The sequence below is a fragment of the Solimicrobium silvestre genome (assembly GCF_002976435.1).
Taxonomy (GTDB): domain Bacteria; phylum Pseudomonadota; class Gammaproteobacteria; order Burkholderiales; family Burkholderiaceae_D; genus Solimicrobium; species Solimicrobium silvestre.
Map to the genome: position 1 here is coordinate 57,672 of NZ_PUGF01000007.1, position 57,671 is coordinate 115,342.

The 57,671-nt window shown below is 47.1% G+C and carries 45 protein-coding genes (2 of these 45 cut by a window edge); 41 read left to right on the forward strand and 4 right to left on the reverse strand.

From position 1 onward, the window contains the following. Positions 1-216: the 3' portion of a S53 family peptidase gene (locus S2091_RS08935; RefSeq protein WP_105531462.1), read on the forward strand. Its footprint begins 1,668 nt before the window's first position; only the last 216 of its 1,884 coding nucleotides appear in the window; the start codon falls outside the window, past its left edge; the stop codon is at positions 214-216. A gap of 277 nt (positions 217-493) precedes the next feature. Here S2091_RS08935 and S2091_RS08945 read toward each other — a convergent pair whose 3' ends face one another. Further along, the gene (locus S2091_RS08945) at positions 494-1,387 is read right to left on the reverse strand and encodes a LysR family transcriptional regulator (protein WP_105531463.1); all 894 of its coding nucleotides are present in this window, start codon (positions 1,385-1,387) and stop codon (positions 494-496) included. Positions 1,388-1,491: 104 nt separating this feature from the next. Between S2091_RS08945 and S2091_RS08950 the strand changes: the two genes are divergently transcribed. The 22 genes from S2091_RS08950 (at position 1,492) to S2091_RS09065 (ending at position 26,846) form a co-directional block, all read left to right on the forward strand. Beyond that, positions 1,492-2,496, forward strand: a complete 1,005-nt coding sequence (locus S2091_RS08950; RefSeq protein ID WP_105531464.1) for a YeiH family protein — start codon at positions 1,492-1,494, stop codon at positions 2,494-2,496. A gap of 96 nt (positions 2,497-2,592) precedes the next feature. Next, complete coding sequence (locus S2091_RS08955) at positions 2,593-3,591, forward strand: YncE family protein (RefSeq protein ID WP_105531465.1); 999 nt, start codon at positions 2,593-2,595, stop codon at positions 3,589-3,591. Between the two features lie 53 nt (positions 3,592-3,644). Beyond that, entirely contained in the window at positions 3,645-4,625 is a 981-nt protein-coding gene (locus S2091_RS08960; protein WP_105531466.1) for a malate dehydrogenase, read from the forward strand. Positions 4,626-5,300: 675 nt separating this feature from the next. Continuing rightward, complete coding sequence (locus tag S2091_RS08975; RefSeq protein WP_105531469.1) at positions 5,301-6,467, forward strand: TDT family transporter; 1,167 nt, start codon at positions 5,301-5,303, stop codon at positions 6,465-6,467. A gap of 795 nt (positions 6,468-7,262) precedes the next feature. Continuing rightward, positions 7,263-7,544, forward strand: a complete 282-nt coding sequence (locus S2091_RS08980) for a hypothetical protein (protein ID WP_105531470.1) — start codon at positions 7,263-7,265, stop codon at positions 7,542-7,544. Between the two features lie 145 nt (positions 7,545-7,689). Then, on the forward strand, positions 7,690-7,986 hold the full coding sequence (locus S2091_RS08985; RefSeq protein WP_207769669.1) for a hypothetical protein: 297 nt from the start codon (positions 7,690-7,692) through the stop codon (positions 7,984-7,986). 148 nt (positions 7,987-8,134) lie between these two features. Beyond that, complete coding sequence (locus S2091_RS08990) at positions 8,135-9,970, forward strand: outer membrane protein assembly factor BamB family protein (RefSeq protein WP_165794956.1); 1,836 nt, start codon at positions 8,135-8,137, stop codon at positions 9,968-9,970. A gap of 92 nt (positions 9,971-10,062) precedes the next feature. Further along, complete coding sequence (locus S2091_RS08995; protein WP_105531472.1) at positions 10,063-10,722, forward strand: cupin domain-containing protein; 660 nt, start codon at positions 10,063-10,065, stop codon at positions 10,720-10,722. Between the two features lie 340 nt (positions 10,723-11,062). Continuing rightward, complete coding sequence (locus S2091_RS09000; RefSeq protein WP_105531473.1) at positions 11,063-12,043, forward strand: hypothetical protein; 981 nt, start codon at positions 11,063-11,065, stop codon at positions 12,041-12,043. 10 nt (positions 12,044-12,053) lie between these two features. Beyond that, entirely contained in the window at positions 12,054-14,033 is a 1,980-nt protein-coding gene (locus S2091_RS09005; RefSeq protein ID WP_105531474.1) for a hypothetical protein, read from the forward strand. Beyond that, positions 14,030-15,067: a ferritin-like domain-containing protein gene (locus S2091_RS09010; protein WP_105531475.1), complete on the forward strand. Its 1,038-nt coding sequence runs from the start codon at positions 14,030-14,032 to the stop codon at positions 15,065-15,067. Before S2091_RS09005 ends, S2091_RS09010 begins: the two co-directional genes overlap by 4 nt. A 34-nt stretch (positions 15,068-15,101) precedes the next feature. After that, complete coding sequence (locus tag S2091_RS09015; RefSeq protein ID WP_133166885.1) at positions 15,102-17,039, forward strand: hypothetical protein; 1,938 nt, start codon at positions 15,102-15,104, stop codon at positions 17,037-17,039. Positions 17,040-17,048: 9 nt separating this feature from the next. Further along, positions 17,049-18,155, forward strand: a complete 1,107-nt coding sequence (locus tag S2091_RS09020) for a ferritin-like domain-containing protein (RefSeq protein ID WP_105531477.1) — start codon at positions 17,049-17,051, stop codon at positions 18,153-18,155. A 7-nt stretch (positions 18,156-18,162) separates the two neighbouring features. Continuing rightward, complete coding sequence (locus S2091_RS09025) at positions 18,163-19,362, forward strand: 3-dehydroquinate synthase (protein ID WP_105531478.1); 1,200 nt, start codon at positions 18,163-18,165, stop codon at positions 19,360-19,362. Next, positions 19,353-20,567 (forward strand): metabolite traffic protein EboE, encoded by a 1,215-nt coding sequence (gene eboE / locus S2091_RS09030; RefSeq protein ID WP_105531479.1) that lies wholly within the window; start codon positions 19,353-19,355, stop codon positions 20,565-20,567. The genes S2091_RS09025 and eboE overlap by 10 nt, the downstream gene beginning before the upstream one ends. Then, the gene (locus tag S2091_RS09035) at positions 20,564-21,484 is read left to right on the forward strand and encodes a UbiA family prenyltransferase (protein WP_105531480.1); all 921 of its coding nucleotides are present in this window, start codon (positions 20,564-20,566) and stop codon (positions 21,482-21,484) included. Before eboE ends, S2091_RS09035 begins: the two co-directional genes overlap by 4 nt. Beyond that, positions 21,481-22,395: an EboA domain-containing protein gene (locus S2091_RS09040; RefSeq protein ID WP_105531481.1), complete on the forward strand. Its 915-nt coding sequence runs from the start codon at positions 21,481-21,483 to the stop codon at positions 22,393-22,395. Before S2091_RS09035 ends, S2091_RS09040 begins: the two co-directional genes overlap by 4 nt. Next, a complete protein-coding gene (locus tag S2091_RS09045) occupies positions 22,392-23,423 on the forward strand; it encodes a TatD family hydrolase (protein ID WP_243405367.1) in 1,032 nt (343 codons plus the stop codon). Before S2091_RS09040 ends, S2091_RS09045 begins: the two co-directional genes overlap by 4 nt. Before the next feature lie 8 nt (positions 23,424-23,431). Next, complete coding sequence (locus S2091_RS09050) at positions 23,432-24,877, forward strand: alkaline phosphatase family protein (protein ID WP_243405368.1); 1,446 nt, start codon at positions 23,432-23,434, stop codon at positions 24,875-24,877. 399 nt (positions 24,878-25,276) lie between these two features. Then, entirely contained in the window at positions 25,277-25,576 is a 300-nt protein-coding gene (locus tag S2091_RS09055) for a hypothetical protein (protein WP_105531483.1), read from the forward strand. A 533-nt stretch (positions 25,577-26,109) separates the two neighbouring features. Continuing rightward, positions 26,110-26,565, forward strand: a complete 456-nt coding sequence (locus S2091_RS09060; RefSeq protein WP_105531484.1) for a hypothetical protein — start codon at positions 26,110-26,112, stop codon at positions 26,563-26,565. Further along, on the forward strand, positions 26,562-26,846 hold the full coding sequence (locus tag S2091_RS09065; protein WP_105531485.1) for a type II toxin-antitoxin system RelE/ParE family toxin: 285 nt from the start codon (positions 26,562-26,564) through the stop codon (positions 26,844-26,846). The genes S2091_RS09060 and S2091_RS09065 overlap by 4 nt, the downstream gene beginning before the upstream one ends. 821 nt (positions 26,847-27,667) lie before the next feature. Here the strand turns inward: S2091_RS09065 and S2091_RS09070 are convergent. The 3 genes from S2091_RS09070 to S2091_RS09080 form a co-directional block, all read right to left on the reverse strand. Further along, positions 27,668-28,057 carry a hypothetical protein gene (locus S2091_RS09070; RefSeq protein WP_133166886.1) on the reverse strand — a complete coding sequence of 130 codons (390 nt, stop codon included), beginning with the start codon at positions 28,055-28,057 and terminating at the stop codon, positions 27,668-27,670. Between the two features lie 71 nt (positions 28,058-28,128). Further along, on the reverse strand, positions 28,129-28,353 hold the full coding sequence (locus S2091_RS09075; protein WP_105531487.1) for an addiction module protein: 225 nt from the start codon (positions 28,351-28,353) through the stop codon (positions 28,129-28,131). Between the two features lie 273 nt (positions 28,354-28,626). After that, positions 28,627-28,950 carry a hypothetical protein gene (locus S2091_RS09080; protein ID WP_105531488.1) on the reverse strand — a complete coding sequence of 108 codons (324 nt, stop codon included), beginning with the start codon at positions 28,948-28,950 and terminating at the stop codon, positions 28,627-28,629. Between the two features lie 467 nt (positions 28,951-29,417). Between S2091_RS09080 and S2091_RS09085 the strand changes: the two genes are divergently transcribed. The 18 genes from S2091_RS09085 to S2091_RS09165 all read left to right on the forward strand — a co-directional run. Beyond that, positions 29,418-29,993, forward strand: a complete 576-nt coding sequence (locus S2091_RS09085) for a Pvc16 family protein (protein WP_105531489.1) — start codon at positions 29,418-29,420, stop codon at positions 29,991-29,993. A gap of 7 nt (positions 29,994-30,000) precedes the next feature. Beyond that, positions 30,001-30,801: a hypothetical protein gene (locus S2091_RS09090; RefSeq protein ID WP_105531490.1), complete on the forward strand. Its 801-nt coding sequence runs from the start codon at positions 30,001-30,003 to the stop codon at positions 30,799-30,801. A gap of 17 nt (positions 30,802-30,818) precedes the next feature. Beyond that, entirely contained in the window at positions 30,819-32,345 is a 1,527-nt protein-coding gene (locus tag S2091_RS09095; protein WP_105531491.1) for a phage tail sheath family protein, read from the forward strand. Between the two features lie 76 nt (positions 32,346-32,421). After that, positions 32,422-32,880 carry a phage tail protein gene (locus S2091_RS09100; protein WP_105531492.1) on the forward strand — a complete coding sequence of 153 codons (459 nt, stop codon included), beginning with the start codon at positions 32,422-32,424 and terminating at the stop codon, positions 32,878-32,880. Positions 32,881-32,888: 8 nt separating this feature from the next. Continuing rightward, on the forward strand, positions 32,889-33,356 hold the full coding sequence (locus tag S2091_RS09105) for a phage tail protein (RefSeq protein WP_105531493.1): 468 nt from the start codon (positions 32,889-32,891) through the stop codon (positions 33,354-33,356). A gap of 12 nt (positions 33,357-33,368) precedes the next feature. Further along, complete coding sequence (locus tag S2091_RS24020; RefSeq protein ID WP_165794957.1) at positions 33,369-33,533, forward strand: DUF5908 family protein; 165 nt, start codon at positions 33,369-33,371, stop codon at positions 33,531-33,533. A gap of 2 nt (positions 33,534-33,535) precedes the next feature. Beyond that, complete coding sequence (locus tag S2091_RS09110; protein ID WP_243405369.1) at positions 33,536-34,213, forward strand: CIS tube protein; 678 nt, start codon at positions 33,536-33,538, stop codon at positions 34,211-34,213. A gap of 53 nt (positions 34,214-34,266) precedes the next feature. Next, entirely contained in the window at positions 34,267-36,057 is a 1,791-nt protein-coding gene (gene vgrG, locus S2091_RS09115) for a type VI secretion system tip protein VgrG (protein WP_105531495.1), read from the forward strand. 20 nt (positions 36,058-36,077) lie between these two features. Further along, a complete protein-coding gene (locus S2091_RS09120) occupies positions 36,078-36,377 on the forward strand; it encodes a PAAR domain-containing protein (RefSeq protein WP_105531496.1) in 300 nt (99 codons plus the stop codon). Between the two features lie 18 nt (positions 36,378-36,395). Next, positions 36,396-36,809 carry a GPW/gp25 family protein gene (locus S2091_RS09125; RefSeq protein ID WP_105531497.1) on the forward strand — a complete coding sequence of 138 codons (414 nt, stop codon included), beginning with the start codon at positions 36,396-36,398 and terminating at the stop codon, positions 36,807-36,809. An 18-nt stretch (positions 36,810-36,827) separates the two neighbouring features. Continuing rightward, a complete protein-coding gene (locus S2091_RS09130) occupies positions 36,828-40,640 on the forward strand; it encodes a hypothetical protein (protein WP_105531498.1) in 3,813 nt (1,270 codons plus the stop codon). After that, on the forward strand, positions 40,637-41,455 hold the full coding sequence (locus tag S2091_RS09135; protein ID WP_105531499.1) for a hypothetical protein: 819 nt from the start codon (positions 40,637-40,639) through the stop codon (positions 41,453-41,455). Before S2091_RS09130 ends, S2091_RS09135 begins: the two co-directional genes overlap by 4 nt. A 2-nt stretch (positions 41,456-41,457) precedes the next feature. Further along, on the forward strand, positions 41,458-41,751 hold the full coding sequence (locus S2091_RS09140; protein ID WP_105531500.1) for a hypothetical protein: 294 nt from the start codon (positions 41,458-41,460) through the stop codon (positions 41,749-41,751). Beyond that, positions 41,744-44,269, forward strand: a complete 2,526-nt coding sequence (locus tag S2091_RS09145; protein WP_105531501.1) for a hypothetical protein — start codon at positions 41,744-41,746, stop codon at positions 44,267-44,269. The genes S2091_RS09140 and S2091_RS09145 overlap by 8 nt, the downstream gene beginning before the upstream one ends. A 5-nt stretch (positions 44,270-44,274) precedes the next feature. Next, positions 44,275-51,837, forward strand: coding sequence for a contractile injection system tape measure protein (locus S2091_RS09150; RefSeq protein ID WP_105531502.1), 7,563 nt, complete (start codon positions 44,275-44,277; stop codon positions 51,835-51,837). Positions 51,838-51,861: 24 nt separating this feature from the next. Next, the gene (locus S2091_RS09155; protein WP_105531503.1) at positions 51,862-53,208 is read left to right on the forward strand and encodes an ATP-binding protein; all 1,347 of its coding nucleotides are present in this window, start codon (positions 51,862-51,864) and stop codon (positions 53,206-53,208) included. Then, positions 53,205-56,564 (forward strand): hypothetical protein, encoded by a 3,360-nt coding sequence (locus S2091_RS09160; protein WP_105531504.1) that lies wholly within the window; start codon positions 53,205-53,207, stop codon positions 56,562-56,564. The genes S2091_RS09155 and S2091_RS09160 overlap by 4 nt, the downstream gene beginning before the upstream one ends. Positions 56,565-56,771: 207 nt before the next feature. After that, a protein-coding gene (locus tag S2091_RS09165; RefSeq protein WP_243405370.1) for an eCIS core domain-containing protein crosses the window boundary here: on the forward strand, positions 56,772-57,671 show its beginning. Its footprint extends 2,259 nt past the window's final position; only the first 900 of its 3,159 coding nucleotides appear in the window; it begins with the start codon at positions 56,772-56,774; its stop codon lies off the right edge, out of view.

Here is a 57,671-nt window from a genome sequence, read left to right on the forward strand (position 1 = left end):
GTTTCCCAAGTCAGCGGAACACGCCTGGGATTTTTGAATCCGCAGTTGTATTCAAGATTCAATCAATTTGGCTATGGTAGCAATTCGCCATTCAGAGCCGTTACTGCTGGTGACAATGAGTACTATCAATCAACCTATGGCTACAGCCCGGCAACAGGAATTGGCGCTATCGACGTAACGAAATTAGCCAAATCTTTTTCTAGAGGGGGTTACTAGGTTTTGATTTGGGTTTACGTAGCTAAACCTAGAGGGCGGTTTTTTTAACCGCCCTCCTCCGTTTTTAAAATAAAACTACCGACTGTTAATCCGCAGGTCCCTGGTTCGAGTCCAGGTCGGGGAGCCACAGAATTAGGTAGTTGTAAATCAAGCCTTTACGAGAAATCGTCGAGGCTTTTTTCGTCTGCATACTTCTAAATTTCACTCAAAAACTGGCCTTTGCCAGAAATCTGCCGATCTGCATTGCTTATTTGCGAACGTAGCACTGATTAATTGTCTATTCCATTATTACTTGTAGTCGGACTACTTCTTCAAACGCCAGGCTTGCTTTTGTCTTGTACCGCGCTTTGTGTGTCAGTGAATAAAATTCGCGATGTGGCAATGCGATGTTAACTATTCGTAATAACCCCGCCTTGATGTGGGCATCAACCACAAACTTAGAAACCAACGTTGCAAACTGCCCCGAAATGACAGCGGATCGTACAGCTTCATTTGACGGTAATGTCAGTGCGACATTCAAATTTGAAATCTCGACGCCGACCAATGCCAGAATATTTTCCAGAACAGCCCTCGTTCCTGAACCCGGCTCGCGCATAATCCAGTCGGCCTTAACGAGCTCTGTCGGATTTATCAGCGCGCCGTTCCCCCAGGGGTGTTCTGGAGCGACTACGACGACTACCTGGTCTTCATACACTGTGCATACGTTTAACAGAGTGTCATCGACTCGGCCCTCAACGTATCCAAGATCGGCTGTGCCATCGTGCACTGATTGGGCAACTTGTTGAGTATTGCCGACAATGAGATTAATACTAATTTGTGGGTGTTTTTGATGAAATCGAACCAAAATAGGTGGCAGCCAATAGCTCGCAATTGTCTGGCTTGCATGAATGTTTAGCGTACCTCTCTTCATGCTCCCTAATTCTTTTAATGTCAGTTCTGCTGCCCTGGCGCTATTGAGGGTAGATTTGGCTTCAGTTAGAAAAATTCTTCCTGCCTCAGTTAGCTCAATTCGCCGGCCAACCCGATTAAAGAGCACGGTTCCGTACTGATTCTCCAATGATTTAATGGATGAACTTACCGCTGACGGGGTCAGCGCCAAAACATCTGCTGCCTGAGTCAGATGTTCACGCTCTGCGACCTGGATAAATATGCGTAGTTGATCTAATGTCATGACTATCGTTCGATATAATTGAATGAATCATTATATATTGATAGATAGACCTAACAATTGATTACTCAGATAATTTCTCATCGAAACCTAACTGAGATATAAAAATGAAGGCTAAAGCAAAAAAATTGGTGCCAGGTTTGATTCTATGCACACTGGTAACACTGTCCGCGTACTACATCGAATATCTCGAGGCCTCCTTCTTTCAACGCGCCTGGCTTGAGAGTCTGGTTATTGCAATATTACTTGGCAGCTTTATTCGAAGCGTTTATCAATTAGATCATCAGTTCGATGCTGGCATCAATTTTAGCGCCAAGATGCTGCTGGAAATTGCAGTCGTTCTATTGGGTGTATCCGTTAGTGCATCGTCAATACTTGAAAATGGTCCCAATCTGATTCTTGGTATTGCCGCTACAGTAGCTATTGCAATCGCTGCAAGTTACACGATTGGCAGATTAGTTGGCCTACCAAAAAAAATGGCGATATTGATTGCATGCGGCAACTCCATTTGCGGTAACTCAGCGATTGCGGCTGTTGCCCCAGTTATTGAAGCCGATAGCAACGATGTCGCGTCATCAATTGCATTTACGGCTGTTTTAGGTGTTGTCGTGGTGTTGATATTACCTTTGATGATTCCGCTACTCTCATTATCGCAACTTCAATATGGTATTTTCGCAGGGTTAACCGTTTATGCCGTACCGCAAGTCCTCGCGGCAACTAGCTCAGTCTCGTTGATTAGCAGTCACATAGGGACTTTGGTCAAATTGGTTCGGGTTTTAATGTTAGGGCCTGTTGTATTGATTCTATCGTTAATCGGCAAGAAAGAAGACGGGACTCGTCCAGCCCTGTCACAAATGGTTCCCTGGTTTATCGTCGGTTTCCTGGCATTGATGATGTTCCGTTCATTCGGATTGGTGCCTGAGGCCCTAATCAATCCAGCACATACCACGGGCAATTTTTTCACAATCATGTCAATGGCGGCTCTTGGACTTGGAGTTGATATACGTTCAGTTGCGCGGGCAGGATCAAGAGTGGCCAGCGTGGTAGTTTTGTCTCTTCTCATTCTATTTGTGATTAGTTTTATTTTGATTCGATTACTAGGAATTTACTGATTTTTTATTCTCAATTTGGTCTGGGTCTGCATAAATTAGTGCAGCTAAAGAGTAAATTTTTTACGACGAAAAGCGAACTTTAACGGAGCAATCAATATGCTTAACATTAAATACGTAACAACAATTTTATTTAGTTTCGGTATCGCCGTGGCGAACATCCAGACCTCCGCTAACGCGGCAGATCAAAAATGGACTTTTGACGGCGCTATCCACAATAACTCGTTAGCTGTAAGCCCCGATGAAACGATGGCTGTTGCCTCTTACAGTGAGCGTCAGGAAATCGTTGTCTATGATCTAAAATCAAAAAGTGTTCGCAAGATTTTGCGCGGGTACATTACACCTAGAAATAGTGTCTTTGATCCGTCAGGTAAAGCATTTTATGTTTCTGATAGTAGTTTGGGTGTGATCAAAAAGATTGACGCAACTTCGCTTGAAGAAATTGGGCAATTTGCTGCTGGCCCGGGTGTTTTCGGCACAACCATTTCGGCCGATGGGAAAACGCTATATGCCAATAATGAAGCTGCCAATACTGTAACGAGCTTTAATCTAAATACGAATCAGCCAACTGCAGTTATTCCCGGATTTAGCCAACCAAGGCAAGGAGTCCGTCTTAACCCAAATGGGGATACCCTTTTTGTGACGAATTTTCTTGGCGATAAAATCACTTTGGTCAATACCAAGACAAATCAAATTGACGGTGAAATTGCAGGATTCAATAAAATTAGAGCCATCTCCATTTCGCACGACGGTAAAACCTTGTATGCGGCAAATAGCGGATCAAACATGATTGCAGTCGTAAATATCGCTGATCGCAAAATCACTTCGATGATTCCAGTCGGGAAAGATCCGTACGGCGCAGCATTAACTCCAGATGGAAAATTCCTCTACTCAGGCAATTTGGCCGACAACAGCTTGACAGTCATTTCGCTTCCTTCAGAACACGTCGTCGCATCGGTTGATGGATTGAAGCAACCAAGACAAGCCATCGTCTTTTCTCACAATAGCAAATTAGCTTATGTGCTGAATGAGGATTTAAGCGTTGCTATTATCAATCTGGACAACAACAAAATTGCAGAAGTTATTCTGCCGCATTAGTTGGATCATTTGATTTTATCCGCTAACTTCAACTAATCTAAAGGGAAATTAAAATGGAAAAGAAACCAATTCGAATTGCAGTGACAGGTGCGGCTGGGCAGATTGGCTATGCGCTTTTGTTTAGAATCGCAAAGGGAGATATTACTGGAACAAATCAGCCCATTATTTTGCAGCTATTGGAAATCCCATCGTCGCAACAGGCGCTGAAAGGCGTGGTAATGGAGCTGGAAGACTGTGCTTTCCCCTTGCTGTCAGACATTATTGTAACGGACGATCCTTCTGTTGCATTTCAAGACGCGAATATGGTCATCATGGTAGGTGCACGGCCTCGTAGCAAGGGGATGGAGCGAAAAGATCTATTGCTGGCGAATGCCGAGATTTTTAAAATTCAAGGCAGTGCATTGAATCAGTGCGTGGCGCGGGATGCAAAAATACTGGTGGTCGGAAATCCAGCCAACACCAACGCTTTAATTGCGATGACAAGCGCGCCTGATTTGGATAGGAATAATTTTTCTGCAATGATTCGACTTGATCACAATCGCGCGCTTTCGATACTGGCAAAAAAAATAGGAAGCCCAATTTCGCAAATTTCTCAACTAATTGTCTGGGGAAACCATTCACCAACGATGTATGCCGATTATCGATTTGCTTTAAATAGCGACCAACCACTTGCCTACAATTTGCAAGATGAAAATTGGAACACCGAAGTATTCATTCCAACCGTTGCTCAACGAGGCACCGCGATAATTGAGGCGCGAGGTGTTTCTTCTGCAGCATCGGCCGCAAATGCCATCATCGACCATATGCGGGACTGGGTGATGGGCAGCAATGGGAGATGGGTCTCAATGGCATTGCCATCCGATGGCTCATATGGCGTTCCAGAAGGTATATTTTTTGGCGTGCCAGCCATTTGCGAAAACGGTGTGATTAAACGTGTAGCCAATCTAGAAATTAACGAATTTTCAAAACGCAAATTGCAAAGCTCTGTTGACGAATTGATGGGCGAGAGAAAATTAATTTTGTCAATGTTGTGAGCACTAAGAAATTGGTAAACTGCTGGTTGGTTAGTTGTAGCAACTAACCAAGTTCAGCTCTCCTTAATCGCACTCTGGAACATGCCACGAAGCTGGATTTCCTTGCGATTTTTTCAATCCGCCTCTACTTGTTGCCTGCACTATTCGTGGGTGCCGCATTGCCTGCACGATCGATATTTTCACTCTATCTGACCCAATGACGAAGATGGCCGCTCGTGAATCCGAATCCGAAGGGTGCACGGCAAATTGCGGCCAACGTTCATTAATCTGAATATTGCCCACGTTCGCGATCATTACCTGTGCGATGGCCTTAATTTCGCCCTGCCTTCGGAAAAACCTTTATCGGATTTTTCGCCTCATCTGTCACAATAGTTAGCGTAATTGATACTGCTGATGCATCGGTGCTTCCGTTTCTGTTGTCATGCTCAAAAGTGCCCAACGCGAGATTAAATATATGGAATACTATATCAATACATCTTGCCTTATCAGTGATATTTTTATCAACAACAGTTCTGATGCCGTTCAGCGTGGTGTACACACTACGGCTTCTTCGTGCCATGCACGCTGGAGTCTCAGAAGACTTTAGTCATGCGGACAACCTTGGTGGTTACTAATTTCATTGAGAACATTTAACGCCCAACTCCCAAAGGGAACCCGTAAAGGAACTTAAATATCATGAAACCACCATTAAGCAAATTGGGACACCGTCGTGAGCTCATCCGTCAATTCACGCCAAATTGGTTCACCATGACAATGGGAACTGGCATTGTGGCATTGGCCCTTGGAAGAACATCTGAATTACTGCCAATCCTGTGGAACCTTGGTGCAACCCTTTGGGTAATTAATATCGCTCTCTTCCTCCTGTTTGTGTCGATGTACTGCGCACGGTGGATATTTTTTTTCGATGGTGCCAAACGGATTTTCCATCACAGCGTCATGTGCATGTTTTTCGGGGCGATCCCGATGGGACTTGCAACAATAATAAATGGATTCTTGGTATTTGGTATTCCACTAATTGGCGAACGGGCAATAAGCATCGCCTTCAGTTTATGGTGGTTGGATGCAGCCATGGCGCTAATTTGTGGACTGCTAATTCCATTTTTCATGTTTACACGCCACGACCATAGTCTGCAAAGTATGACCGCGGTCTGGCTGCTACCCATTGTCGCGGCAGAGGTGACAGCGGCGTCGGGAGGACTGCTGATTTCTCATATGAACGCTGGAAGTAGTGCAACGCAAATTCTATTTATCAGCTACTCACTATGGGGCTTTTCGGTATTGCCGGCATTGGCGGTTCTGGTGATCTTGTTTTTGCGGATGGTACTTCATAAATTGCCTGGACGAGATATGGCAGCATCAAGCTGGTTATCAATTGGCCCAATCGGAACGGGCGCACTGGGATTACTGCTGTTAGGTACACAGGCACAACGGATTCTCATTTCTCCTGATTTGATCAGTGTTGGCATCGTCGCGCATGGATTTGGCATTCTTGGTGCGACCATATTATTAGGATACGGCTTCTGGTGGTTGGTAATCGCGATTCTCACTACGTTGCGTTATTTGCGTGATGGCCTGCCTTTTAATATGGGCTGGTGGGCCTTTACATTCCCAATTGGCGTCTACTCTCTGGCCACACTTTCGCTGGCTGACAGCACGGGAATCCAATGGTTGTATTACTTTGGATATGCATTCGTATCAATGCTGATATTTTTCTGGTATGTAGTAATGGGAAGCACGTTGCGCGGCGCCTATCATGGCAATGTATTTTTTTCCCCCTGCATTTCCGACGGGACTGGGTTGCAGTTACCCAGTAAGTCAGAAAAACAGAAAGTAAATCTGTGACCTAATTTAAATGTAAGCAATGCACAGAATACAAAGGGCTGCAGTTCAAGCAATGCAGCCCTTTTTCCATTCCTGCTCTCGTCTTCCACCACGCCCTGAAATTGTGGGCCAGGTTCAGGTTCGGCGGAAAATCCGATGAAATAAACGATGCGCCCTGCAATGCCAAATCACTTTATTCCCAAGTGAATCCAAGAACACTGGCTTGCTCTGGTCATCGATAGTAAGTCCAAGATAACCAAATGCATATTCCACTTTCTCATTTTCATTACACTGTCCAACTATTGGGGGGCAGTTCAAAGCGTATTACACCAATTTTTCAATCAACATAATCCGGCATTACATCACCACCAGCCCAATCCAATGAATAAACTCCATCTTCCACCAAACGATGAAAAGTCGAATACTGCTAGTCGCGCACTCGTTTAACCAAACTATTTTGGTGATACCAACAAGCGACATCCCATATGAACAACCCAAGTAAAGAGAATGCTATCAAGCAGAGGTTTAGCTGCATTTTTAGCTCAACCTCACCAGATATCTCCAGTTTGAAATCAAAATCAGTGAAACTCTTTCCGCTTAACGTGCAGTCGGATATGCCCTATTTAGGGCATTTTGATCAATATTAGATATTTTTTGCTAACGAAGTCCGTTATTTATGTTGGTTTATTAATAGTTTTTCTGAATGAATGACATGTTAAAAAACAATTTCCGGATTGGCAAGTAGCTCGGTATGCTTGATTCCTGTCAGCAACCTGCTGGCACGACATTATTACTCTACATCACTGGGAAATCATCATGGTTTATTTAGAAATCAATCTTCAAGTCGCACCGCAAGACCGCCCTGCGGCTGCGGCGATATACACACGTTTCAAAGTACCTTTTCTGACTCAGGCTAAGGGTGCCTTATCTAAAGAACTGCTGATCAGAGAAGAAGATGTACAGGTCTTGCATGGTTTTGATTCAGATGAAAATGCCAAATCCTACCTTGGCAGCACCATGTTCACTAACGATGTTGTGACAGCCTTAAAACCTTTGCTGACAAGCGCGCCTGACGTGCGCATATATCAAACAATGTAATAGCCGAGCGCTATTCCGATCTTTATTTCTACCTTTATTCCGATCTTTATCCAACCTGGAACTTATCATGATTAAAAATTCTTCCCGCATTCTAGCTAAATCATTGCTTGCTGTTGTGCTGGCCTCCAGCATCGTAGCCCCTACGCTGGCATTTGCCGAAAAAGCGTATTTGGAAATTACCCTTAAAGTCGATCCTAAAGACAGGGCCGCTGCCGGTGCTGTGTACGCCAAGTACAAGCAACCGTTCCTGACTCAAATTTCAGGCGCAGAATCTAAAGAACTGCTGATCCGCGATGACGATGTGCAAGTCTTGCACGGTTTCGCCAGCCGTCAACAGGCAGAAGCTTATTTGAGCAGCGACCTGTTCAACAAAGATGTTGTGGCAAGCCTGAAGCCACTGTTAAAAGCAGCTCCTGAAGTTCGGATTTATACATCCAACTGATCAATCCACTGATCGTCTGACAGGCTAAACAGTGTCTTTGTAATTTCAGGGACTTACGCAACATTGCACCAGCGGCATGCTCCTGACTGATACAGGTAGCATGCCCAACTGGGACACTCTGCGTAAGCCCTTCACAATTAGGAATAACATGCAATTTAGAACAATTTTAAAGCGCGGCGCCGTTGGTGCCGCGTTCGTATTATGTGGTCTGGCTACTGCTCAGGCACAAAGTAATGGCGACTGGCCACTGTATTCGCATGATTACTCAAATACAAATTCAAACCCTGATGAGGTTCTTATTTCTCGTCAGACTGCGCCGAAACTGCAGCGTGCGTGGTCTACATTTAATGATTCGCAATGGCGCCCTACCCCACCACCGACCGGCTTTGTTCTTGAGGGTGCGCTGGGATTAAAATTTCCTGCTTCCGTAGTAGGCGTGATTGCACCGCCGCTCATTCGTAACGGCACTATTTACTACATTGATGTATTGGGCACCATGTTTGCACGCGATGCAAAAACCGGAACAATTACCGATCCGGCGCGTCATTGGACCACAACGCTGGTTGATCCGGATTATCTACTTCAAGCTCAGCCGATTGGGCCTGAAATGTACTACGCTGCGCCGGTCATTTCAGACGGCATCATCTGGATTCATAGCTCACTGAACGGCCGTATTCATGCGATCAGACAGATCGGCGGTGCCGAGCTGGATTTTGATCCGACTACGCCAGGCATTCAGCCGCTGGCGCTGGTGCCTGATCAGCAGCTAGCGTCGAATCTGGGCGAACCGGTAATTGTTACGGTTCCGTCGACGACCGGAGCGCGTAAATTATTCGTCACCGAAGTCAACGTTATTTTGAATGATGCCTTGATTCAAGGCGGACAAGCCGGGTTTGTGGTCGCCATGGATATTACCGATCCGGCGCACCCATTTGAAGCCTGGCGCACCTCGACTATCGACATTAATCCAGCTACCGGCAAACGCTACGGCGCTGGCGTCTCGGCCGGATCAGGATTCGCAGTGGATCATAAACTGCATCTGATTTATGGCGGCACAGGTCAAAATACCGTTACACCGTATCCGGGCTACCCTGATGCAACTCATGCGCCAGCCGGCTATATCGATCGTAGCGATAGTCTGTATGCGATTGATTACCGCACCGGAAAATTCGTATGGGTCAGTCAATTTCATAAAGGCGACGTGTTCGATATCAATAATCCGGTTTCCGCCGGACCGGAACGCACCGATGGCCCGAGAGACGCTGACGTATTGTCGCCACCGGTCATGTTTACCGCCCGTACCGCTGACGGCCAAATGCACGATCTGGTCGGAGCCGGTAGTAAAGGCGGTTTGTACCGCGTAGTCGACCGCGCTACCGGAGCCACTATCTGGCAAAAACAGATCAGCAAACCAACTGGTTTGGGCGGCATACAAGCTGGTTCAGCCTATGCCAACGGCATTATCTATGTGGCTGGTTTTGAAGGGATTGACGATGGTTTTTCAGACGCTAATTTCGATACGCCCACCAGCAAATACAAGAATGCTTTCTTCGCCACATTCAGTCCAGCATTCTGGGCTGACGTAGAAGATGTTCGCGACGACAGGCTAGCCATTACCGGTATGCAAACCAAAGTGTATGCACTGGATGCAGGAACCGGCAATCCGGTCTGGAAGGTTGCAGGCACTGGGGACTACTTGTTGCTTAAAGTTGGTGCAACCATGCGGCATCTGTCGTTGGCGAATGGCTTGCTGTATATCACCACCTCATCGGGCCAGTTGTTTGTCGTGAGCACGCTGGATGGTTCGCAGTTGTACACGGATCAGACGCAAGATCTTAATGCGTTGTTCAACCTCGGTCTGGGCAAGCCGCATCACGCCAGCATGAACGGCGGAACCTTGATTAGCAACGGTATGGTTTTTGTTCCTTATGGAGCGCAAAACAATCCATCCGGCGGCATGATCGCTTATCGACTCGGCCATTAATGTTGTAATGCCGATTTGACGGGACGGGGAATGGCGCTTTGCTGTTCCCCGGCATAGTAACGGCGTTGAAGCCATTGTTGAAATAGAGCTATATGAAACTCAATGCAGACCAAAGCAAGCGCGTAGTGCTTTATTCAGAACAATTACCGTGGGTAGCCAGTCCGGTGCCAGGTATAGAGCGACGTTTGCTAGCGCGCGACGGAGCTGAACAAGCAAAGGCAACCAGCATAGTCCGCTATGAAGCTGGCGCTGTGTTTACCCCGCATGCGCATCCGCAGGGTGAAGAAGTGGTGGTACTGGAAGGAATGTTTGAAGATGAGCATGGCAGTTATCCGACTGGCACTTACATCAAAAATCCGCCAGGTTCAGTGCATACGCCCAAAAGCACCGATGGCTGCGTACTGTTTGTGAAATTGCGCCATCTGGATGACGATGATCTGGAACGCGTGGTGGTACGTCCGGCGAACCAGCAATGGCATCCCGGCATGGTGAAAGGCCTGAAAGTGGCGGCGCTGGATCAATTCGGGACTAGCCATACTGCGCTGGTGCGTTGGGCTCCCGGCACTTATTTCAGTAAACACCAGCACTATGGCGGAGAAGAAATTCTGGTGCTAGAAGGCACTTTCCAAGATGAATACGGTAGTTACCCGACCGGCACCTGGATCCGCAGCCCGCACTTAAGCGCACATCAACCGTATTCGGAATCGGGTTGCTTGATTTTGGTAAAAGTGGGGCATTTGATGGACTCCTGAGAGCGGTGGATGCTCCACCGTATTGACGAATAGTTGACCAATAGCTGATACATCGCGATCAATGATACCCACATAGATACTTAAAAATATATATCTTGACATTAAGGTATCCCACTACTAAATTTCACATGTACCACACAAAAACAATATTTCTTAAGCAACAAAAAGTGTCCTTAGCGCAACGCTTCTGCCGCACATTATCACCATCATCAATTGTTTTAGCACCATTTCGCAGATTCAAAATTAGCTCTGCAATTCTTGCCGTAACCAAATCAAACCGCTGCCTGCTGTAACTGGTGTCACTTTTTAACCCGTTTTATATGGATTAAGGGATATCTCTATGAAAGCACCGCCATTTTTTTATAGCGCACGTGTCATGGCAAGCATTGCAGCCATGATCTTGGTTAGTCTTTTTTATGCCTGCGCCCAAGCTGAACCGATCGACGAAGATGCAGCGAGCCGCCACGTCTATGCCACCGGCGGCGTACACAATGAAAAAAACTGCGAACCACCACACCGCTGCGTGTTTCCACGCAAACCGGGCGAGCCGGTTGATCCGGCATTTCCAGCCTTTTGGACGAGCGAATGGACTATGTACCGGGTCTTCAACAATGAAGATAAATTCCCTCCCCCTTATAGCTCTCCGCCGAAAGGTTTAAGCACGTCGGACTACGAGGTTTCGTATGGCGCCAGTTATTACGATTCGACGTATACACCCAAGGATGGCGACGGGCATGGCGCGATGATGGAGCATTACGAAAAGCGCTGCTTGCCGATTTTTCCATCGAGTAATAAATACAGTTGCTCCTTTGTTTCACTCGGCAACAAGGCTTATTTTTTACGTTATGCCGACCGTCCACCTGGCACTCCGGCCTGCTGCCAGTTTTCTCTGCAAAATCATCCGCCAGAACGCGACTTTATCAAGCACCTGCCTTATAACGCAGAGCAAAGCAGCCATCTGGACGGCAGCATTGATGCCTATTCGCGACTAATGAGCCTCCAGAAAATTCTGTTTGGTTATGCCTTTGAAAAACTTCCGCGTCCCGACATAGTGGATAAAACTGCCCCGCCTTATCGCCACCCGCAATCGTTCTTCTTTGCCGGCTATCCGCTTGATCCACCGGATGCCCCCATCGTCAGCCAAAACTATCGCAATTTCCGCATGGAAAAGCCTAATCCGATCTACACGTGGGATCAGGTACCACTAATGTGTCCACCGGTGCCTGTTTGGTGTTGTTTATTTACAGGTGATTGCCCTGTAAAAGAAAAAGAGTCAGAAGTACAACCCGTAGCTGCTCAATGGAACAATATTCAACAATAAAGGGAAAATCATGAGTTATCTTGACACACCGCGTTTGAATTTTTCCGGCTTTTTCCAAGCCGATGTTTCTACAGTTAATAACGACGTACGGTATTTTGACGTAGACGCTTTCCAGGAAAGTTATCAAAAAATAGCACCCATTCCGTATTCAGATACGCCGCCCAATGGTGCATGGAACCCAGATGGAACGGGCACATTCAGATTGGTCGACTGCAAAATTACCGGTGGCCGCCTAGGAAACCGCCAATTTATTTCGCCAACAGATGACCCTGCCATTGGCATGGCGCTGGGAAATGCCGACCAACGTGTTTCCGGTAAATTAGTCGACCTTGATCCGCAGCAGCAAATGGTTTCCACCATTTGGGGGATGCAGGTAAGACTATCCGATGCCGCGCAACGCGCGTTATTTGAAGGCGAATATGAACCGGCAGCCTTCACTAATTTATGGCAGCGTCAACAGGTCGCCACTGCCCCGCATGATCAGCAGTTAGCCGCCATTTATCAATCGGTTCTGAGCAATGTGGTGTGGCATGGCAATAGCGATTCGCGTCTGCTAGAAAGTCTGCGCAAGGCCACCGAGCAAGGCTACCTGTCCATCAATATGAATGTCTATGGCTTCGGTCGTGACCAGAATATTAATCGCTATACCTATGGGCATGTCGTCGGCAGCATTGGCCCTTACCATCAGCAGGAACCAAAACGGTTTGTCGTGGGCCGCCAGATGATCGCCGCTGCTCCCCCCACCGATCCAATGGTGCCGTCGAATGGCGTCTCCTGCTTTACCTGTGTGGTGAACGCGGAACAAAAAACCGTCAGCGCCGACTTTGGCAACTGCCTGCCAATTGAAGGTGCGAGCGGTACATTTGAAGACATTGGAAAAGTGTTCCTGGCAATTGCCAAACAACCTAACGATGCTAAAACAGGTGCGCCTGAAATCTTCACTACGCTTGATGGCAATTCAATTGCACTATTAGGAGAAGTACCTTATCAAGGCGGCCAAAGCTGGTATGAGCAACATGCCGGCATCGTTGATATGGATTACAGCAAACTTGATTCCTGGGTTGCCGATAACATCAACAGCCACCCATTAATACTGGTGAGCCCCACAGCGGCGCAAACCGTTCCGCCTATCTACAAGGTGCTGGTGCAAGAGTCATTGGCAGGTCTTTATTTAAGGGCCGATCAGTTTGTGTACCGCCTCAATCCCGGCGAAACTGCCGATGTTGCCATGTATAGCTCCTGCTATGGACAACCATTGGCTACAACAATCGTCACCTCAGTTAACACCGGCTTCATGGGTGGTACCGGCGGCGGCGATGCGCCACTTGATCCACCAGTAGAAACACCCGTGATCAATACCGGCTCACTTAATTATCCGGCGCAACTCAATACCGATGAACATGGCCGCACCATACTTACACTGACGGCTCCTGCAGAAGGTCCCGGCAACCCCCGTGTCTACATTGACGGGCAGTTATACGGGATCGGTTATGCGATTAAAAATCAGCCAGACAACACCATCAGCAATATCTGGAACCTGATTTCGGTATTGGCATTTGACAAAATCGTGATGCCAGAACATCCAGCCTGGTATCCCGACATTGAACCGATTTTTAAACAATACGCCAATCTTTACCCGATCATGAGCCGGCATTTGATCTACCTGGGGGAATATGAATCGGTGGTACAGAATGTACGCATTCTAGACATGGCATTCGCGCTGCCCATGAACAATCCAAATCACATGCCGGTAACACGTGATTTGTCCGAAGGCAAACGCAATATGATTTTGCATTGGCTACGTCATCCGGGGCCAGATGGAAAACCACTCAAAGGTGTTCAAGCAGTCAAAGTAGCGACCACGCCAAGCAGCGGCAAACCCATTGCGCAACCTGTGCCATTGCATTTAGAAGCTTTGCAAACCGCAGGGAAAACCGCCGTGGTACTGGCTCACATCGCCAATCAATCAAACAAAGGGAGCCAACCATGATCAAGCTCGATAAACGCTTTGTAGAAGCCATTGAATCGGCGACCACTCCAGACGATTTATTTCAATCCCTACAAAATGCCATTGAACTGGAACACTCGACCATTCCGCCTTATCTGACCGCTGTTTTGTCGCTCAAACAAGGCAAGAATGACGAAATTGCGACCTTAATCCGCGGCATTATGGGACAGGAAATGCTGCACATGTGCATTGCCTGCAATATTTTGATCGCCATTGGCGGTACGCCACGTATCAATACACGGGGATTTGCTCCCGACTACCCCGGGCCGTTGCCGATGCATATCGGCGGTGTCGGCTTTACGGTTGGCATTGAAGCCTTCTCAAAAAGCCTGGTCAAAAACACCTTCATGGTAATTGAAGAGCCCGAGAACCCGATTCCCGTCAAAGATCCAAAACTAATGACGGCAGCCCAGCAGGATTACGCCACCATTGGTGCGTTTTACGCCGCACTGCAAAAAAAGATCAGGGAAATGGGCGATGGCATATTCGTCCCAAATTTAAAGGATCAGGTCTTGCGTGGGAAATGGTTTCCTGCCGATCAGTTATTCCCCATTACCGATGTCCGCTCGGCAAACAAAGCAATTGAAATCATCATTGTGCAGGGTGAAGGTACCAGCAGCCTCCCTTACCAAGGCGCGAGCGACCCAGCCCATTACTACAAATTTGGCGAAATCGCAGCTGGTCATCGCATGATTCAAACGCCGGAGGGTTATGCCTACCGAGGTGCACCAATTCCTTTTGACGACAATGAAGTCTACAACCTCAAGCCCAATTGCAAAATCGCCGATTTCCCTCCTGGCAGTCAGGCTTCCACCCGGCTTACGCAATTCAACACCACCTATAACACGCTGCTGAACACCCTGCATCTGTGCTTTAACGGCCAGCCCGACCTGCTCGATACCGCAATCGGCGTGATGTACAGCTTACGGATTGAATCGGTGGCCTTAATGCAAACGCCGATAGCGCCTGGTTCCAGCCACATGGTCGGGCCGAGTTACGAATACCGGAAAGTCTAAACGCGCAGGCTTCTCAACCTTTTTTTCAGGATGAATGATGAGTTATCTCCAGTTCCCCCGATTAGCTTTTTCCGGGCTATTCCAAGCCGATGTATCCACAGTAAATAATGATCCGCGCCATTTCGACATTGATCACTTTGACTCTTCTTTTCAGGAATTTCAGAGCAACAGCGCCAGTGGCGGCACGACGTTCAACGGCTGGTGGAATCCGGTAGGAACTGGAATTTTTCGCTTTCATGAATGCGCAACGCAAAGTATTTCAACCCAAGCAGGGCAAACTCAAACCAAGGCATCCCAAGACCCTGCCATTGGTTTGACCGTTGGCAATGCAATGGGACGAGCATCTGGAAAATTGGTTGATCTTGACCCAGACTGGCAAAATGCATCCTGCCTGTATGGGTTAGGCGTGACGTTAATCAACGCCAACGGGCACGTCATTATGAGTGCCGATTACGCCAGCAATCCATTTCGCGATCTTTGGTTTACCCGAGCCAATAGCGCAGGCGACATGGGCGCTTCAGCCATGTTCCAATCCGTACTAACCAATGTCATCTGGAATCTGGACGGCATCCAAAGCCCATTCTTTGACCAACTGATTGCCGCCACCGAGCAAGACATGCTTTCCATACGTTTAACCACCTATGGTTACAACATGAATGCCAAAGCGCCGCTGTTCGGTTATGGAACAGTGCTAGGCGTTATTGGCGCTGCAAAAGCAAGCCAGCCACGTTCGTTTATTTTAGGGCGGCGCTTTACCCCCACCACGCAAAACGCCGCGATGGATTTGGTCAGCAGTAATGGCATAGGCTGTTTTTCCGCTCAGATTGATTCAACTAACAGCAGTCTGCATGTTGACCTGAGCAATGCCTTACCGCTGGCAAAAGGCTATGTCGTCCAAGACTTGGGGCCAATGCAGTTTGCATTACTTAAAAACCCGCTGACCGCGCAGGACGACGTAATTAATGCAGAAGATTATATTGCTCTGGCGGCGGTGGATCAGTCGCAGGAATTACAACTACAGCAAGGCGGTATTCAATCCGTGCCACTGCCAACCAGCATCAACGAGGACTTGCACAACCATCCTTTAGCGATATTGTCTGCCCCCGATGCGAATGGAAAAATGCTGGTTTCCGTACGTGAAAACCTGCTCGGGCTGGAAGTTCGAGCCGACACTTTTGCGTTTCGACTTGACCCGAATGACCCGCATAAAAACCACGCTCAAAGCACTTTTTATGCCGCCTGTTATGGCATTCCCATGCCCAATGCCGCACTAGGGTTCTGGGTTTCCGGCCCGGCGCTGGATTACGCCAACACGCCTGTTTCAGCGCCGCCCGGCACCACGCCCAAGGCTCTATTGCCAGTAAATAATGTCCCGGACAATGCCATTCGGTTCTCGCCCGCCCGCCCTGTTACCGATGCAGAGGGCAAAGTTCAGGTGCAGTTGCATGGCCCGGAAGAAATGCAAACACCGCGTGAATATATCGACGGCCAGCTCTATACCATTAGCTATAACTTTGCCGGCAATGACCCTGCCTTACAGCAGACTTATGACAAATTAGCGGCCGTTGTGTTTACTAAAATTGCGCCCTGCCCTTCCCCTACTTGGGAAGATATATATCCCATTCTCAAGCAATACGCCAACCTCTACCCGATCATGAGCCAGGGTCTGCTCGATTTTTCTAAAAAAGAACAGGCTGATGCCAACGCCTTCATCCTGCATTTTGTGTTTGATAAACACATCGACGACCCAGATCAGATGCCGGTTACGCGTGACCTTTCCAGCGCCAAGCGCACCATGTTGATCCGCTATTTCCAGCAGATTATAGACAGCCAGGGCATGCCAAAAAATGCTATGGACATGTTTGGAAAACGTTGCCCCACACGTGGTGGCGGTGGCTTGGCGCAAGCACATCAACAAAGCGCTGCCACCTGCCCGAATCTTCCTGGCAAATCACGCGGACCAAACAACTAAGGGAATTCCATGCAAGTTTTAAATCAAAAATACATTCAAGAACTACAAAAAACCGAACAACTTAGCGACATACATCGTGCGCTGACCTATGCGGTGCAATTGGAACTGGCAACCATTCCACCTTATTTAACTGCCTTGTTCTCACTCAAAAACGGCAGTAACCAGCAAATTGCCAGTCTGTTGCAATCCATCGTTGTAGAAGAAATGCTGCACATGACCTTGGCGGCCAACACCTTGATAGCGATTGGCGGCAATCCAGATTTACTGGCGCTCGGCATGGAATTGCAGTATCCGGGCCCCTTGCCGTTATCCGTTGATGATGGATTAATTGTGTCGCTTGCCGCCGTTAGCCCAAGTCAAGTACAACAGGTATTTATGGCGATTGAAAAACCGGATTCACAAGAAATACTGCCCGGTGAAACCACCCCCGCACCACCGCCAAAAATACCGGGCGAATTCGCTTCCATCGGTAATTTTTATCACGCCATCCTCCAGGGTCTGGCTCATCTGGAAAGACAGGGAGGCCATTGTTTTGCCAAACCACGTCTGGAACAGCAAGTAAATGTCAGCCTATGGTTTCCCGGACTGCGTGCGGCAAACCCAAGCGGCAAAGTGCATGACCTCAGCACCGCGACCAAGGTGCTGGAAACTATTATGGTGCAGGGTGAAGGCATGCCGTTCCGGGGCGATTTTTCACCAGTTGACCCGACCGACAGCTCCTATGCACACTACTTTAAATTTGGTGAAATCTTTCATGAACAACGCTTAATTCGTGATCCCTTCGCCCCTTCCGGCTGGTCGTACAGCGGCGAAAACGTACCACTCGATAGCGCAAATGTGTATTCTTTTCTGCCAAATGCGGCACTCTCCGATTACCCCAAAGATTCCGGCGCAGGCGTCGCAGCCAACCAATTTTATGGCACGTATCAACGCTTGTTAACGTCACTTAATCTAGTCTTCAACGGACACCCCGAAGCACTCAGAGCTGCGATGGGCGTCATGTACGAATTGAAGCTAGCGGCGCAAAAAGTAGTACAGCATCCGGCCGACCCACTGAAACCGGAAATCATCGCCGCACCTCCTTTTATGTTAACCAAAACAACCAACCTTGCTTAGGAGCGCCATGCATTCAGCCACTCTTTCTTCCCCTACCGTAATCTCCGAATGGCAGCAACAACGCTTCCAGATTAACTATGCATTTCCGGTGATCTCTACTCGGAATATTTTTTCACCGACCAACCTGCATTTAAAAAAAGTGTTGTGCCTGCGGGAAAAAAACACGCGCCATCGCGTGGCAATATTCATTGATAGCGGTGTGCTCAACGCCTCTCCGCAACTCATCGCACAAATCCATGCGTATGCCGCAATGCATGCCGACGTCATTGAGATCGTCGGCGACATAGTTCTGGTGCCAGGCGGGGAGTCATGCAAGAACGATGACACCACTATTCCCACGCTGCTTGAGGCACTGAGTACCCGCGCCATCGATCGTCATTCCTATACCATTGCCATCGGCGGCGGTGCGGTACTGGATGCGGTCGGCTATGCGGCGGCTATTTTCCATCGCGGAGTACGTCACATCCGCCTGCCCAGCACGGTTCTGGCCCAGGCCGATAGCGGTGTCGGTGTAAAAAATGCCGTTAACTGGGAAGGTAAAAAGAATTTACTGGGTTGCTTTGCTCCACCTTGGGCCGTCATTAACGACGGCAGCCTGATTGATGCCCTGCCAGAGCGTGAAAAAATAGCGGGAATGGCAGAAGCAGTCAAAGTCGGTTTGATCCGCGACCGGGATTTTTTTGAATGGTTGGAAAACAATGTGGCGTTATTAGCGGCATTTGATTCCACCGCGCTGGATTCCCTTATTTCCCATTCCGCCATGCTGCATATGCGGCAAATTGCCCATGGCGGCGATCCGTTTGAAATGGGTTCAGCCCGACCTCTCGACTTTGGGCATTGGGCGGCACACAAGATGGAACGACTCAGCAAACATGCCCTTTCGCATGGCGAAGCGGTCGCGATTGGCATTGCGCTGGATACGCGCTACTCCTATTTACGCGGCCTGCTAACCGTAGAAGAAGATCAGCGCATTTATAACTTGCTCAAGCAACTTGGGTTTACGCTTTGGCACCCTTGCCTGCTCGAACGGCAAGCCAATGGCGACTATGAAGTGTTGCGCGGCCTGACTGACTTCCAGGAACATTTGGGTGGCGAATTATCAATTACCTTGCTCGCGGCGATTGGTGCTGGAATCGAAGTGTCCACCATGGATCATGCGCTTATTGCGCAGGCGATCACCGATTTACAGGACTTGGCATGCAATTAAACCACCTGCCTGCGGCACCGCATTTAATGTATTGCACCAATATTCACGCGGCAGAAAACTGGGGAGAGATTAGCGCCAGTCTGGATGAGCACCTGCCTTTAATCAAACAGGAGTTGAAGTCAAGCTCAACGCTGATTGAGCCATTTGCGCTGGGCCTGCGTTTATCAGCCATTGCCGCCAACGAATTAAGCCAACCAGAACATTTAGAAGAGCTGAAATCGCAATTGAGCAGGTTGAATGCCTATGTGCCCAGCATTAACGCGTTTCCTTACGGCGGGTTTCATACTGCACCAATCAAACAGCTGGTATATCAACCGGATTGGCTCACCACAAAACGGCAAACCTATACCTTGCAGTGCGCGCAGATTTTGGCACAGCTCTTGCCGGACGGTGTGTCCGGCAGCATTTCCACCGTGCCAGGAGCATTCAAGTCCCAGCCCTGGCACGTCGAAAACAACCTGCATATCGCACATCACCTGATCGAAGTGGCAGCTGGCCTCGTTAAGCTGGAACGCGGCAGCGGCAAGCTGATTGCACTGGCATTGGAACCGGAACCATGCTGCATGCTGGAAACGGTCGCAGAAACAATCCACTTTTTTCAGAACTTCCTGTTCTCTCCGGAAGCAGTCAGCACGTTTGCGAAACTCATTGGCGTCAATCGCAGTGACGCCGAAGCGCTGCTCAGACGGCACATTGGCGTTTGTTACGACGTCTGCCATGCGGCAGTTGAATTTGAAAACCCGGTGGACGCGCTGCAAAGCCTGCAAGCGGCTGGCATCGGCATACCCAAAATTCAACTATCGTGCGCCTTGCGTATTCCTCAAATGCTGGCCGAGTTACACCCTGCTGTGATGCGCTTTAACGATGGCGTTTATTTGCATCAGGTGGTTGTGTCCCAACAAGGGAAACTACAGCGCTTCACCGATCTACCGGAAGCCTTAAGCGCCTTTGAACAGGGAACGGCCGACGGCGAATGGCGTATTCATTGCCATGTGCCGGTATTTTTGTCGCAACTGGATTTGTTTGAATCTACCCAGGCCGAACTGCTGGCCGTGTTGCAGGCACTACGCAGCAATACGTTTTCTGCCCATTTAGAAATAGAAACCTATACCTGGGACGTATTGCCCGCTGCATTTAAAACCGAATCAAAAGCCACCGCCATTGCCCGTGAAATAGCCTTTATCATGAAAGAGATCGCTTTATGACACCATCCCACATCAAGATCATTCAACCGTCGGTATTTTTACGCTTGGGGCGCGTCTCCAATTTGCCGACCATCTGGAGCAATGCCTTAGCCGGAACCATGCTATCCGGCGCAACCCTTAACGAAGCCACGGCGAACCTTAAACTGTTTTGGGTCATGCTGGCGCTCACGGCATTTTATGTCGCCGGCATGTATTTGAACGATGCCTTCGATGCCGGCTTCGATGCCAAAAACCGCATTCGCCGCCCAATTCCGTCCGGTGAAATCAGCCGCTTCTACGTCTTTACGATCGGTTATTTTTTGCTTGGCATCGGTGTTTTTTTACTGGCGCGGTATGGCAATACCTCATTAGTGTGCGGTGTCTCGCTGGCCTTTGTTATTGTGCTGTACAACATCTGGCACAAGGGCAATCCGGCTAGCCCATTACTGATGGGCGTGTGCCGGATGCTGGTGTATTTTGCCGCCGCCAGTTGCGCTAACGGCGGCCAATTCGGCCTACCTTTGCTGCTTGGTGCAGTTGCCCTCTTTTCACACATTGTCGGTCTGACGTATGCGGCAAAACAAGAGGCGCACAACCAACTGGGGCAACTCTGGCCGCTCATGGTTCTGGCATTGCCGGTACTGTATTACGCCTTTACCGTGCTCTCGCCGCAAAACGACTTTGCCGGACATAACATGTTTATCGGGCTCGGTTTGGTAGCCGCACTCATTACCTCCAACGCGCTAGCCTTACGCCACCTGCTACGGCCAGCGCAGTTAAGGGCCGTTCCCGCCGCTGTGACCCAACTCATTGCAACCACTTCCATATTGGACGCACTGGCCGTCTACAGCATGGGCGCGTCAATTTCAGCCATTTTATTTTGCCTGGCCGCCTACGTACTGACACGACTATTACAAACAGTGATTGCAGGCACATGAATTCACACATTGAACATAGCGAAATCAATCGCATCAATCGGTCTTTAGACTGGCTCAGCACAACGTTGCATCAGCAATTGGATGACGCTGCCAATGCATGGTTTGTCAGTCAATTGGCGCAATTACACAATGAAGCAAACGAAGCCAAGCTCTTCAAGGCACTGGGACTGGCAGCACGTTATGTGGGCAAATCTTCATTGCTCTTTAACGAGCAGGAAGCAGCTAAACTGCGGCGCGGATTTGACCCGACTTACTGGAGCGTCGATCAGGCCGTCAGAGTCGCTTTTCTGCTGACCAGTTTTGTACACCAGCCCGACGAATTTAGCGCACGCCTGAACCGCATCGCCGACAGCGCCGAGATCAACGAACTGATCGCTTTATATCGCGGTTTTGCACTCTACCCAGCCAGCGCCGAACTTGAACCACGCGCCCGCGAAGCCATACGTTCTTCCATGCGACCGATCTTTGAAGCCATGGCACATCGCAATCCCTACCCTGCTGACATATTTGATCAGGCAGCCTGGAACCAGATGATCGTCAAATGCTTTTTTATGGATTCAGCGCTTTGGCCGATTCAGGGGCTCGAACAACGCGCCAACCCGGAACTGGCTCGGATTCTAGTGGATCTGGCGCACGAAAGATGGGCCGCTGGCCGCGCCATTAATCCTGAATTATGGCGCTGCGTTGCACCTCATGCCGACAGCACAGGGCTTGCCGCGCTCGACCGGGTGATGTCATCAGGCAGCGAGCCGGAACGCATTGCCGTGTATTGGTCACTCTGCGACGCAACATCACCGCAAACTAAGGAGCTACAGGTTTTACATCAACGCTGCATACAGCAAGATTTATCAGAAAAAGCACTCGCATTTCAGTGGAATACCCTCAACCCCGCACAATTAGAGACACTATGACAAAAATCAACGACATCACCTGCCCATGTTGTAACGGCACTCTCAGCGCTGAAATGCTGGAACAAATTCTCAGCCAAGCCGGACAATTTAATGCTCCGGCAAAACTGCCTATGCATGGCAGTAATATGCTCATCGACCCCCATGCCCACATGATCGCCCGCACTACCGACGATTACGAAGCAATGGCCAGAGCCGGTATTGTGGCCGTGATTGAACCGGCTTTCTGGCTTGGTCAGCTACGTACCAATGTGGGCAGTTTTATCGATTATTTTTCGACCATTAGCGGTTTCGAGCGTTTTCGTGCCGGTCAATTCGGGATTCGCCACTATTGCTGCATCGGCTTGAATCCCAAGGAAGCCAATAATCCGGCCCTGGCAGAAGAAGTACTGGCTATTTTGCCGCGCTTTCTCTGCAAAGAAGGCGTAGTGGCTCTGGGTGAAATCGGCTATGACGAACGGACGCCGCTGGAAGACCACGCTTTCCGCGCCCAAATTGCCATGGCCAAGGAATTTGAACTCCCGATCATGGTACATACGCCGCACCGCGATAAAAAACGCGGCACGCAATACAGCATGGACGTATTGGAAGAGTGCGGCTTTGATCCTGCGCGCTGCGTGATTGACCACAATAATGAAGAAACCGTGGCCGAGGTATTGGATCGCGGTTACTGGTGCGCGTTTACGATTTATCCTTCCACCAAAATGGGTAATGAACGGCTGGCTAAACTGGTAGCGCAATATGGGCCGGAACGGCTGATTGTTAACTCAGCCTGCGACTGGGGCGTGTCCGATCCGCTGGCCGTGCCAAAATCGGCCCGCGTCATGGCCGACCATGGCATATCCGCCGCGGCCATTCACCAAGTGGTTTATCAAAACGCTCTGGCGGTGTATGGCTTAAATGGTGAAATGCGCGAATCGCACTGGACTACGCCAGCCACCATCGACCAGCGTCATTTATACGACGGCAATTCGGTGTTGCGCGGACAAGAACCGCGTGTTGATGAATCCAACCGCGACATTATCGTCTAGCCGCTGCCATGAACTCCACCATGCAGCCACTCATCATCCTTAATCTGGTTGGCTTAAGCCCGCGCTTATTAGGCGAATTTACTCCGCAACTACGGCGCTTCGCAAAGGAAGGAACATTGCAACCATTGCAGACCGTTATTCCTGCGGTGACCTGCTCTGTGCAAGCCTCAATACTGACCGGCTTAACCCCTTCCGAACACGGTATTGTAGGCAACGGCTGGTACGCCAAAGACATTGCCGAAATTAATTTCTGGCGACAATCCAATCGCCTGATTCAAGGTGAAAAAATCTGGGAAACCGCAAAGAAAAGAGACCCCAAATTCACCTGTGCCAATTTGTGCTGGTGGTACAACATGGCCTCCAGTCACGATATTGGCCTGACCCCACGCCCGATTTACAAAGCAGACGGTCGTAAACTGCCGGACTGTTATACCAAACCGGCCAGTTGGCGCGAAAGTCTTACACGTGATTTAGGCAATTTCCCGCTCTTCCAGTTTTGGGGACCGGGCACCAGCATTGCCTCCAGCCGCTGGATTGCAGAAGCCGCCAAACACGCCATTCGCGAGTTCGACCCGACCCTTAGCCTGGTGTACTTGCCCCATCTTGACTACGACCTGCAACGCTACGGGCCAGATTTACAGCACCCGGCGGTACAGCAATCGTTAAAAGATATTGATGCCGTAGCCGGTGATTTAATCCGCCATGCGCAAGCCGCAGGGCGACGTGTTCTGGTGCTATCGGAATACGGGATTACACCGGTTGACCGCGCCATTCACATTAACCGCCACTTACGCGAAGCCGGTTATCTGGCAGTCAGAACAGAAGACGGCGCGGAGCAGCTCGACCCCATCGCGTCGGATGCATTCGCCGTAGCCGACCACCAGATTGCCCACGTCTACGTCGCCGATCCGGAATTAATCGAACCGATACGCCAGCTACTACTCGCCATTCCCGGTGTGGAATCGGTATGGGCCGGCAACGAACGTGCCGACATTAGCCTGGAGCACGAGCGCGCAGGCGATTTAATCGTCATGAGTGATGAACGCTCCTGGTTCAGTTACTACTATTGGCTTGACGATCTGCTCGCGCCCGATTTTGCCCGTACCGTAGAAATTCACCGCAAGCCCGGTTACGATCCGGCAGAACTATTCGTTGCGCCGCATATTAGCTACCCCAAACTTGCCATTGCAACCCGTCTGCTGAAGCGTAAATTTGGCCTGCGCAGCCTGATGAATGTGATTGGTCTGGACGCCAGCCTCGTGAAGGGATCTCACGGGCGGCCAACCAACGATCCGCTGGATGGGCCATTAATTATCGGAGAGAAAACGCTGGCATTGCCGCTGAATATATCTGTCACAGACGTTAAAGACATTGTGCTGGATTTGATTTTTGAACCAGCTTCCATGCCCCGCACCAATGAGAGTATTCCTTCCAGCGAGCAATGGCAGTCGTAAGGCGCTAATAAAAGTTATAACTTGGGAAGATGAAAATCTTCTCAAGTTGTAAGATTCGAGCTGTGACCATCCAGCGCTACCATCGATGAATGACAATTAATTGTTGCGGATCTCGCTCAATATCAAAAATGCTTGACGCTATACACCGCATTACCTGATACTTAAGACTTCCCTGAGAAAAAGGGGAAACAGGTATGAGAGCCTGAATTGCACAAACCACACAAAACGGCGTGGTGCCGTTTTTTTACGTGTGAGTACTGTCGCGCCTCTTCACTGGGCGGCAGTAACAGGAGCCTCCGGGCTGCTGGTTTTGTTTGTGCACCAGTCTCTCAACCTGCTATTTGCCGCCCACCCGTTTAATAGCGGGTGGCGTTCAAACTGAACTGGAAGGAACGCACCATGACCAGCACCGATCAGATACACGCGCAACAAAGTCCCCCACTTATTACCCACCTCGCCGTCGACACGATAGACGCCTATACACAGGCTCGTGACATCGTCAGCGATCTTTCGGCCATTTTTGAAGTACTCGATCATCTTGCTCTGACAGATTTTTGTAATGACCGCATTACACCCATATTATTCCGAGCAGGGTTTTGTCACGCAACTGAACGGCTCAAATTCATTGACGAAAGAATCACCGACGCTTATAAGACGCTTGATGATCTGAAGACGGACAGCAGCCTCAATACCAAATAGGGATGCCGGTTAACGCCAAGGTCACTTAGTCAGCAAGCGACCAACTAAACGATAAACTAAGTAGATTACGCGGCCTCTCTTAGCCGCTAAAAAAGAAAGCCACTCCTATCCAGTTGTTACTGGAGGGAGCGGCTTTTTATTATTTAAAAGAGAAAGAATATTATTGCTGCGTTAAGGCTAGTCACTTGGTGCATTACGCTGCACTAATGACATCCTACATTGCACCTTACTGCGTTGATCACATGCAAATTGTGAACCGTTCGAAAGAGACTCTGCTTAAAATCAACCATTTTTAAGGGCATCTAGCGTAGCTAAAAGTGTAATTTACCGCTCTCCAACCGAACACCCCGTCAAATCGAATTTTTCTACATTTTTTTTGCCCCTCCCCTCCCTCATCATTAATATGGTTAGCAACCGGTCATGCTGCATTTCAGCCAATTGGCGCCATGTTGAATAAAACACCTCTTTCAAGGCGGCCATAAGTCACTTTATAATATAAAATATAAAAATTATCTTCTATTGTGAGTTGCATCATGTCTGAATTGATCGCCCCAAACAGCTTAAAGGATTTGGTCGACGCCCACGCCATCCATCATGCAACGGTGGTGGCAGACAAAGCTGCATTCAAAATCAATGTCAAATATGGCATGGTCGAGCGTACCGTCTCGGTGCGCACCCGTGATGGCCAGATCAAGGAACGCGTGTTCACCTCACTGGATGCCGTCGCCCGTTTCATGCGCGATAAAATCCACCTCACCCAGTACGACATCAACGCGGCCAATTTCGACCCCAGCGCCAAAGCAGTTAAGCGCCCAGATACCGCCAAACGGCTCACGGCAGCCCATGCCGCGCTTTCACATAGTGAGTGGGCACAGCAAAAAGTACAAGCCGCGCGCGAAGGCATGCTGAATGGCACCAATAAATTGATTGAACCAGATGAATGGACGGCAATCCGTCAGGCCAAGCAACGACATCGCGATACCTTATGAAGCGCGTCAAGCGCACACAAACTTATCTGGATGATCTCAATGCGATTGAAGCGCACATCACCGTGCAGGATAGTCCACAAGCTGCCGCCGATTTGTGGCTGCACATTGATGGCCAAGTCGATCTGTTGGCCGATCCGAACCACCCTCGCCGAAAAGGATTGGTTGTACCGGATGCCATTGAACTGGTTGCCCACCCCAATTACCTGGTGATTCTGGATGAGGACGAAACAACCGTCGCGGTATTGAATGTGCTCCACGTCAAGCGGAAACATCCGCGCTAAGTCAGCGGCGTAAGCGAGATTACTGATGATTTGGGTGATCGGCAACACGGAACGGTCCACACACTATGTTGGGATGGCGCACTCAAAGAGCCTGCCTATTATGATGTTGGTATGAAGACTGGTGCTGCGCAAAAGCGAAGGGGTTGAGGTGTAGCACGATAAAATCACTAAACTGAACAACTGAATTTGATCTGACAATTTCGCACTTCGAACCGGGTGACTGTCAGATCCGGTTGCAACTACTACACCTGTACTAGTTTCGATTTGATCTGACAATACCTTCAACACGCCTAAGCTCGTGAAAAAGAAAAGCCACAATTAACGCATTGTTTTGGTCTGAGCAGTGTTTTCTTTGAAAATACAGCATATCCACAATTAGGGCATTCCACTGTCGCATTAAGTTTGATACTCAAAATAACTCCGACTACAAAATAAATAATCATAAATAAGACCACTAACTGAATTGATGGCATATTCCAGAATAAATATTTGTATAACAGCGTGAATATAAATGTTATTGGAACAAAACAAGGCCTCCAAAGGCAATCATAATATCTGGCTATCTTCATTTTTTTGAAAAATTCAAATTTCAATTCCGATGTACTCATTAAATGAACTCCTCTATTTTCCACAACTTACGCTACTGTTTGTTCCATTATTTAAACCGAGATAATTACCAACTGTTGGCGTAACCAAAGTGGCAGTCCCTTGCGCGACAGCAAGGAGCGTAAAGTACCGATTGAGCAAAAAAACGGCTACTTTATCAATTCTGTGGGACTTTTACGCCGTTTGTTTAAACATACCCCAAAGCGGGCAACAGTCTACTTTTTTTGGATATTACAATTCTCATGAAGATAATTGTGGATTGTTACAGCTGTATCCCCTGAAATTAGAGTCACTTCATTACGAAAAGTATCAGTAATGCCGCCGTTCAAGCAGAGAGTAGCGTCATATGGACCGTTCCAGTTGATATCTGTAATCGTCAGGTCACCTCCCTCCAAAACAAGCATCCTCTCGACTTTTCCGTGCCGCTCTAAATTAGCGTAAACTCGGGTGCCATCAGCAACAGGGCTGTGTTCGTGATAGATCTCCACAGTATAGAAAATCCCATCCGTAGGAGACTTGATCGTTTTAACTTGATCTGGCTTACTACATCCTAAAACGAGGCTGAGCAAAATGCACAGCATTAGCGAAAAAAAATATCTATTCATGTTGAGCATCCATTTGCCGTTAACTCGTAAGGTGTAATAGCAAAGTGACCTGCCCCCTTTACTTATATATTTCATTGAAACTCAGTTCTCAATCGCGCCATGGTTTCCGTACCAGGCAGCAGCGCTACGGTTCCGGCTTCAATCTCGGCATGACGTCGCAGCACTTCGCTGACCCATGCAGCTTCAATAGCTGGCTCGGCGTCCAGGTTTGCGATTAATTTTTTGACAAGATTGGCTCGTTGCTCAACGGGCAAGCATAACGCTTCGGTTTCAAGCGATTCAATGTTGCTGAACATGACTTTCTCCTGGGACGGTAGCGTGTGATATAAAAGGTGTTTTGCTTGATTTTAATCTGGATTTTCCATTATCTACACGGTTTTTACCTCGTGCAAATGCAACAGTAGGGTAGCTCTTTTACCGCATCCGGGCGTTAAAGACATTTCGAGATAAACGATTTAAATCAACAGAATTTGGGTACGGGATTATTCAGTCAATTACGCTGTGTTGACAGCGACTGACTTTGCTTGCAGTGGCCCTTCTTCAATACGTTGTGCAGTTTCGAATTTTCACTACAACGGCTCTTCCTCTTCTACGCGCTGCACTGGTTCAAACTTAGCCTGCAACGGCTCTTCTTCCTCGACACGCTGAACAGCTTCAAACTTCCCTTGCAACAGCCCTTCTTTTTCCTGCCTTTGAGCAGTCATTTTGGCTTGCACCGTTTTTAACTGTAATGCCCGTACACTGCTGTTGGAAGTTTCTTGCAAACGTCTTTGTGCAATTTGCGTTGGGCGAGTATCCATTACTTGCGACACATTTTTATTTCGCATTTGCGTGGTGGCGGAAACTTGTTGTTGCCGCATTTGTTCGGACGGTTTCAGTGCGCGTGCTTGCATGGCGTATTCCAATCTTCAATAGAAATTATCTAGAATCTGCTTATTCTGCTCACTCACAATACGAGGAAGCCGCAATAACCTGTGTCTGAGAGAAAAGGCCTATCTCACAGCGTTCCACATCCACCACACATCGCCACACTGAGTCTTTTATTTTCAAAATCAGGCTTACTTCACACTGCTTCGAAAAAATACCGAATCCACTAGATTTTCATGGAAATTCAATATTTTTAAATAAGAATTTCGCCAGTCTACGCTCAATTGCTAAATTTCATTGTTGTAAATTTGCAATATTTAAATTTGTCCTATTAACAAATTACATGCTAGTCTATTAATGAGTTGCTTGTACTCAAGTAAACTGATTTTGCCAAATTTCATCACTACATGAAAAGAATAAATACTATGTCGCGGGTATTAATCAAGCATATTCAAGCATATCAAGATCACTCGATCCTCAGGAGATTACTGCCGTGATTAACGCCGCTATTAGTCACCTTGCAAATCAGCTAAATCAACAATTTAAAAATAATTTTCAGTTGGTTGAAGACATTGTGGTGGTTTCTAATTTAGTCGAATCAGACGGATCGCCAGCAATAAATGCCAACAACAAATTGGCATTGACGTTGGTGAATATAGAAAAAGACAGTATGCCGTATCGGCCGAATCAAACAAGTCGTGGACGTGACGACAGGCAGTTAGTACATAGCAGTCCTTTGTATTTAAATTTGTATTTGATGATGTCGGCAAATTTTGGATCTGGCAATTACAAAGAAGCGTTAAAAACGATTTCACAAGCAATCGGTTTCTTTCAGCAGCAAGCTGTGTTTGATCAACAAAATAGTCCAGGTCTTGATCCGAGAATTGAGAAACTCATTTTGGATATGGAAAATTTGAAAATACCGGACTTAAACAATTTATGGAGTTTAATCGGTGGCCGCTATATGCCTTCAGCGTTTTATAAAGTGCGAATGATTACAGTCGATGCCGGCGCGATTATTGGGCAAGTTCCAGTCATCACAGATCCGCGTAACGATCTCATTCGTTAGGAAATTGATGGGACGCTATATTCCGCTGCTCTCAATACAAATTCAGCATGAATTTTTTGAAGGATGTTCTGAGTCAAACAACTTGGTCTTGCGGTTTTTACCAAGTGAAACCAGTTCAGAAATCATACAGAGGGAAAATTTGTTACTACGTCAGTGTGCAAATGGCATCGAAGTTTGGCAGGAAGAAAATAATACTCAAAGCACGGTGCCATCAACAGTCGAATTAAATTTAACGTTCTTGGTGTCATCGTCAGATCCGCACTTCAACTTTTATACGGACTGGCATTTAGCAAAACCAATTAACTTTATAAATCAAACGCCGGTAGATAGCAGCAATGTTGTTCACTTAACGGCGCAAACGGTGGAAGAACAAGACTTTGGGTTAAGTAGTTTTGAAAAGAAGAAAAATCCTACCCTGTTCACCGTGCAATTGCAGCATCAAATAAGCACAGAAGTAACGCACTATTTAGTTGAGTTAAAAGCGAGGGCCATGCATTGGAAATATTATTTTTTTGGGGCATTGGCAAAGAAGAAGTTACAGATTGTTGATTTGGATGAAAAAAAAGCTGAGGGATGCCGATTTACGCCCTCAGAAAATGTAGTAACTAGTACCAGTGTTGCCTTTATTTCCGAGATAGCACTACCGATGAGAAGCATGCCAACACAACGCTTTCAGCTGCGTGAAGAGGGTGCCGCAGGAAGAGTATTAATGAGGCGACTGCCAAGCGCTAGTATTAATAAAATTGGCAAAGAAAGAGATCCGAACGGGCAATCACTGGTCGTTGCGGAAATTTATATTCATCAATAATTTTCAAAGGAACACATATGGCTGGCGCGTATAAAACACCTGGTGTCTATATCGTTGAAAAAAATGCCTTTCCCAATTCTGTGGTTGAAGTTGCGACCGCAGTTCCTGCATTTATCGGCTACACCAAGATTGCCGATAACAAGGGCACATCTCTGACGAATAAACCGTGGCGTATCACTTCCCTGACGGAGTTCATCAATTATTTTGGTGATGCACCTGAAGACCGATTCGATATTGCAGAAAAAACCGATGCTGATCTCACCAGCGACTTCAAGAGCGGCGGCAAAGAGTTTGTCTTGAAACGTGAAAACAATAAGGCCGATACCAAACGCTACTATTTGTATCGCTGTATGCAGCTTTTTTTCCAAAACGGTGGCAGTCCTTGCTATATCGTCTCTATCGGCGGCTATTCCGGCGATGGCGTCCAGAGAAAACCAATGGAACTGGGCATTGACCTGCTCTTGAAAGAACAAGAACCAACCATGGTTGTCATCCCCGATGCGGTCGCATTGGATGAAGGTGATTGCATCGGTCTGCAACAATACAGCTTAAAACACTGTGGTTTTCAAATGAAAAACCGCTTTGCCATTCTCGATGTGTATGACGGTTTCAGAGAGCGTTCCGATCCAACCGGTGATTGCGTTACCAAATTCCGCGCTGATCTCGGCACCAATTTTCTCAATTATTCCGCAGCATACTATCCGTGGCTGAACACTTCCATCGTGCAAACAACCGATCTTGATTTTTCCAGTTTCGTTAGTTTGGAAAACGTCAAAAACCTACTGTTGACCGAAGCCGGTGGCGACACTGCTCCGCAAGACATCAAGGATATCCTCGCACAGGTGGGTAAGGCAGATCGCGACCCTAAAGAGAAAACGTATTTGTCTGACGATGAATTGCACAAAATCCTATTCTCTGTAAGCCCAACGTACGCCAATATGCTATTGGCCATCAAGAACAAATTGAACCTCTTGCCACCTGCAGCAGCGATGGCGGGCGTATACACGATGGTCGATAACGCCCGCGGCGTGTGGAAAGCACCAGCAAACGTCAGCTTGGCTTCGGTCATCTCGCCAGCGGTGAATATCACCCATGACGAACAAGAAGACTTGAACGTGACGACAGCGGGTAAATCCATCAACGCCATACGTAGCTTTATCGGCGAAGGAACCTTGGTCTGGGGTGCGCGCACGTTGGATGGTAATAGTCTTGACTGGCGCTACATCAACGTACGCCGCACCATGATTATGTTGGAAGAATCCCTGCGTTTGGCAACCAAAGCCTACGTCTTTGAACCGAATGTCAGCGGCACCTGGGTCACTATCAGCAGCATGGCCAGCAACTTCCTCACTGGTATCTGGAAGCGTGGCGGTTTGGCCGGTGCAAGCCCGGAAGATGCGTTCAGTGTGCACGTTGGTTTAGGTGAAACCATGACTGCAGAAGATATCCTAGAAGGTATCTTACGCGTGACGATCTTAGTCGCATTAAGCCGCCCTGCTGAATTTATTGAGATCACTTTCCAACAGCAAATGCAGAAATCTTAAGGATGCGCGTATGACGTCATAACTTGACGCCAAGTTACGCGCAAATTTTTAATCTAAATTATTGAAGAGGTTTGTTATGGCAGATGACGGAACAAAACAATCACCAAATGTGTGGCCTTTACCGAAATTCTATTTCCGCGTGAAATGGGATTCCAATGAAATGTCGTTCCAAGAAGTTTCTGGCTTGGATATCCAATCTGAAGAGATTAAGTATCGCAGTGGAAATAGCCCGGTTTTTTCCGTAATTAAAATGCCGGGTATGAAAAAATACGGCAATATCACGATGAAAAAAGGCGTATTCAAGGGCGACAATAAGTTTTGGGACTGGCTCAATCAAATCAAACTCAATACCATTAAACGCGTACCAGTGACGATCAGTTTATTGGATGAGGAAGGCAATGACACCATGGTGTGGACGCTGACCAATGCCTGGCCGACCAAGATATCCAGCACCGATCTGAAGTCGGAAGGTAACGAAGTGGCGATTGAATCGATTGAGATCGTGCACGAAGGTTTGACGATTGCGAATAAATAATCAACGCGATGAGTGCTGATTATTTCGAGGGAGGGTATCCCCCTCCTGCGTTTTACTTCACCGTAACCTTTGGTGATGGCGTAAAAATGCCGGATGCTTCGTTCAGCGAAGTATCTGGCATTAGTATTGAGATGGAAACCGAGCCATTGGTCGAAGGCGGTGAAAACCGCTTCGTTCACCAGCTTCCTAAAAGTATTAAACATCCGAATTTGGAATTAAAGCGCGGCGTCTCTATGCTTAACTCGCCTTTGGTGAAGTGGTGTAAAGATACTTTAGAAGGTGCATTTATTAAAGCCATCGTGCCAAATACCATTATCGTCAAACTCAATGGCGCCGACGGCCAAGTCCTGAGAGCCTGGGCGTTTATCGATGCTTATCCAATTAAGTGGGATGTAGAAGGTTTTAATGCAACGAAAAACGAAGTGGCAATAGAGAAAATGACTTTTGCCTACACTTATTCGAAACGCAGTAAATAAGTTAAACACACCATGGCTATAGAAATTAAAGAACTCATTATTAAAACGACGATCGTCAATCGTCCAATCAATAAAGACGATAGCAGTCATATCGATAAAGATTCCGTCAAGGATGAAATTTTGTCGGAATGTAAAAAAATGGTACAAACACTGCTACGTGAACGTCGGGAGCGTTAATCGTGTCCGGGCAAAAAACTCTATTAAAAATTTCAGGATGCAGCGTGGCCAAAAATGGCACGATCAGCGTCGATTCCTCACGCCCAGTGTTTCAAGCCTTAATTAACCCCAGTGGTTATGGTCACGATTTTTCGATCAAATACGCAAAGACCCAAGCACTGGGTCAAGCTGGTAACGAAGCCAAGTTTAATGCAAGTCAGCCAGAGAAACTGAGCCTGAAGGAGTTAGTTTTGGATGGCACCGGTGTCGTACCCGGCACCACAAAAACCGTCAAACAGCAAGTCGAGTCTTTACGCAGTGCTGTGTACACCTATGTTGGCACCAAGCATGAAGCGCCTATTGTGCAAGTGGTTTGGGGTAGTTTGATTTTTTATGGCCGGGTTGAAGGCTTAAAATTCGATTACACCTTGTTCAAGCCAAACGGTGAACCGCTACGTGCCAAGATTTCCCTTAACTTCATCGAGTACACAAGTACTGCCGAAATTGTGAAGGAAGAAGCCAATGGTTCACCCGACTTAACGCATCTGGTGATCGTACAAGCCGGTGACACCCTGCCCTTACTATGTGATCGGATTTACCGCGACAGCGGGTATTACATGGAAGTCGCACGCGTTAATGGTTTAAGTTCTTTTCGTCATTTACAACCTGGTATGAGCCTTCGCTTTCCACCGCTGGCATAGCTCCTGGTTGTTATGAAATTTATGTTGTTGATCATTACTTGAAAAGAACAATTATGGCGAACTCCCCCCAAACCGATAGCTCTGGCGTTCTCAGCTTTAATATTAGCTGCGATGGAACGGCTCTGCCCGACATCGTTCAGATCGTATCGATTGAGACCAACCACAGCACAAATCGCATTCCCACGGCGACGATTACCGTCATTGATGGCGACATGCCAAATGGTAGTTTTCCGATTGCCGACGCAGGTAATCTAAAGCCGGGCGTAGAAATTGTGATCAGTGCTGGCTATGACAGTAAAACCACGGTCATATTTACGGGTGTCGTTATCAAACATTCGGTCAAAATTAGTGGCGATAACTATGCCCGATTAATCATCGAGTGTCGTGACAAGGCGTTAGCCATGACCGTGGGGCGCAAAAATGCCAACTATATAAACAAAACCGATAATCAAGTTATCTCGGCGCTCATCGCCAAATACGGCGGCTTATCGTCCGCAATCGACGCCACCAGCGTCTCCTACAAAGAACTAGTCCAATACTACGCCACTGATTGGGATTACATGATGGCGCGCGCTGAGATCAATGGCTTCTTGGTGACGATCGATGCAGGCAAAATCAGTGTCAAAGCCCCCGTGGCCAGTGGCAGCCCTGTCCTATCCTTAACCTACGGAATGGATTTACTCGAATTTCAGGCCGACCTGGATTCACGTTGGCAGCTAAGTTCTGTCACCAGCACCAGTTGGGACCTGACGCAACTCGCCATCGTCCAAAAAACAGCAACACCTGATCCCCTTACAGGTCAGGGCGACATTGATTCGAAAACGCTCGCTGGCGTACTTAGTGTTGGCGATTTCGGCTTACAAACCGCCGCGCCCATAGAAAGTGGCGCACTCACGGCATGGAGCAAGGCGCAACAAACGCGCGCGGCCTTATCTCGTATTCAAGGACGTATGCTATTCCAAGGGAGTGCCTTAGCCAAACCGGGTGTTTTGTTAGAGTTAAATGCGGTCGGCAAGCACTTTAATGGCAATGTAATTGCAACGAATGTGACGCAGCGTCTGATCGATGGTAACTGGACTACAGAGGTCGAATTCGGCATGCCGACTTATTGGTTCACGGAAGAGCACCAAATCAATGCGCCTGAAGCAGCCGGTATCAGCGCTGGCATTGGCGGGCTGCATATTGGTATTGTGCTGAAGCTAGATGCCGACCCTGAAGGGCAATGCAAAATACAAGTTTCGATGCCGTTGATGAATGCCAGCACCATTGGCGTTTGGGCGCGTTTTGCGAGTTTCTATGGATCTTCCGGATTTGGTGCTTTCATTATTCCGGAAATTGGCGATGAAGTCGTGTTGGGCTTTTTCAATAACGACCCATCTTGCCCAGTGATTTTGGGTAGTTTGTACAGCAGCAAGCACGTGCCGCCCTACGAACTGACGGCAGAAAACAATTTCAAAGCATTGGTCACGCGTAGTAAGTTAAAAATAGAGTTCGATGACGGCAAAAAAATCATCACCGTTACCACACCCGCCAACAATAAAATTGTCATCAGCGATGAAGATAAATCAATACTTTTGCAAGACGAAAACAGTAACAAAGTGGAATTGAGTCCGTCCGGAATTTTATTAGACAGCCCAAAAGACATCACCATCAAGGCTGCCGGTAAAGTCGCCATTTCCGCCGTTCAGAATGTGGAGATCACTGCGCAAATGGATGTTAAAACCACCGGCCTCAATATCAATAGCACCGCCAATGTCAGCCTGATTGCCAAGGGAACCGCCAGCGCAGAACTTTCTGCTGCAGGCCAGACCACGATCAAAGGCGCAATGGTCATGATTAACTAATCAAATAGAGAAGGAAAATCATGCCACCAGCATCTCGCATAACGGATATGCATGTCTGCCCGATGGTTACTCCCGGTGTGCCACCAATACCACATGTTGGCGGCCCCATTTCTGGCCCTTGCGTACCAAATGTTCTAATCGGTAGTTTGCCTGCCGCCGTCGTCGGTGATATGTGCGTGTGTGTTGGCCCACCCGATACCATCGTCAAAGGCAGTGCGACCGTTTTAATCAGCGGCCGGCCTGCTGCGCGCATCGGCGACAGCACGGCACATGGGGGCAGTATCGTTTTGGGTTTTCCAACAGTCATGATTGGCGGCTAGGCCTTAAAGGTAAGAAACGTGGATAAAGATAGTTCATTTCTCGGTACTGGTTGGAGTTTTCCACCTGAATTTTCAAAGCGAGGCGCCGTGCATATGGTCAGCGCCGAGAAAGATATCAAGCAAAGTTTGCTGATTATCCTCTCCACCAATCTTGGCGAACGTGTGATGCAACCGAGTTTTGGCTGTGGGTTAAAAAGCCAGATTTACGAAAACATCAATGAAAGCACTCTCACCGTTCTTAAAGATCTCATACAACGTGCAATTCTTTTTTACGAACCACGAGTAAAGCTCGAATCGATATACACGGACATCTCCGCTGCCTATGAAGGGCGCCTGGATTTTACGATTGTCTACGACATTATCACGTCGAACACAAGGCATAACATCGTCTACCCATTCTATTTACGCGAAGGTACCGATGTGCAACTCTAAGCCAATACCGGGGCGGCAATGAAACCCCAGTTAATCATTAGCGATGGGCGCAGCCAGACACAACGTCAGCTGCCCGCATTAAACGGTGACTACTTTCAGCTCGATGAAATGCGTTTCGAGCAAATTTTGGCTATTGCCAACGAATATGCACGTCTGGTTCACTTTTATCAAATCGACTTGAGTATTGACGGTAATTGGCAGCAATTTTTTGGTACCGATGAAAGTATCTTGATGGCGAGCATTTTGGCGATTGATACCAATAAATTATCGAACCAATTCGAGCTGCGCATACAGGGGCAACCGCAATATCGTGAGTGGTTCCGTGACGATATAGTCAAAAAAATCGATGCCTCTTATCGTGATGTAATCAACTCCCCGCTGCTATTCGTGCGCCTGCTGAATCAATGGTTAACCGCTTTGCGCGTGCAACAAAGCGACGTTGCGATTGAAGTACGAAAGCTACTTGAAGGCATATTAAGAGGCTTGAAGTGGGAGATTCAAACCCTGTGCAACGCCACACCACGATTACTACTGCCTTATACCGACGGTCTTTGCAGCAAATCATTCAAGGATTTAGTGGAATGGCCAGCGCCGCGCCTGCGTGCCCCGGCTTCCGACGGTAATTCATCGTCACAAGAGCAGGAAATTGGCGAAGAAAAAACGTTCACAAAAAGCGAAATTCTGCATAACTTCCACGCCTTTAATCAAGCCTTACGCATGCTACAAAACGGCATAAAAAAATTGCTGCCACTGTCCATGCTCAGCGGAAAACATGATCCGGCGGTCAGCCTGTTAATCGGTTTTGTCAGCCTTTACCAGCAATTGCAGGTTCGACTCAATCGCTTTGGTGACAAGCACATCGATTTCTACTATCACAAAGTGCTGGGCATGCAATTACAGCAGCAACGCATTGATAGTGCCTACCTCGTTATAAAACCGAGCCCCGCAGCACGTTCAATAACTATTGCGAAAGGTACTGAATTTACCGCTGGTGTCGACCAAGATCAGAATGATATTGTCTACACCGCAGATGAAGCGACGCAATTGAATAACGCCAGAGTCAGCTCTCTCCACAGCATCTATTTTGAAAAGCACCACGGAGAAACAAAACTATTGGTAACGAAATCTAGCTACCAGCGCAGCATCGCCGTACTAAGACCCGACTGCGAAGTCGGCGAGCATGAAAAACTCCCGCCTTTGCCACTGCTCGGCGCGCCAAAACCAGGAGAGCATCTTGCCGACGGCCAACCCACACGGTTTGGTTTTGCGATCGCGAGCCATACACTCTTAATGCAAGAAGGTGAACGGAGTATTCGCCTGCTGTTTAAATTTCGTCAAAATGAAAAATACACAATAGACGAAACTCTCAAAAGCATCGCTGAACAGTTGCAGACGCAGGGCAAACGTGAACATCTGAACACCTCATCCTTGGAGGAAAGCGATGTATTCGTAAAACTTTTACGCAGCATGTTTCGCATTTCAATTAGCACCCTGAATGGCTGGTATGTAGTGCCAGAATATCGACCTGAATATTATGAACTCAATTCAGAGGTGCCTAAGAATTGCCTGGCGATCCACATCACACTACCGTCAAGCACACCTGCGATTACACCTTATCAAGAAAAATTACACGCAGAATCTTTACAAACAAAAACTCCCGTTATTCGATTTGAAATGACACAAAACGAATATGCCTATCCCTACGATATTCTGACGCATTGGTTATTAGAAGAAATTGATCTTGAAATTAATGTCAAAGCTTGCCGCCAATTAGTGCTTCACAATCAAATTGGGCAAGTTAGTGCGCTCGCCCCGTTTATGCCGTTTGGTCCTATCCCAGATCTCAGCTCTTATCTTGTAATAGGTTGCGAAGAAGTCTTAGGCAAACAATTACGTGATGTATCGCTTGATATCGAATGGGCAGGTTTGCCAAATGCGCTGGGAGGTTTCAGTGATTATTATCGTGGCTATCAAACACCATTAAAAGCCGATGATGTCAACGTAAAACTCGCCGTTTTAGTGGACGGCAAATGGAGTAAAGCTCCGGCTAGCGTACCCTTATTTCAATATGAAACCAACGAAAATGGCAGCGCTAGCAATCAAGTTAATATCGAAAATCGCATCTCACTGAAAAGTGTTGTGTCCCTGTATAAACCAACCCGCCTAACGCAATTACCAAAAGCTGGAACTCGCCTCACCTACACATCCGCCACAATGAATGGCATGTTTAAAATTAGCCTCGACGCGCCGGAAGGCGCTTTCGGGCATCAAGAATATCCACAACTCTTGACACGAGTACTTACTCAAAATGCGCAAACCAAGAAAATTGGTTCGATGCAGGGGCTACCAAATCCACCCTATACGCCGCAAATTAGTCGCATTGTTTTCAACTACAAGGCCTTTGCCAAAATCAATTTTGACCAAAGTCAGTCGGACAATCCCGAATTGCCTCAAGAACAATTTTTGCATTTACATCCGCTAGGATGGGAAGTGATGCGCGCCAACGAGAGCAAGCAAATTTCATTAATCCCGAAATACCCTGCCGCGGGCAATCTGATGATCGGCCTGCAAGCCGAACAACTACGAGGGCCGCTCAGCCTCTATTTCTACCTACGCGAAGATTCATTACCGATGACAAAGATTCATCACACAGGGTTAAGCTGGTGGTATCTGGCATCGAACAAATGGAAGAGACTGCAACAAGCACAAATTCTTGATGATTCCACTCACGGCTTTATGACAAGCGGGATCGTGCAATTACAGCTGCCCGACGAAATCAATCGAGACAACACAATAATGTCGTCCGATCAGTTTTGGATTGGTGTAACGGCCGATTACGGCATTGAACGCTTCTGTAGTTTATATGCTGTTTTTGCACAGGCCATCAAAGTGAGCTGGTCACCAACGCATGGCATGAAGCCAGCACCAATATTACCTGCACTGAGCCTGAATAAAAGTCGCAGCCTGATTGTCGGCGTTGATAGTATTTTGCAAGTGCGTGCCAGTTTTAATGGCAAAGCGGAAGAAACCAAACAACAATTCCGCACCCGGGCCAGCGAGCGTTTGCTTCACAAAAATCGTGCTTTGACGGCAGCCGACTATGAATTGCTCATCCTTGAACAGTTTCCCCAAGTTTTTAAAGTAAAGTGTTTCTCGCACCTATGCTCTGATCAAAATCCGCGTACACGCGTTCGACCAGGTCACCTGCTGATTGTGCCAATTCCATACCTCAATCAAAGTGTGCATGCCAATCAAAAACCAACACTAAGCGGACATTTGATCCACGAAATCCAGACATATATCGAGAAATTCGCCTCTGCAGATGTCATGATCAGTGTAGAAAATCCTGTTTACGAAGAAGTCCAGGTGCGCTGTACAGTCAAACTTAAGACACTAGTAAACAACAGTCGTATGAGTGGGCAAATGAGTGGTCGCTATATTGAACAAATCAATCAGGCGATCTGTGATTATTTATCGCCGTGGAATGATCGTGGGCTAAACCAGCATTTTGGTTGGACGATACAACAAAACAATATCATTTCCTTCTTACATGATTTGGATTATATCGATGAAGTAACCGGCGTTTCATTGCTACAAATATCCACTTATGGTGACATCAACGACCTGCGTTTCAAACTCACCAGCAATGCAAAAGCAGAACGCCATCAAAAAAACTTAACGCCAAGTTATCCATGGAGCATTACTGTTCCAATGAATGAACATTGGATTGTTATTGTTGATCAGTTTGAACAAAAAGCCGCTAAAGCAATAGGCATTAATGAGCTCAAAGTGGGCTCAACTTTCATTATTCCGTCAAGGAAAGAGATATGACCAGACGTACACGCCACATGCTGCAAGAACAATTCTTGCAAGGAAAAATGCCAACAGAAGAAGACTTCTCCGACCTCATCGGATCGATGTTGAATATGTTAGATGAAGGATTTGACAAAACGCCGGAAGCTGGCTTCAAAGTCGCACAACTACGCGATGGAAAATTAATGAGCTTCTACAAGGATATCAATATCGGTAGCCCGCTATGGTCCTTCGGCCTGGGAAAATCCAATGACAATTTGAGCATCTTAGACGCACGCAATCAGGCACTACTGACGTTGTCTAGCATCACTGGTACAGACGACATACATCGTACAGCCATTGGTATCCGTCAAATTAATCCTCAGCATGAACTCGATGTTGCCGGTTGTATCGCCTCTTATGCCCGAGTAGGACATAACGGCGAATTGGCCGTACCTGCCGACGGTAACTGGTATGACATTACCGACACCATGACCGGATGTCAGGCATGGGAAGTAATGGCTGGTGTCGGCGCGAAAGACAACGAAGGCCGTTACGCCCTCACCCATGCCTTTGCGCTCAACGCCTTCAATGACAATGGCAGCATCGACTATCACCAAACGCATTTTGGTAATAAATGCAGCCGGATCGAATTACGATGGATGTCGGAAGGCCCAAAAGAATCTTTCGAATTCAAATTGCAAATGCGCGTGGGCTGCTCTTACGGCGACGATGTTTGGATTAAATATCACATGACTCAACTTTGGTTAGACACCTTAATGTTAGAGAGTGACCAAAAGCCTTTGCGACAACCGAGCCCTCAGTATGACGTTAAGGGAAAGGTGAAGAAATAAGCATGGCAAACCAAGAACTCCAATTTACGATCAGTCTGGCACAGGGCAACCTCATTCTTGAGGCGTTGGCAGAGCGCCCATTCAAACAAGTGTTTGAGATTATTGGTCATCTCACCCAACAGGCCGCCATCTTATTTCCTGCCGAAGCAGGCGAAGAGAGTATTGGCAGCTTCATCGTCAGCGTGCCACAACTTCGTTTGATCCTGGAAGTGCTTGGCGAAATTCCGTATAACCGCGTCAACCGGCTGCTTCATCAATTGCACCAACAACTGCACGAGGCGCTTGATCTTGACTAATAAGGATCATATCAATCGCTTGCTGCCAGACGCCGACGGCCTCGACTTCGAGGGCCTGCGTCGGCACGGTATTGAGCTATTGCAGGGTCTATCCGGTGGACGATGGACCGACTACAATCTGCATGATCCAGGTGTCACTCTCTTAGAAATGCTGTGTTATGGCTTAACCGATCTGGTCTACCGTACCGATTTCAATGTGGAAGATTTCCTTACCGGGGAAAATGGCGAGATCGATTATCAACAACAAGCGTTGTATCCACCGCAGGAAATTTTTCCGAATCAAGCGCTGACTGACCTCGATTATTGCAAACTCATCTACGATCATTTGCCGAATGTGGAAGATGTCTGGATACGCAGCCACACGGAAGATAAGGCTATGCGTGGCCTGTTCACCATCTTTATCAAACCGCAAGAATCTATATTCAGAGACAAGAAAGAAGAGATTGAACACGCCCAGCAGGTGCTGCGAGCTGATGTAACCGCACTCGTTTCCGCCAATAGAAATCTCTGCCGCGATATTCATGAAGTGAAAATCGTGAACCCGCAGGAATTCTCATTAGCAGGTGACATAGAAATTGATGACAGTCGGCCGCGAGCAGAAATTTACGCTGACATCTACTTTCGCTGCGCCAAATTAATTTCTTCTGGCAGTCAAATTGTGCGCTTTGAGGAAGCGCTGCAGCAAGGGATGAAATGGGAAGAAATTCTGTGCGGCCCATTAACTAATCGTGGCTATATCGATGAAAACAATTTTCTACAAGACAGCTACGATATCGATGTCATCAAGCTCATCACACTGGTGCGCCATATTCCTGGCGTCAAGAATGTACGCTCTCTTTCTTTGATTAACGACCAAGGTGCTGTTTACGAACATCTTGAATTTGATCATAGCGATGTCGATTACCCTGTATTACATTTTATCGACGACACTGACAAAATTCTTGCGTTACGCTTGCAACATGGTCGCAGCGTAAGCGTCGATGTCAGCCAAAATACTGACATTAATCAATCACACTCTCCGCAGTCCCAACGCGAAATTCAAGCATTTGGAGAGCAAGTGATGTTGTATCTCAAAAAGCAAGAGTTTGAGCATGAAGCATTCCGGCGCAATCGCGGCAACATTGACAGCATCATCCAGTTACCACATGGTCAGAGTAGAGATTTCGCACAATATTTATCGGTAGGCGAAAACACGCCAGCGATTTATGGCATCAACCATCATGGTGTGCCTAAATCCGAATCCGACGCCGTACACGCACGCGCAAAGCAATTAAAAGCTTACTTGTATCCATTCGAGCAAATAATGGCAAACTATCTCGGTTCTCTGCAACATGTGCGAGAGCTGTATTCCATTGACGAAGTAGTCAATCAAAGCTATTTTTCGACCTATCTGCAAAATGCTGAAATTCCGAATATCCAAGAACTCTATGTCCCTGACGCAAATGCAAAAGAGATCGCACAAATTTTACGTGAACAGGATCAATTCGAAGAACGCCGTAACCGTGTCTTGGACACACTATTAGCAATTTATGGCGAACAATTTCCAGAAAAAGAATTACAGCGTTACGATTATTATCACCAAGGGCAGTTTGCGCAATCTCTGATTCGTTGCAAGATCCAACTACTCAAACACTTATGCGAACTCAGCAGTCGTCGCGGCGGCGCCATCAATTTGCAAAAAAATTGGAAAGATAATTCTGGCGCCATTCTGCAAAAACGCATCCAAATCCTTATGGGCTGTTATCAGGACACCAACAACACTTCATTGGTCGCCGCCTTACAGGACAACACTAAATATGTAAGTAATTCGCGTTACCAAGATAAGCTCCACAAACAAATTGGCGTACCAAATGAAATCGCGGCAGAAAAACTGATCTTAATTGCGAAAAAAAATGGCGCAGAAGCCTTCGCCGATTTCAAATTACCGCATGACAGCATCTGTGATGCCGTGCTACAGGCCGGCGTCAGCTGGGACAACTATAGAATTTTTAAAGTCGATGAACAGCACGGCTGGCTCTGTTTAATCGTCCAGCACGAAGAAGTGTGGCCAATTATTTTAATGCCGTTGGACGAGATAAGCGCTTTTACGCAGAAAATGATCGAAGTACTGTCGAGTATTAGCCAACAATGTGAAGGTTTTCACCTTGTCGAACACCTGCTACTCCGACCACGCGCAAACAATACGGACCGCCAGATAACACATGATTTTTACTGTCATCGTGTCAGCATCATTCTGCCGGCATTCACCGCGCGCTTTGCCGATATACCGGCACGATATTGGATTGAAAACATGATCGCAGAACAGTTACCGGCACACATCATGCCGGAGTTCTATTGGTTAGATTTTCCATTCCTGGCGCAATTCGAATTACGCTACCAAAAGTGGTTATCTCAGCTACAGGTTTATGCCAGCGCCAACTACCAGGGGGAAACCGGCGACCTGGATAGCAGCGCAAATGGAATCATTGAATTCTTGAAAAAGAATCGGCATTCGCAATCGAATCGCTACTGGATATAAACACGTTGAGAACCCATCACTCCATCCATGAGCTCATATTTGATCTGTCCTTTGCCAGTGCACAGGCAGATGGTTCTGCATGGTCTGAATGGATTAAGTATTCTCTCCTACCCGTAATCGATGAAGTACTGGACCAACATGCTACAACGGCCAAGCTGGCACCACAAAGAACCAAGCGAATAAAAAAAATCGAGCTCGATTTAGGGACAGTCTTTGAAGATGAAACAGGCACCGAAATCGCCAGGCGCATACATGCACAACTGAGCGCGGCACTGGATTATCAGCTACAAGAACATACGGCGGCCGAATTAAGCGGTGAACATAAAGCACAGGCACTGCATGATTTGCACTATTTTTTGAAGACCGGTGCTATCTCTTGGGAAAAATCGAATAAAACAAGATTCGCGCATAAAAAACTCTTGCACGACGCGCTTAATCAGCAAAATCATGCGCAGCTGCTGCAAGAAATTACTGAAAGTCCACGCCAGTTAAATCGCCTGGTACAGCAATATGATACCGGCGAATTATTTCAAATTGCCAACCGCATGCTCGCCAGCTGGACAAAAGAACTCAGTGAAACCGTACTCGACTGGATCAGCTTAGAACTACTCGCCCAAGGTGAAAGCGAAAGAAATCATGCGGAATTTTGGATGTATCTTTTGCCAATCCTACGTCACACGAACGTGGATTTTACGCAGATAGTTCACCCATGGTTAAAACAAAAACAAACCACGGTTGAGGTCGCGACGACAAATTATCGTCGTTTACTTGCCGACAAAAGTGGGCTATCAAACGCCACATGGCTCGCACTCAGTAACGCACTTGAGCATTACGAAGCGCAAATGAGATCCACTTCAGCTAGCGCATTTGTAGTGGGCGCAGTCAACGAATACAAAAGCGGGAGTGTAGACAGCCAATATAACGAAGCGCAACCCGCTTCAAACCAGTCTGCGCAGGATGAGTTACATCGATCATATCGACGGCGCCTGCAAGCGGCACGCATAGGCCGGGACTCAAATCAGGCCATAGAAGAAAGTGAATCCGAAGAAGCGCAACAGATCTTTACAATAGAAGAGCGTACTCACATTACTCAGAGTTTGGCACAAGGCGACTTTGCCAAACTCGAACCACACTGGCACCGCTTGCTCTTACTCGCTCCACATTTTGTGCGGGATCAACATGGCGAAGCATGGTCGATCTGGCTGAAAAATTTTGATCATGCACATTGCCTCGATCTCATCGCTGTCTTGCAGCCGCAATGTGCCTGGTTCATACTCCAGACATTTCAGGCCAATATCGCAAGTTATTCGCGAGCTACATTAGATCAAGTTATTACCTATGCTATTTCGGTCAAACCTGAACAGCTTCAGGTAAATGAATTAACCCAATTTACGCTGGAGCACGTAACGTCGGGAAATATAAATAGCAAGAAAACGGCGGATCAGCTAACGCAAGCACGGCACGCATTAAAAACCGCCAATATTGCATTACTTGCGCCATTCTGGCGGCAGCTAATTAGTCAACATAGTGATCTCATCCAACAACTTTTACCCCACTATTTGGAGGTTTGGTTAGCTAACTTCCCTATTCGCTATTTGCAAGATCTGGTCATTCTATTACAAACCGAAGCGAGCACGGCATGGGCACCACAACGTTACTACGCCGAAGATAGCAACGCCACTATGCCGATACAACGCGGCTATCGCTTGTTATTGCAAGCACCTGTACAGAGTTTAAGTAGGGAAGAATTCATACAACGCATTACGCAGGAAGTACGGGAACATCCCTCTGATGCGGCAACTTTAGCGGCAATAAATACGTCCGTGTTGCCAGAACAATCGGCACAGCTGGTAACTGATAAGATAAATCGTGACGACATTATTGGGATGGCAACGGCACAAATCCGAACCGCGTTACACGGCCCCCTGCCATTGAACGCAGTAGATATCCTTCAAAATTCTCCTACTACCGCGAAGGTACAGGAATCTAGACACGCCGGACAAGCTACGGCTGCAGAGTACACACATCAACTAAATTCGTCCGCTAATGAAATCGCGAGCACGAATGAAGCATTTAGAAGTGCCGAAGTACTCAAGAAGATCTCAAGCAAGCAAAACATCGCCAAGCAGTACATTAAGGCAGATGAGCAGACGGCACATGAAGAACACTCCCATCCTGCGACAAGCCAAAACCAAGTAATGCCCCTCACTGCCGAACAAGTGCTGCTAGTTTTGCAAACTGCAAATCTAGCGCAACTGAATGGGATATGGGAACAGGCTGTAAAAAAACAGCCGAAGCTGCTAATTGATTGCTACCGTCAGTTGTCGTCAAGGGAGAGTAAAATATTAAGCGATGTTTTTACGATGGAACAAAATTTAACGCTTGCCCGATTGCTTCATCCCCACATCGCCGAGCTGCTCAATGAATTGATCAACAATGCCGGCTTCATTACGGAAACCGCATCAAGATTGGCATTAAATTCAAAACATGGACACAGCAGCTTATCGACGGAGTTCGTGCAAAATTTAGTCATCGACATTAGTTTAAATACTTTACAGACACAGCTATCTGCGCCCTCTTTGATCCAGAACCTCGCCCGCGTGATGTTGGGCAGCGATGACTTATTTCAAGAATTTTGTGAGCAATTGGTGAAGAACGGGACATCACATCCGATGCCCCTTTTATCCACCACCCTCACCCGGAATTTCTTATTGCGTGGCACAAACCAACATGTCAGTTCTGATTTATTACCAGGTACGCCAACAGATCCAAGCTCAAGCGATCGCATTGCGCAATCTATTAAAGATTACATAAATACTCTTCTAAAAAATACGAATGTCGCCGCTCTCAATGCTGTGTGGAATACGATCATTCTTTCGCACGCCACCACACTAGTATCTAATTTCAAACAATTGGATCGCCAGGAACGCTTACGCCTGGTGCAGTCGCTGTCTAAAGAAAAGCTGCTGCAACTCGCCCAAATTCTGCAGGCACAGTTAACTGCCCTGATTGCAGAGTTGTTTGATCATGCCGCGTTCATTGTCGCGGCTATTCAATCCATGCAGGTAACGAACAACAATACGCGCAAAGCTATTACCGTCGTCACCTTTGAACAAAACGTCCTCGATGCTTGCTTTTGTCTAGAACAAAACAATCTAGTCGAACTACAGGCGACACAGTTTTTTACACGAGTTATGCAGAATGCAATGGGTGCTGATGTCAATTCAACGATGGCTGCGTTAGGCCAACTTCGTTGGTCTGGCACGTCAATTTTCCGAGCAAAACTACCATTAACAGAAGTAATACTTGTTGAGCTGCGCCGTGCGCATATGCCGATGTCGGAATTTAAGGAAATACAGGCACTGAATAAATATACAAGTGCACCTACTTCAACGACTTCGCTCACTGCCAACAGCGGATTAAATCCTTTACTAAGCAGTTATCGCTCTTGGCAACAAGGAAAACTTCAACTTGCGCAATTAGACTTGAACGTTGATGAGCTTTATCAATATTTACATTGGTGGATGGCGCAATATGAGGAAAGCAATCAACAGAATTTCAAATCCCTGTTGCAGAGTATTCGGTCTGCAGAGCAAACATGCGTTGTGCCCTTACTTTTTTTGCAGCAGGTATTAGAGACACTGCGCCAGCAAGAAAGCATTGACATCGACGCGCTAATTGCACAAACAAGGGCTTTGGCACAACATCAATCTGAAGATAATTTTGTGGGAGAGGGAGAACAAGCGCTCAATTCAGACGATGTCTTTATCGAACCCATGTTCGAAGAAACACCCTATCGCGACGATATTAAGCACTATGTTGACGGCATAAATGGCGCATCAACTGTAGAAACAAATGACCAGCTAAGCTTGAGCAGTCAATTTTATTACTTTGCTAAATACATCGCTGACATCCTCGCTAACCAACGTCCAATACAAGAGTTACCAGGAATACTGAAACACAATGCAGCTTACTTGTCCCATATATCCAATGCGCAATTACATCAATTAATAATCGCATGGGTGCAAAGTAGATCTGACGAAGGCGTGCCCAGCGTATTTCTCACTAGCTTGGAACGATATGCGCTGCGCGCCGGGTCAATGCACATGTCAACGCACAATTTTCTTTCGACTGTGCTGCAGAACTTAGTCTACGAAATTGCAATCGACTTCGAGCAATTGCTTAAAGCTGAAAATCGCGCAACGACAAACCAGCAAACATTCGCTACATCGTCCAATACGGTCATCGACGCAAAACCTGTATCGAATGTCGAAGAAACTACATTGGCGAATCTCCCCTTACTCCAAGCAGAGAGTTTCGCGGCATTACTAAGTTATATAGTAAAGAGCCAAGGTAGCGATAGTCAAAAAGAGCCTTCGCCAGATACCCTGGGAACAAACGCGAGTGTTAGAGAAGACGCTACGTTACGAAGTGAAGACGACGACTTGATTTGGCTAAACATCAGGAGCGCGTTTGAAAGCCCAACGCTCCAGCTCTGGCTGTGCGAATGGATTGACACCTGTATTCCACGGCCCTACTTCGTAGAACAAAAAGCCGCGCTGCATCTGCTTGCATTGGATAAGCAATCACCTTCAGCAACGATTGTGCTTATCCTAAAAGCGATACTCATGAGTTTTCCGAAAAGTTTATTGAACTCCTGTATCGATATCTTGCAAAAGCGTTTCGGCATTTCGTTAAACCTATTATCTCAACTTCAAGGCCATCAATTAGCTGCTCCTGCACATCAACAGCGTTATGAAGCATGCGTTAGCTTTTTCAAGAACATTCCGTGGGAGCGATTGGAAGAAACTACATTGGCGATTCAGCCCTTATTCCAAGCGGAGAATTTCGCAGACTTACTAAGTAATATGTTGGTGAACTCAAGTGTCGACAATCAAAAAGAGTCTCCGCTAGGTGCCTTGAGAGCAAACGCGAATGTTAGAGAAAACGCTACGTTGCAAAGCGAAGACGACGATTTGATTTGGCCAGGCATCAGGATCGCGTTTGAAAATCCAACGCTTCAGTTCTGGCTGTGCGAATGGATTGACACCTATACCCCACGGCTTCGCCTCGGAGAACAAAAAGCCACACAACATCTGCTTGCATTTAATCAGCAGTCGCCTTCGGCAACGATTGTGCTTATTTTAAAAGCAATGCTCATGAGTTTTCCAAAAAATATATTGAGTTCCTGTGTCGATATTTTGCAAAAGCGATTCGGTATTTCATCGAATCTATTATCTCAACTTCAAAACTATCAATTATCTTTTCCTGAACATCAACAACGTTATGAAGCATGCGTTAGCTTTTTCAAGAACATTCCATGGGAGCGATGGGAAGAAAAAACATCGCCTGCAAGTAGCAGCGACACGCCAGTATCGCTGCTCCCGATCAATTTACGTAATGCCTTACCAAATCGATTAGCTGACGCCATGTTGACAGCGCGCCTGGACGGTTTAGATTTAATCTGGCACGAAATCACAACTTACCACAGTGATCTACTCGCCCAATCACAGCTACATTACCTTGGCCGAGCGGAATTACGCGCACGTATTATTGAAAACAATATCCCAAGTAAGTTAAATGACATGTTGAAGGCATTGTCGCCTTCGCTCGCCGAATTCGTCGAGGAGCTCAACAAGGAATGGAGCTCCATCCAATCCATTCTCTCGCCACATCGTTCATTTGAAGAATTTAAACAGCACACGCTGCGTGAAAGCTTCGACCTTATTTTTAAACAGCAGCTTCGTCATGCCAGCCGCATGGAACAAGCCAGCGCTCTGCTACGCGCAATACTGGAACAGCGCCAGCTTCATTCGGATGTATTTTTTCACAACAAAATGAACGAGCTGCTTTACAAAATAAATCCGTCGATCGCACCACAGTGGCATGCATCACTTCGCTTGAACTTGCACCTAAACACCATCAAAGAATTAGCAGCGGAAAATGAACGTGTCGGCTCATCAACATCATCACAGACAATATTTGACACTGCGTCTGATACAACATCTGACACTACGCTGATCGATGCCGATACAGTGCGTGAGGTTTTATTTGAGGAATTACTTCAACATGAGCTTCACGAAGTTTTTTCTGCATTCGAAACTGCGGAATCACCACTCTCGCTCGACGCGGTATTCAGCGATGTCCAAGTATCCGCTTTATACACCCATTACCTTAGTGAAAAAGCACCGGAGGTAAATCGTGAGTTCTGGCAAGTCTACGCTGATGAACTATGTGAGTTGGACGAAAGACAGAAAAAGACTATAGCTGACACGGCAATCGCAACCGATAGCTCGTCAACATTCAGCACGTCTGTTGACACGCATGAAAATTGCCGTCAACGAGTGCTCCGTCAATTCGTCCAGTCGCAAGCAACTTCCACAATATCAACTGCTAAAACTACGCCATCAGCAGTGTCGTATATCGAACTTGGCAAACTTGATTCAACCGCACAAGAAAACCGTTTAACGTACTGCATTCTCTTATTGCAAAGAGATGCCCTACTCACGGCGCATGAAATAATTTATGGTCGCCATGCTTTTAGCTTATTGCTACAAGAAGCGCCGAGATCATTGCAGCAATTAAGTACTACGCTGCAAAAAACTGAGGCCATCAAGCGCCTAAGTCAACTTCTGGGCAGCGTCGACTTGGCCAGGCTTTTTGAAATCCTCGTCCCAAATCTGGCTAAACATGTGCATTTTCTGTGCGCGACGATACAAGACGCACAAGCAGTCGAGCTTTATGGCGAATCCGGAGCACTTTTAGAAAGAAGCTGGCGAGCTATTTATCGCAGCGAGTTTTCGACACCTCGGCCACCAACGCTCCGTCAGTTTTCACTTCGATTACTCAACGAGTTGAACCAGGAATTACAACCAGGCGCCAAATTTATTGACGCAGAGCTGAGCTTGCAACGCATTGAGCACCAGCGACAGCACCAACAAAAGATTGACAGAAAAAAACGACAACATAGCGCGCTGGCAGAACAGGCGATGAGAGGCAAAGAGATGATTGCGCTACCGAAGAATCAATCGAAAAAGGCCGATGAAGAGCCATTAATGTCTGCGGCCGAAGAGAGCAATATCTTCAACGCGGGTATGGTTATCGTGGCACCGTATATCCAGCGACTATTCACTATTCTGGAGCTCAGCAAGGACGGAGCATTCGTCGATAAGCAAGCTGCCGAGCGTGCGGTGCACTTATTGCAGTACATCGTGACAGGTGAAGAACGCACACCGGAATATTTACTGAGTTTGAACAAACTTCTCTGTGGAATTCCTGGCGGCGTTCCTATTGTTGCCGGCATAAAGATGACTGATCAGGAAAAAGAAGTGATCGAGCAAATGCTGCTGGGTGTTATTAATAACTGGAGCGCTATCGGAAAAACATCCATTGCCGGTTTACGTGAAACCTTCCTGGCGCGTGAAGGACGGCTGAGTTTTCAAGAAGTTGCATGGCAATTAAAAATAGCACCGTCTACGTTCGACATGTTGCTGGATCGCTTACCTTGGAGTTTCGCTACCATTAAATTCCCATGGATGGTCGAAGCATTGCACGTAACCTGGCGTTAACCCTATTTAATTTGATAGAACACGATGACCGACCACATTAATACTGATGCCCTGGAACGTGAGATTACCTGGTTTAGCCAAGTCTGCGATGCGCGCTTCGACGCTTACTTCAAACAGAGCGAGTTCGACATTGATCTGGAAACGCTCTGCCCGGCACCTGCGCTAAATCAAGAAGACAGCCCCTACGCGCAGATCGTCGGCGAGCTCAAAATGAATTATGCGGAACGTATCGTTCTCATGCTGGCATTAATGCCGCACGTGCGGCCGCAGGCTTTGGATCTATTCTCGCTACAAAATTCCGCGTTGGGTCGCCCGTATAGTGAAATAGGTGGCTGGAGGGGCAAGAGCCACATAGGCTTCTTGCCTACTTGCGAAACGGCTTCATTCATCTTGGTCGGTAACAATTTATCGAAACGATTTATGGTTGCCCGTTTGTTTAAAGACGATCATTTTTTCACTCGGCAAGGCATCATCAAGCTGGATCATCAGGCCAATGGTGAACCGTTTTTTGACGCAGCCCTGCAACTGAGCTACGAATATTTGCAACGGCTAGCGGATGGTGAAGTACATAAACCCGATTTCAGCGCCAATTTCCCCGCTAAGCTCATGCAGACCCAATTAAATTGGTCTGACTTAGTTCTTAACCCGGATGTGATGGATGAAGTCGAAAATATCGTCACATGGCTCAGAAACCCAGGCCATATCATCGAAAACTGGGGTCTGGGTAAATCGCTGAAGCCCGGCTATCGAACCATGTTCTACGGCCCTCCAGGTACGGGTAAAACGCTTACCGCCAGTTTGATTGGCAAGATCGTCGGCTCAGATGTTTATCGTATCGACTTATCAATGGTGGTATCAAAATACATTGGTGAAACGGAAAAAAATCTTGCCAATGTGTTTGATCAGGCACAAAACAAAAATTGGATTTTGTTCTTTGATGAAGCCGATTCACTTTTTGGAAAACGTACACAGGCGAGCAGTTCCAATGATAGACACGCAAACCAAGAAACATCGTATCTTTTACAACGCGTAGAAGATTTCCCCGGCGTTGTTATTTTGGCGACAAATCTGAAAGCCAACATCGACGCCGCTTTTTCACGCCGTTTTCAAAGCGAAGTGTATTTCGCCATGCCAGATGCCCTGCAACGCGAACGCTTGTGGCATGGGCTTTTTGCACAGACAGACAAATTGGATAAGGATGTAAATTTTCACGAGATTGCTGAACGTTACGAATTGGCCGGTGGCGCGCTTCTCAACGTTGCCCGCTACGCCGCGATTCGCGCTGTCAGAAATCAGCGTGACGTGATAAACCAAGAAGATCTACTTGCCGGTATCGGTAGAGAACTAATGAAAGATGGGAAGACATTGTGAAACGACTATTCAGATATCAAAGAAAAATTACCCCGCTCGCATTTATTCAACTGTTTGCCGGCACATTGCTTGTCGCGTCTAATCTCTGTTCAGCGCAGGTTAAAATTGCGACCGTTACCAGCGGCGCCACCGCCAGCCAGGCAGCGAGCATAGATCTAGACAAAAAACCAACCAAGCCGACAGCCACATCGACCAAAAAAACCGTTAATATTACTGGCTACAATCAAAATATTCGGCAAGAAAACTTCAAAGGCCTGAGCAAAACTGTCGTACTCACGATGCAAAAACAGTTGGAATCGATTTATCAATCCTTCCCAGATTGGCAGCGTGACTACGAGCTTAAACACGAGCCGCTCAATGACGGCATCGTCGGACCAATTACCCTGTCTTGGCTACAACGATTTGCCTTTAGCTTTAAAATCAATAGCGTAGGCGATTATGCCAATGAGATAGTAAAAAATGTAGATCGCATAGCTCAGTTCGGTGATCGGCATCGTGCCGATTTAACTATTTTGCTGAGCCCAGAGTTCGAGGCTTGGGATAGTGCAGAAATTGACAAACTCCAAACCCAAGATTTTCAAATTCGCCGGCAAGGAAGCGATAAAGAATTAATAGACCTAGTCAATCGCTTTCGCGGCAATCGCAAGACCCCACCTCCAGCATCCAAACCATTCGTCGATGAAAGCGCTTATTTCAATTACAGCTTGAATCAAAACGATCTCGACTTGCTCGGTAACAAAGATCAAATCGTACAAATTTTAGGCCCCTTCAAAGATAAAGAATTCAATTCTACCGAAGCGTTACGCGTCGCTGTTAAACAGGCAATGGGCGGACGCGAATACTTTCTTAATCAAATCTGGCCACTGATTGAAAAAAATGCGGCTGACTTTGACGGTTACCTTATCAATGATGCCGCGTTAAAAAAACTAAAAGAAACTAGTGACTTCCCTGCTGCAGTGATCGATGAATTACGTTTGCAAGGCACAACCTATTTCAAAACCAAAGAGTTGTTTGATGCTTTTCTAAATGAAAAATTTAACGACGACACCACCACCTTGAGCGAAGGTGAACGTCAAAGCATTATTGAGGCAGCACACGTGTTTGATAATGTTCATCTTACTGAGCAATCCTTAAGCACCATTCAAAATGAATTAAAGGGAAATATTCAAAATACCGGTGCTCCAGCTGTCGTCGTACGTCTGCTGAGACAAATCAAAGATGTCAGCTATCCCGAAGTGAGTTTATTCCGCAGTGCGGCGATCTCAAAAATAGAAATGGGTATCGGTGCATGCAAAATGAATTCATCGGGTAGCAATCCCTACGTCGCTAGTTTACGTATCGCCGACGAGGATTTTGATTTGCTCGAAAAAGAATTGGGTGCTTTACACGCCCAAACTTTTAATGGAAAAGACACGTTAGAGCATCTTGCTGAGTTAAAAAAATTGCGATCACAAGCGACTCAATGCGATAAAGCTACATTACAAGAAAGTCATCTTTGGGTTGAACAAATTTACCAAGCTTACCTCGCGCTTGAGATTGAAAGCATCGCCAAGAAACGTATTCCGGATGAGATCGCTACCATCCATTTAAAAGGCGGGGAATGTGGGTGTGCGCTCGATGAATTTTCTGGCGTGGTCTATGGTTTTTATCCATATTGGAATAATTCAAAGTCTACGCAGACAATTAATTTCAGTGTACTCAATCGCGTTGCGTATTATGGTTTATCGGTCGACAATGTCGGCGATTTACAGCTGGGTACAACCCCACTTGATGTTCATGATGGCCTGGCGGAAGAAAATCAGTTCTTACGCATTGCCCATCAATACAATTCCAAAGTCGATTGGCTGATACAAAAAAATGACTGGAATGGTGATTGGAAAAAATATTCTCGCGAAAATAAACATGCGGTCTTTCAGGCGTTGATCACCAATATAACCCAGCTACTACGCACCAAATTAAGCGACACGGCATCTCGCTTAAAACCTTATACGAGCCTAGGCATCTCATCGCGACCGACTCGCGGCGATGGCATCACGTTGTACTTCCCCAATTATCCGACCGACCCTGATTCAGCCCTGCTATTTAATGATTTCTATTTAACCTTACGTAAAGAGTTGGCGTTAGACAACATCGGCGTCAATATCCTGATCTCACAAGATGTAATAAATGATAGTGGCGGCAACCAACAAGGCGCATTTAATTTAACTAACATGATCAGTTTGCGCAAAAAGACCGCGCAACAGGATAACTCCACCGATCACACTGCCGTTAAAGAATATCTATTGATTTTACTGGACGAATCCAGCAGAAATGCTAAGAAACAATTTCGCCAGGATTTGGATAATGTGCCGGGGCTAAACGGAATCGAGCGCGTACAGTTCTTACGTAGCATCATTCCTGTACTACAGTTTGACAATCACAATTGGCAGCAGCTGGAAGACGACATCGTATACGCCAGTGATAATTTTGGTGGTATTGGTTTATGGGCTCCTAATTTTGACAACATCGCGATACCAGTCACCGATTTGTCGCAGTCTTGCTTCCATAGTCAACAAATCGCCGTCTGCCTTTTGAAAAACTATCGGCCAGCCAATCTGGCCGAAAGAATTCCATCTGGTATCGAAAGGTTTACCTGTGTCAATCGTTGGGGTCTGCAGCTGACACTCACCTTATTCTTATTTGCAGCGATCGTCATCGTCGTGTTGTTCATTAAATACTGTGAAGTACAAGTATTTGTAAAACGCTATTTCCTATGGATATTAGGCTGCACTTTACTCCCGCCGATTTCCATTTTCGTACTCCTGCTCAACTATGATCCCTACCTGGCGAGTCTCTCGAAAGGCAATGTACCCTTCATTATAGCGATGGGCGCCAGCGCCTTTATAGTGATCTTTGGCTATCTGTATTTGCGTTCGCAACGCACAGTACCGCAGCGTCAGCGTGCGATACCACAACGCCAAGGATTAGGCTTTCCTATCATCACTTGGATTATTGAAAACGATGAGCGAGGATTCCGTTGGATTATCCGTAATCGTGGCACTGGCTATGCCATCATCAAGAGGATTGAAATTCTCTTAGATGGGCAAGCTGTGGCAGATGCCAAAACTGCGCTGGAAGCGGTACTCAATTCCAACAAGCATTTGCTGTGGAAGAGCTTGCCTTTGATCGGAAAAAAAATGCTGCCGAATGAAGAAGTAATTGGTCTCGCGATTAGTGATCCGGCGTCAGCCATTGCCTTCGATAAAAAACTACGCGAGCATAAATTGCAAGTACACATCACTTACTGCTCAGCGAATAATGACCAATGGGTTAGTGACGGTAAGGAAGTGTCGGTAGTGGCAGCAGCTTCGTACTAAAATAATGAAGAGAGCGACGAATTAGCAAAAATCGCCGCTCTCTTTTTGAGCAACTCGACATACGTTCTAAGACCCGAAGTCACAGACTCGACTTCTGCGGGACCGTTGTTGAACGCGAATTAACACTGAAATAACACGCAAACACAGACTGATAATGACAATAAGATCAGCACTTTCCCTATAAACCACAAGGATGAAAGGTCGACAATGAGCACAGCAACTCCGTTACAGCCAGTTAAAACAGAAACTCAGCAGCAGCATTCATCCTTATCACCTCAAAGCACCCAACTCGCACCGCAAGCGGACAGTAAATTCATTGACAATAGACCGCAGACGACCGCCCTAACTATCGCTAATACGAATATTAATAACAGTGCACAAGCAAAACAGCTACGTGCGTTTAGCCAGATAGCGCAAACAGCTCCAAGGGCAAAGCAATTCAAAGCGATGAGCGCGATGATGAATACGCCTGCGCTGAAAAGAGTTGAGGAAGAGGAAACCCTGCAAGCTAAATCAATGCTGGAAAATCCTGCACAACGCAGTGAGCAAGGCGCACCAAAACCGAATAACACCGGCCTTCCGGATAATCTCAAGTCCGGCATTGAATCACTGTCTGGCATGAACATTGATCATGTCAAAGTCCATTACAACTCTCCCCAACCCGCACAACTCAATGCCCATGCTTATGCTCAAGGTAGTGAAATACATGTAGCACCTGGGCAGGAACAGCATTTACCGCATGAAGCCTGGCATGTAGTGCAGCAGGCGCAGGGACGAGTGAAACCGACGATGCAGATGAAGGGTGGCGTTCCCGTCAATGATGATGCAGGCTTAGAAAAAGAAGCCGATGTGATGGGAAGCAAAGCGCTTCAATTCAAAGAGAACCACCCTGCCCCCGGACCTGTCTTCCAAAACCAAGCAGCGGCAACCGGAATTTCATCAATCCAATATGTGCGAAAAAATCAAACCGATTTAATTGCATTAACAGTCGGGGCATTTGACGCCCATCGCAAAGCGGAACAAATGGATTGGGCAAATGAAGCGGGATTCAGTAAAAATGACCGCGAAACAATATGGGATATTCTTGATTGGGGCACCGGCGGGCTG

Coding starts and splice junctions, on each gene's coding strand:
- S2091_RS08955 (WP_105531465.1), top strand. CDS start 2,593: ATGCTTAACATTAAATACGTAACAACAATTTTATTTAGTTTCGGTATC.
- S2091_RS09100 (WP_105531492.1), top strand. CDS start 32,422: ATGGCAGATGACGGAACAAAACAATCACCAAATGTGTGGCCTTTACCG.
- S2091_RS09070 (WP_133166886.1), bottom strand. CDS start 28,057: ATGAATAGATATTTTTTTTCGCTAATGCTGTGCATTTTGCTCAGCCTC.
- S2091_RS09025 (WP_105531478.1), top strand. CDS start 18,163: ATGCATTCAGCCACTCTTTCTTCCCCTACCGTAATCTCCGAATGGCAG.
- S2091_RS08995 (WP_105531472.1), top strand. CDS start 10,063: ATGAAACTCAATGCAGACCAAAGCAAGCGCGTAGTGCTTTATTCAGAA.
- S2091_RS09010 (WP_105531475.1), top strand. CDS start 14,030: ATGATCAAGCTCGATAAACGCTTTGTAGAAGCCATTGAATCGGCGACC.
- S2091_RS09000 (WP_105531473.1), top strand. CDS start 11,063: ATGAAAGCACCGCCATTTTTTTATAGCGCACGTGTCATGGCAAGCATT.
- S2091_RS09080 (WP_105531488.1), bottom strand. CDS start 28,950: ATGCAAGCACGCGCACTGAAACCGTCCGAACAAATGCGGCAACAACAA.
- S2091_RS09040 (WP_105531481.1), top strand. CDS start 21,481: ATGAATTCACACATTGAACATAGCGAAATCAATCGCATCAATCGGTCT.
- S2091_RS09090 (WP_105531490.1), top strand. CDS start 30,001: ATGGGACGCTATATTCCGCTGCTCTCAATACAAATTCAGCATGAATTT.
- S2091_RS09065 (WP_105531485.1), top strand. CDS start 26,562: ATGAAGCGCGTCAAGCGCACACAAACTTATCTGGATGATCTCAATGCG.
- S2091_RS09130 (WP_105531498.1), top strand. CDS start 36,828: ATGAAACCCCAGTTAATCATTAGCGATGGGCGCAGCCAGACACAACGT.
- vgrG (WP_105531495.1), top strand. CDS start 34,267: ATGGCGAACTCCCCCCAAACCGATAGCTCTGGCGTTCTCAGCTTTAAT.
- S2091_RS09140 (WP_105531500.1), top strand. CDS start 41,458: ATGGCAAACCAAGAACTCCAATTTACGATCAGTCTGGCACAGGGCAAC.
- S2091_RS09050 (WP_243405368.1), top strand. CDS start 23,432: ATGAACTCCACCATGCAGCCACTCATCATCCTTAATCTGGTTGGCTTA.
- S2091_RS09135 (WP_105531499.1), top strand. CDS start 40,637: ATGACCAGACGTACACGCCACATGCTGCAAGAACAATTCTTGCAAGGA.
- S2091_RS08975 (WP_105531469.1), top strand. CDS start 5,301: ATGAAACCACCATTAAGCAAATTGGGACACCGTCGTGAGCTCATCCGT.
- S2091_RS09055 (WP_105531483.1), top strand. CDS start 25,277: ATGACCAGCACCGATCAGATACACGCGCAACAAAGTCCCCCACTTATT.
- S2091_RS08990 (WP_165794956.1), top strand. CDS start 8,135: ATGCAATTTAGAACAATTTTAAAGCGCGGCGCCGTTGGTGCCGCGTTC.
- S2091_RS09045 (WP_243405367.1), top strand. CDS start 22,392: ATGACAAAAATCAACGACATCACCTGCCCATGTTGTAACGGCACTCTC.
- S2091_RS09095 (WP_105531491.1), top strand. CDS start 30,819: ATGGCTGGCGCGTATAAAACACCTGGTGTCTATATCGTTGAAAAAAAT.
- S2091_RS09005 (WP_105531474.1), top strand. CDS start 12,054: ATGAGTTATCTTGACACACCGCGTTTGAATTTTTCCGGCTTTTTCCAA.
- S2091_RS09075 (WP_105531487.1), bottom strand. CDS start 28,353: ATGTTCAGCAACATTGAATCGCTTGAAACCGAAGCGTTATGCTTGCCC.
- S2091_RS09060 (WP_105531484.1), top strand. CDS start 26,110: ATGTCTGAATTGATCGCCCCAAACAGCTTAAAGGATTTGGTCGACGCC.
- S2091_RS08980 (WP_105531470.1), top strand. CDS start 7,263: ATGGTTTATTTAGAAATCAATCTTCAAGTCGCACCGCAAGACCGCCCT.
- S2091_RS09020 (WP_105531477.1), top strand. CDS start 17,049: ATGCAAGTTTTAAATCAAAAATACATTCAAGAACTACAAAAAACCGAA.
- S2091_RS08960 (WP_105531466.1), top strand. CDS start 3,645: ATGGAAAAGAAACCAATTCGAATTGCAGTGACAGGTGCGGCTGGGCAG.
- S2091_RS09035 (WP_105531480.1), top strand. CDS start 20,564: ATGACACCATCCCACATCAAGATCATTCAACCGTCGGTATTTTTACGC.
- S2091_RS09015 (WP_133166885.1), top strand. CDS start 15,102: ATGATGAGTTATCTCCAGTTCCCCCGATTAGCTTTTTCCGGGCTATTC.
- S2091_RS09120 (WP_105531496.1), top strand. CDS start 36,078: ATGCCACCAGCATCTCGCATAACGGATATGCATGTCTGCCCGATGGTT.
- eboE (WP_105531479.1), top strand. CDS start 19,353: ATGCAATTAAACCACCTGCCTGCGGCACCGCATTTAATGTATTGCACC.
- S2091_RS09155 (WP_105531503.1), top strand. CDS start 51,862: ATGACCGACCACATTAATACTGATGCCCTGGAACGTGAGATTACCTGG.
- S2091_RS09105 (WP_105531493.1), top strand. CDS start 32,889: ATGAGTGCTGATTATTTCGAGGGAGGGTATCCCCCTCCTGCGTTTTAC.
- S2091_RS24020 (WP_165794957.1), top strand. CDS start 33,369: ATGGCTATAGAAATTAAAGAACTCATTATTAAAACGACGATCGTCAAT.
- S2091_RS08950 (WP_105531464.1), top strand. CDS start 1,492: ATGAAGGCTAAAGCAAAAAAATTGGTGCCAGGTTTGATTCTATGCACA.
- S2091_RS08945 (WP_105531463.1), bottom strand. CDS start 1,387: ATGACATTAGATCAACTACGCATATTTATCCAGGTCGCAGAGCGTGAA.